The organism is Microbacterium sp. CFBP 8801, from assembly GCF_014839455.1.
In the GTDB taxonomy this organism is placed as follows: domain Bacteria; phylum Actinomycetota; class Actinomycetes; order Actinomycetales; family Microbacteriaceae; genus Microbacterium.
This window is the reverse complement of the sequence record NZ_JACYNU010000015.1, coordinates 1-49,569: the sequence shown is the minus strand read 5'-3', so window position 1 is coordinate 49,569 and position 49,569 is coordinate 1. Positions and strand designations below refer to the sequence as shown.

The 49,569-nt window shown below is 71.2% G+C and carries 47 protein-coding genes and 3 pseudogenes; 33 read left to right on the top strand and 17 right to left on the bottom strand.

The features are described from left to right. Positions 1-205 (top strand): annotated as a pseudogene (locus IFR11_RS14185) (DUF427 domain-containing protein); the annotation flags it as partial. Positions 206-279: 74 nt separating this feature from the next. Here the strand turns inward: IFR11_RS14185 and IFR11_RS14180 are convergent. Next, entirely contained in the window at positions 280-2,337 is a 2,058-nt protein-coding gene (locus IFR11_RS14180) for an NAD(+) synthase (protein ID WP_191916570.1), read from the bottom strand. Positions 2,338-2,447: 110 nt separating this feature from the next. On the opposite strand from IFR11_RS14180, the gene IFR11_RS14175 reads away from it, so the two are divergent. Then, entirely contained in the window at positions 2,448-6,002 is a 3,555-nt protein-coding gene (locus IFR11_RS14175; RefSeq protein WP_191916569.1) for a TM0106 family RecB-like putative nuclease, read from the top strand. Positions 6,003-6,153: 151 nt separating this feature from the next. On the opposite strand, the gene upp is transcribed toward IFR11_RS14175, so the two are convergent. After that, positions 6,154-6,786 carry a uracil phosphoribosyltransferase gene (gene upp / locus IFR11_RS14170; protein WP_055839143.1) on the bottom strand — a complete coding sequence of 211 codons (633 nt, stop codon included), beginning with the start codon at positions 6,784-6,786 and terminating at the stop codon, positions 6,154-6,156. An 86-nt stretch (positions 6,787-6,872) separates the two neighbouring features. On the opposite strand from upp, the gene tadA reads away from it, so the two are divergent. Then, positions 6,873-7,328, top strand: a complete 456-nt coding sequence (gene tadA, locus IFR11_RS14165) for a tRNA adenosine(34) deaminase TadA (RefSeq protein ID WP_055839587.1) — start codon at positions 6,873-6,875, stop codon at positions 7,326-7,328. A gap of 36 nt (positions 7,329-7,364) precedes the next feature. Here the strand turns inward: tadA and IFR11_RS14160 are convergent, their stop codons facing one another. Together IFR11_RS14160 and IFR11_RS14155 are read right to left on the bottom strand one after the other, a co-directional pair. Beyond that, the gene (locus IFR11_RS14160; protein WP_191916568.1) at positions 7,365-8,294 is read right to left on the bottom strand and encodes a TIGR03560 family F420-dependent LLM class oxidoreductase; all 930 of its coding nucleotides are present in this window, start codon (positions 8,292-8,294) and stop codon (positions 7,365-7,367) included. A 67-nt stretch (positions 8,295-8,361) separates the two neighbouring features. Then, a complete protein-coding gene (locus tag IFR11_RS14155; protein ID WP_191916567.1) occupies positions 8,362-9,474 on the bottom strand; it encodes an alpha/beta hydrolase in 1,113 nt (370 codons plus the stop codon). A 123-nt stretch (positions 9,475-9,597) separates the two neighbouring features. Between IFR11_RS14155 and proC the strand changes: the two genes are divergently transcribed. Next, entirely contained in the window at positions 9,598-10,443 is an 846-nt protein-coding gene (gene proC / locus IFR11_RS14150; RefSeq protein WP_055839133.1) for a pyrroline-5-carboxylate reductase, read from the top strand. 66 nt (positions 10,444-10,509) lie between these two features. Here proC and IFR11_RS14145 read toward each other — a convergent pair whose 3' ends face one another. Both IFR11_RS14145 and IFR11_RS14140 read right to left on the bottom strand, forming a co-directional pair. Beyond that, positions 10,510-11,181 carry a potassium channel family protein gene (locus IFR11_RS14145; RefSeq protein WP_055839130.1) on the bottom strand — a complete coding sequence of 224 codons (672 nt, stop codon included), beginning with the start codon at positions 11,179-11,181 and terminating at the stop codon, positions 10,510-10,512. Next, entirely contained in the window at positions 11,174-12,616 is a 1,443-nt protein-coding gene (locus tag IFR11_RS14140; RefSeq protein ID WP_191916566.1) for a TrkH family potassium uptake protein, read from the bottom strand. Before IFR11_RS14140 ends, IFR11_RS14145 begins: the two co-directional genes overlap by 8 nt. Positions 12,617-12,684: 68 nt before the next feature. On the opposite strand from IFR11_RS14140, the gene IFR11_RS14135 reads away from it, so the two are divergent. The 6 genes from IFR11_RS14135 (at position 12,685) to IFR11_RS14110 (ending at position 14,617) form a co-directional block, all read left to right on the top strand. Beyond that, positions 12,685-13,080, top strand: coding sequence for an ArsR/SmtB family transcription factor (locus tag IFR11_RS14135; RefSeq protein ID WP_055839127.1), 396 nt, complete (start codon positions 12,685-12,687; stop codon positions 13,078-13,080). A 139-nt stretch (positions 13,081-13,219) separates the two neighbouring features. Beyond that, positions 13,220-13,411 carry a helix-turn-helix domain-containing protein gene (locus IFR11_RS14130; protein ID WP_055839125.1) on the top strand — a complete coding sequence of 64 codons (192 nt, stop codon included), beginning with the start codon at positions 13,220-13,222 and terminating at the stop codon, positions 13,409-13,411. A gap of 82 nt (positions 13,412-13,493) precedes the next feature. After that, on the top strand, positions 13,494-13,592 hold the full coding sequence (locus IFR11_RS14125; RefSeq protein WP_003792170.1) for a 30S ribosomal protein bS22: 99 nt from the start codon (positions 13,494-13,496) through the stop codon (positions 13,590-13,592). Between the two features lie 82 nt (positions 13,593-13,674). Next, on the top strand, positions 13,675-13,968 hold the full coding sequence (locus tag IFR11_RS14120) for a rhodanese-like domain-containing protein (protein WP_055839123.1): 294 nt from the start codon (positions 13,675-13,677) through the stop codon (positions 13,966-13,968). A 71-nt stretch (positions 13,969-14,039) separates the two neighbouring features. After that, on the top strand, positions 14,040-14,318 hold the full coding sequence (locus IFR11_RS14115; RefSeq protein ID WP_055938946.1) for a glutaredoxin family protein: 279 nt from the start codon (positions 14,040-14,042) through the stop codon (positions 14,316-14,318). Continuing rightward, a complete protein-coding gene (locus IFR11_RS14110) occupies positions 14,315-14,617 on the top strand; it encodes a Dabb family protein (RefSeq protein ID WP_055839115.1) in 303 nt (100 codons plus the stop codon). The genes IFR11_RS14115 and IFR11_RS14110 overlap by 4 nt, the downstream gene beginning before the upstream one ends. A gap of 7 nt (positions 14,618-14,624) precedes the next feature. On the opposite strand, the gene IFR11_RS14105 is transcribed toward IFR11_RS14110, so the two are convergent. Both IFR11_RS14105 and aspS read right to left on the bottom strand, forming a co-directional pair. Then, positions 14,625-15,686 (bottom strand): ABC transporter ATP-binding protein, encoded by a 1,062-nt coding sequence (locus tag IFR11_RS14105; RefSeq protein WP_055938943.1) that lies wholly within the window; start codon positions 15,684-15,686, stop codon positions 14,625-14,627. A 73-nt stretch (positions 15,687-15,759) separates the two neighbouring features. Next, positions 15,760-17,100 (bottom strand): aspartate--tRNA(Asn) ligase, encoded by a 1,341-nt coding sequence (gene aspS, locus IFR11_RS14100; RefSeq protein ID WP_191916565.1) that lies wholly within the window; start codon positions 17,098-17,100, stop codon positions 15,760-15,762. Positions 17,101-17,213: 113 nt separating this feature from the next. Between aspS and IFR11_RS14095 the strand changes: the two genes are divergently transcribed. The 7 genes from IFR11_RS14095 to ccsB all read left to right on the top strand — a co-directional run bounded on the left by IFR11_RS14095 (position 17,214) and on the right by ccsB (position 23,226). Further along, positions 17,214-17,549, top strand: coding sequence for a hypothetical protein (locus IFR11_RS14095; protein ID WP_055839107.1), 336 nt, complete (start codon positions 17,214-17,216; stop codon positions 17,547-17,549). A 98-nt stretch (positions 17,550-17,647) separates the two neighbouring features. Next, positions 17,648-18,358: a DedA family protein gene (locus IFR11_RS14090; protein ID WP_055839102.1), complete on the top strand. Its 711-nt coding sequence runs from the start codon at positions 17,648-17,650 to the stop codon at positions 18,356-18,358. A gap of 143 nt (positions 18,359-18,501) precedes the next feature. Continuing rightward, complete coding sequence (locus IFR11_RS14085) at positions 18,502-19,146, top strand: histidine phosphatase family protein (RefSeq protein WP_191916564.1); 645 nt, start codon at positions 18,502-18,504, stop codon at positions 19,144-19,146. Next, positions 19,146-19,751, top strand: a complete 606-nt coding sequence (locus tag IFR11_RS14080) for a TlpA family protein disulfide reductase (RefSeq protein ID WP_055839098.1) — start codon at positions 19,146-19,148, stop codon at positions 19,749-19,751. Before IFR11_RS14085 ends, IFR11_RS14080 begins: the two co-directional genes overlap by 1 nt. Beyond that, complete coding sequence (locus tag IFR11_RS14075) at positions 19,748-20,497, top strand: cytochrome c biogenesis CcdA family protein (RefSeq protein ID WP_055839095.1); 750 nt, start codon at positions 19,748-19,750, stop codon at positions 20,495-20,497. The genes IFR11_RS14080 and IFR11_RS14075 overlap by 4 nt, the downstream gene beginning before the upstream one ends. Beyond that, positions 20,478-22,211 (top strand): cytochrome c biogenesis protein ResB, encoded by a 1,734-nt coding sequence (gene resB / locus IFR11_RS14070; RefSeq protein WP_191916563.1) that lies wholly within the window; start codon positions 20,478-20,480, stop codon positions 22,209-22,211. The genes IFR11_RS14075 and resB overlap by 20 nt, the downstream gene beginning before the upstream one ends. Before the next feature lie 4 nt (positions 22,212-22,215). Continuing rightward, a complete protein-coding gene (gene ccsB / locus IFR11_RS14065; RefSeq protein ID WP_191916562.1) occupies positions 22,216-23,226 on the top strand; it encodes a c-type cytochrome biogenesis protein CcsB in 1,011 nt (336 codons plus the stop codon). Between the two features lie 481 nt (positions 23,227-23,707). On the opposite strand, the gene IFR11_RS14060 is transcribed toward ccsB, so the two are convergent. The 3 genes from IFR11_RS14060 to IFR11_RS14050 all read right to left on the bottom strand — a co-directional run bounded on the left by IFR11_RS14060 (position 23,708) and on the right by IFR11_RS14050 (position 29,776). Further along, the gene (locus IFR11_RS14060) at positions 23,708-24,598 is read right to left on the bottom strand and encodes an endonuclease domain-containing protein (protein WP_191916561.1); all 891 of its coding nucleotides are present in this window, start codon (positions 24,596-24,598) and stop codon (positions 23,708-23,710) included. A gap of 187 nt (positions 24,599-24,785) precedes the next feature. Next, positions 24,786-26,873 carry a YhgE/Pip domain-containing protein gene (locus tag IFR11_RS14055; RefSeq protein ID WP_070409344.1) on the bottom strand — a complete coding sequence of 696 codons (2,088 nt, stop codon included), beginning with the start codon at positions 26,871-26,873 and terminating at the stop codon, positions 24,786-24,788. Next, positions 26,870-29,776 (bottom strand): MMPL family transporter, encoded by a 2,907-nt coding sequence (locus IFR11_RS14050; protein WP_191916560.1) that lies wholly within the window; start codon positions 29,774-29,776, stop codon positions 26,870-26,872. Before IFR11_RS14050 ends, IFR11_RS14055 begins: the two co-directional genes overlap by 4 nt. A 117-nt stretch (positions 29,777-29,893) precedes the next feature. Between IFR11_RS14050 and IFR11_RS16200 the strand changes: the two genes are divergently transcribed. After that, positions 29,894-30,520, top strand: a complete 627-nt coding sequence (locus tag IFR11_RS16200) for a TetR/AcrR family transcriptional regulator (RefSeq protein ID WP_197979013.1) — start codon at positions 29,894-29,896, stop codon at positions 30,518-30,520. Here the strand turns inward: IFR11_RS16200 and IFR11_RS14040 are convergent. Beyond that, entirely contained in the window at positions 30,507-31,508 is a 1,002-nt protein-coding gene (locus IFR11_RS14040) for an o-succinylbenzoate synthase (protein ID WP_191916559.1), read from the bottom strand. The genes IFR11_RS16200 and IFR11_RS14040 overlap by 14 nt on opposite strands. A gap of 47 nt (positions 31,509-31,555) precedes the next feature. On the opposite strand from IFR11_RS14040, the gene IFR11_RS14035 reads away from it, so the two are divergent. The 5 genes and pseudogenes from IFR11_RS14035 to IFR11_RS16405 form a co-directional block, all read left to right on the top strand. Continuing rightward, a complete protein-coding gene (locus tag IFR11_RS14035; RefSeq protein ID WP_055839076.1) occupies positions 31,556-32,353 on the top strand; it encodes an LLM class F420-dependent oxidoreductase in 798 nt (265 codons plus the stop codon). A gap of 87 nt (positions 32,354-32,440) precedes the next feature. Further along, positions 32,441-33,343, top strand: a complete 903-nt coding sequence (locus IFR11_RS14030) for a 1,4-dihydroxy-2-naphthoyl-CoA synthase (RefSeq protein WP_055938917.1) — start codon at positions 32,441-32,443, stop codon at positions 33,341-33,343. Positions 33,344-33,371: 28 nt separating this feature from the next. Beyond that, positions 33,372-34,526 carry an AMP-binding protein gene (locus tag IFR11_RS14025; protein ID WP_191916558.1) on the top strand — a complete coding sequence of 385 codons (1,155 nt, stop codon included), beginning with the start codon at positions 33,372-33,374 and terminating at the stop codon, positions 34,524-34,526. An 85-nt stretch (positions 34,527-34,611) separates the two neighbouring features. Further along, positions 34,612-35,253: pseudogene (gene menA, locus IFR11_RS16410) on the top strand (1,4-dihydroxy-2-naphthoate octaprenyltransferase); the annotation flags it as partial. A 1-nt stretch (position 35,254) separates the two neighbouring features. Further along, positions 35,255-35,558, top strand: a pseudogene (locus tag IFR11_RS16405) (1,4-dihydroxy-2-naphthoate polyprenyltransferase); the annotation flags it as partial. A gap of 31 nt (positions 35,559-35,589) precedes the next feature. Here IFR11_RS16405 and IFR11_RS14015 read toward each other — a convergent pair. After that, entirely contained in the window at positions 35,590-35,928 is a 339-nt protein-coding gene (locus IFR11_RS14015) for a DUF4229 domain-containing protein (RefSeq protein WP_055839063.1), read from the bottom strand. Positions 35,929-36,002: 74 nt separating this feature from the next. Here IFR11_RS14015 and IFR11_RS14010 point away from each other — a divergent pair, with 74 nt between their 5' ends. The 3 genes from IFR11_RS14010 to IFR11_RS14000 all read left to right on the top strand — a co-directional run bounded on the left by IFR11_RS14010 (position 36,003) and on the right by IFR11_RS14000 (position 39,139). After that, on the top strand, positions 36,003-36,419 hold the full coding sequence (locus IFR11_RS14010; RefSeq protein WP_055938905.1) for a PLDc N-terminal domain-containing protein: 417 nt from the start codon (positions 36,003-36,005) through the stop codon (positions 36,417-36,419). Positions 36,420-36,422: 3 nt separating this feature from the next. Continuing rightward, complete coding sequence (gene menD, locus IFR11_RS14005; RefSeq protein ID WP_191916557.1) at positions 36,423-38,219, top strand: 2-succinyl-5-enolpyruvyl-6-hydroxy-3-cyclohexene-1-carboxylic-acid synthase; 1,797 nt, start codon at positions 36,423-36,425, stop codon at positions 38,217-38,219. 62 nt (positions 38,220-38,281) lie between these two features. After that, entirely contained in the window at positions 38,282-39,139 is an 858-nt protein-coding gene (locus IFR11_RS14000) for a polyphosphate kinase 2 family protein (RefSeq protein ID WP_191916556.1), read from the top strand. A gap of 12 nt (positions 39,140-39,151) precedes the next feature. On the opposite strand, the gene IFR11_RS13995 is transcribed toward IFR11_RS14000, so the two are convergent. Then, a complete protein-coding gene (locus IFR11_RS13995; RefSeq protein ID WP_055839576.1) occupies positions 39,152-40,366 on the bottom strand; it encodes an isochorismate synthase in 1,215 nt (404 codons plus the stop codon). 150 nt (positions 40,367-40,516) lie between these two features. Between IFR11_RS13995 and IFR11_RS13990 the strand changes: the two genes are divergently transcribed. The 7 genes from IFR11_RS13990 to IFR11_RS13960 all read left to right on the top strand — a co-directional run bounded on the left by IFR11_RS13990 (position 40,517) and on the right by IFR11_RS13960 (position 48,223). Further along, positions 40,517-41,080, top strand: coding sequence for a DUF402 domain-containing protein (locus tag IFR11_RS13990; protein WP_191916555.1), 564 nt, complete (start codon positions 40,517-40,519; stop codon positions 41,078-41,080). Positions 41,081-41,089: 9 nt separating this feature from the next. Continuing rightward, positions 41,090-41,812, top strand: a complete 723-nt coding sequence (locus tag IFR11_RS13985) for a demethylmenaquinone methyltransferase (RefSeq protein ID WP_055839048.1) — start codon at positions 41,090-41,092, stop codon at positions 41,810-41,812. An 82-nt stretch (positions 41,813-41,894) separates the two neighbouring features. Continuing rightward, entirely contained in the window at positions 41,895-42,956 is a 1,062-nt protein-coding gene (locus tag IFR11_RS13980; protein WP_055839045.1) for a polyprenyl synthetase family protein, read from the top strand. A 39-nt stretch (positions 42,957-42,995) separates the two neighbouring features. Further along, the gene (locus IFR11_RS13975) at positions 42,996-44,369 is read left to right on the top strand and encodes an FAD-dependent oxidoreductase (protein WP_191916554.1); all 1,374 of its coding nucleotides are present in this window, start codon (positions 42,996-42,998) and stop codon (positions 44,367-44,369) included. 210 nt (positions 44,370-44,579) lie between these two features. Beyond that, positions 44,580-45,542 carry an alpha/beta hydrolase gene (locus tag IFR11_RS13970; protein WP_191916553.1) on the top strand — a complete coding sequence of 321 codons (963 nt, stop codon included), beginning with the start codon at positions 44,580-44,582 and terminating at the stop codon, positions 45,540-45,542. Between the two features lie 20 nt (positions 45,543-45,562). Further along, positions 45,563-47,260, top strand: a complete 1,698-nt coding sequence (locus IFR11_RS13965; RefSeq protein WP_191916552.1) for an AMP-binding protein — start codon at positions 45,563-45,565, stop codon at positions 47,258-47,260. A 168-nt stretch (positions 47,261-47,428) separates the two neighbouring features. After that, positions 47,429-48,223, top strand: coding sequence for an SGNH/GDSL hydrolase family protein (locus IFR11_RS13960; protein ID WP_342030307.1), 795 nt, complete (start codon positions 47,429-47,431; stop codon positions 48,221-48,223). 30 nt (positions 48,224-48,253) lie between these two features. Here the strand turns inward: IFR11_RS13960 and IFR11_RS13955 are convergent, their stop codons facing one another. The 3 genes from IFR11_RS13955 to IFR11_RS13945 are packed head-to-tail and all read right to left on the bottom strand — an operon-like array spanning position 48,254 to position 49,537. Next, positions 48,254-48,391 carry a hypothetical protein gene (locus IFR11_RS13955; protein ID WP_191916551.1) on the bottom strand — a complete coding sequence of 46 codons (138 nt, stop codon included), beginning with the start codon at positions 48,389-48,391 and terminating at the stop codon, positions 48,254-48,256. Further along, positions 48,388-49,029: a dihydrofolate reductase family protein gene (locus IFR11_RS13950; protein ID WP_191916550.1), complete on the bottom strand. Its 642-nt coding sequence runs from the start codon at positions 49,027-49,029 to the stop codon at positions 48,388-48,390. The genes IFR11_RS13955 and IFR11_RS13950 overlap by 4 nt, the downstream gene beginning before the upstream one ends. A 19-nt stretch (positions 49,030-49,048) precedes the next feature. After that, positions 49,049-49,537, bottom strand: a complete 489-nt coding sequence (locus tag IFR11_RS13945) for a YajQ family cyclic di-GMP-binding protein (RefSeq protein ID WP_055839030.1) — start codon at positions 49,535-49,537, stop codon at positions 49,049-49,051. Positions 49,538-49,569 lie beyond the last annotated feature (32 nt).

Below are 49,569 nucleotides of genomic sequence, written 5' to 3'. Positions count from 1 at the left end.
CGCGCGCGCGGCGTGGAACTATCCGAACCCCATGCCGGGCTACGAGATGCTGGCTGACCGCGTGGCCGTCTACGCCGGGCCGCTGGACCGCGTGGTGCTGGGCGGAGAGACGGTGCAGCCGCAACCCGGAGGCTTCTACGGCGGGTGGGTGACGAAGGACCTCGCGGGCCCGTTCAAGGGTGTTCCGGGGTCGATGGGCTGGTGACCCGGGGTCGCCCTCGCCCGCGTTCCGCTATACCGATGACGGAGTGACCGGCTTCGTTGAGCGGAGAGACCGCGTCAACTGTCGAACGCCTGCGGAACGGCGGTGTACAGGTCGGCGAGCCAGGCCCGCGCGTTGCCGTCGGACGGCGCCCGCCAGTCGCCGCGCGGTGACAGTGAACCGGCGGGAGAGACCTTGGGGCCGTTCGGGATGGCCGTGCGCTTGAACTGCGCGAATCCGAAGAACCGTTGCAGGAACACCTCGAGCCACCGCGCGACCGTCACCAGGTCGTACGCCGGCCGCTCACCCTCGGGATAACCCGCGGGCCAGGTTCCGGCATCCGGATCCTTCCAGGCGTGCGCGGCGAGGAACGCGACCTTCGACGGGCGGAACCCGAATCGCAGCACGTGGTGCAGCGTGAAGTCGTGGAGGTTGTACGGACCGATGCGGTCTTCGGTGGACTGCATGCGCCCGTCCTGACCGGCCGGGACGAGCTCGGGGCTGATCTCGGTGTCGAGGACGGCCTGCAGCACCTCGACGGTGTCCGCGCTCAGCTCGCCGGCCGAGATCACCCAGCGGATGACGTGCTGGATGAGGGTCTTCGGTATGCCGGGATTGACCGAGTAGTGGCTCATCTGGTCGCCGACGCCGTAGGTCGACCAGCCGAGGGCGATCTCGGACAGGTCGCCCGTGCCCACGACGATGCCGCCGTTCTGATTGGCCAGACGGAAGAGGTAGTCGGTGCGGAGCCCCGCCTGCACGTTCTCGAAGGTGACGTCGTGCACCGGCTGACCCGAGGCGAAGGGATGCCCCATGCGGGCGAGCATCTCGGATGCCGCGGGTCGGATGTCGATCTCTTCGATCGAGGCGCCGACGGCTTCGGCGAGGGCGATGGCGTTGCGCTTGGTCTTCTCGCTCGTCGCGAAGCCCGGGAGCGTGTACGTGAGGATGTCGCTGCGGGGACGCCCCATGCGATCCATCGCCTGAGCGATGACGAGCAGGGCGTGGGTGGAGTCGAGGCCACCGCTCACACCGAGCACGGGCTTGGGATCCCCGATCGCCCGCAGACGCTGCACCAGCCCCGACACCTGGATGTTGAAGGCCTCATAGCAGTCCTGAGCGAGACGAGCGGGGTCGTCGGGCACGAACGGGAAGCGGTCGAGAGTACGGCGCAGGCCGATGTCGGTCGCGGGCGGCGCGAGCTCGAACGACACGGTGCGGAACTGCGGGCCGACCGTGCGACGGTTGTCGTCGAAGGTGCCCTGACGCAGGCGGTCCTGACGCAGCCGATCGAGATCGACGTCGGCGACGCTCCGGCGTGGACCATCGGGGAAGCGCTCGGTCGTCGCGAGCAGCTGTCCGCGCTCGTAGATCATCGTCTGGCCGTCCCACGAGACGTCGTTGGTCGACTCGCCCTGGCCCGCGGCGGCGTAGACGTACGCCGCGAGGCACCGCAGCGACTGCGACTGCGACAGCAGGGTGCGGTCGTCGGCGCGGCCGATCGTGATGGGGCTGCCCGAGAGGTTCGCGAGCACCGTGGCTCCGGCCAGAGCCGCGCCCGACGACGGCGGGATCGGAACCCACACGTCTTCGCACACCTCGGCGTGCAGCGTCAGCCCCGGCACGTCGACGGCGTCGAACAGCAGGTCGGGGCCGAACGGCACCGTGGCGCCGGCGACGGTGATGTGCTGGCCCGCCTGGTCGTCGCCGCGGGCGTACCAGCGCTGCTCGTAGAACTCGCGATAGGTGGGCAGGTAGGCCTTGGGGACGACGCCGAGCACCCGACCGCGGTGGATGACCACGGCGCAGTTGAACAGCCGATTGCCGTGCCGCAGGGGAGCGCCCACCATCAGCACCGGGAGGAGGTCTGCGGATGCCACGACGAGACGCCCGAGCGCCGCCTCGACCGCGTCGAGCAGGGGGTCCTGCATGACGAGGTCGTCGATCGAGTAACCCGTGAGGCACAGCTCGGGGAACACCGCGACGGCCACGCCCTCGGCGTCGCACGCGCGGGCGGAGTCGAGCACGGCGTCGCCGTTCGTCGCCGGGTCGGCCAGGGCGACGGGGATCGTGCACGCGGCGACCCGAGCGAAGCCGTGCCGGTAGACGCTCTCGAACGGCAGGTCGGTGATCACCCGTCCAGTCTGTCAGGTGCCTCCGACACGGTGGCAGTCCCTTCGCGGCCCGGTCCGGCCTGTGGAGGCACGGATCGTGATGTCGGTGGTCCCCGTTAGCGTGGGTTCCCATGCGGTACATCGAACAAGACGGGCGGATCGTCTGGAGCGCCAGCGATCTCAAGGCGGCGGCCGAGTGCGAATTCGCGTGGCTGCGCGCCATCGACGCCAAGATCGGCCGCATCGCCCCCGTCGACGACCCCGCAGACGCCACGCTCGAACGCGCCGCACAGCTGGGCACCGCGCACGAACTGCGGGTGCTCGACGACTACCGGGCCCGTCTCGGCGGCGCGGTCCGCGAGATCCCCGCCGCGCGTTCCTCCGACGCGGTCGCGCTCGCCGAGGCCGTGCGCCTCACCGACGCGGCCCTCGCCGACCCCACCGCCGAGGTCGTCTACCAGGCCGCCTTCGCCACCGACGAGTTCGTCGGCTTCGCCGACTTCCTCGTGCGCGAGACCCACCCCCGCCCCGACGGCACGCGGCCCTGGATCGTGCAAGACACGAAGCTCGCCCGCCGCGCCCGCGTCACCGCCCTCATGCAGCTCGCCGCCTACGTCGACCAGCTCGACCGCCTGGGCGTCACGCGCTCCGACCGCGTGGAGCTGCTGTTGGGCGACGGCTCGACGAGCACGCACCGTGTCGACGACCTGCTGCCGGTCTTCGAGCTGCGGCGCACGCGTCTGCGCGCTCTCATCGCCGACCGCCGCGTCGGGCTCGGTGTCGCCGGCCCGGTCATCGAATGGGGCGACGCGCGGGGTGACCTGGGCGTCGTGGCCTGCGGCCGCTGCGCCACCTGCGAGCTCGAGGTCGTCGCGCACCGTGATCTGCTGCTGGTCGCCGGCATGCGTCCGGTGCAGCGCGATCGGCTGCGCGCGGGCGGCATCCCCACCATCGACGCGCTCGCCAGCGCGACCGAGCCCCCGGCCGCGATGGGATCCGACACCTTCGTCTCGCTTCGCACCCAGGCGCGACTGCAGCTCGACAGCCCGGCGGGCGTCCCCACCGAGGCGACGCCGGCGCACGCCGTGCCCACCTACGAGGTCGTCGCACCCAAGTCGCTGGGAGTGCTGCCGCGCCCCGACCACGGTGACCTGTTCTTCGACTTCGAGGGCGACCCGCTCTACACCGAGGGCGTCGGCGCGCACTGGGGCATCGACTACCTGTTCGGTTGGGTCGACACGCGCGAGACCTACGGGGCGCTGTGGGCCCACACGTTCGACGAAGAGCGCGTCGCGCTCGAGCGATTCCTCGACATGGTGGCGCTGCGTCGTCAGCAGTACCCCGGAATGCACATCTACCACTACGCCCCCTACGAGCCCACCCATCTGCTCACGATGGCGGCCACCTACGGGGTGCGCGAAGCCGACGTCGATCGACTGCTGCGCGACGGGATCTTCGTCGACCTCTATCCCGTGGTCCGTCGCGCCCTGCGCGTGGGATCCCGCTCGTACTCGATCAAGAAGCTCGAACCTCTCTACATGGGCGACGAGGTGCGCACGAGCGATGTGCAGCGCGGCGACGACTCGATCGTGAAATACGTCGAGGCCCGGGCGCTCGCGGCCGACGGCGACGCGGTGGGTGCGCAGCGCGTGCTCGACGACCTCGCCGACTACAACCGCTACGACTGCGTGTCGACCCGCCGCCTGCGCGACTGGCTCGTCGACCGGGCGCGCGAGGCCGGTGCGGTGCCGGCCCACGGCGCCGATCCCGACGAGCAGGCCTACGAGCCTTCGCCCCGGGCGACCGCCCTGCAGCGGTGGGCCGCCGCCGTCGAGGCGGGCGCCGATTCTCCCGATGCGACGGCGCTGCGCCTCGCCGCCGCCGCGATCGACTACTACCCCCGCGAAGAGAAGAGCTACTGGGCGACGCACTTCCTGCGGTTGCGCGAGCCCATCTCGGTGTGGGAAGAGACGCGCGACGTCGTGGTCGTCGACGCCGCCCGCTCGCGGGTCGTCACGGATTGGCACATCGCCGAGTCGGGGCGGGGCTCCGAGCGCCGCCTGGTGGAGCTGCGCGGAGAACTCGCCCCCGGAACGCGCCTGAGCCCGGATGCCGAGCCCTTCGCCGTCTACGACCTGCCGGCGCCGTTCCCGCTCGACACCCGCCCGCGTTGGATCCACGGTGCCCGCCGGGTGACGGTGCGCGAGGTGCTCGATGACGGCGCGATCGTCGAAGAGATCGCCGCCGACGGCGTCACCTGGGACGACCTGCCGCTCGCCCTGACCCCGCCGGCCCCGCCGCGCGCGGGCAACCAGCAGAAGGCGATCGACGCGTGGGCCGACGCGGTGCTGACGGTCGCCCCGGCGATGCCCGACGGCGCCGCCGCCGACGTCCTGCGTCGAGTGCCGCCGCGCACCCGTTCCGGCGCCTTGGCACCTGTCACCGCCGTCGACGGCGCCCCGGGCGACGACGAGGTCACCGCCATCGCCCGCAGCGTGGCCGATCTCGACCACAGCTATCTCGCCGTGCAGGGCCCGCCCGGCACCGGCAAGACCTACGTCGGGTCGCACGTCATCGCCCGCCTGGTCGCCGAGCGGGGGTATCGCATCGGCGTCGTCGCGCAATCGCACGCGACGATCGAGCACATGCTCGATCAGGTCATCGCGGCCGGGGTCCCGGCATCCCGGGTCGGCAAGGCGCCGAAAGACCCGAGCGTCCCGCATGCCTTCACGGTGCTCCCGAAGAACGGCGTCGCCGCCTTCACCGCCGAGAACGCGGCGCAGGGTTTCGTCGTGGGCGGCACCGCGTGGGACTTCAGCCACGAGACGCGCATCCCCCGCGGCAGCCTCGACCTGCTCGTCATCGACGAAGCCGGACAGTTCTCGCTCGCCTCGACGATCGCCGTCTCGCTGGCCGCGCAGCGACTGCTGCTGCTCGGAGACCCGCAGCAGTTGCCGCAGGTGAGCCAGGGCACGCACCCCGAACCCGTCGACACGTCGGCGCTGGGGTGGATCATCGACGGCGCCGAGGTGGTGCCCGCCGAGCTCGGTTACTTCCTCGCGCGCACCCGGCGTCTGCACCCCGAGGTCGCGGGTCCCGTGTCGCGGCTGTCGTACGAGGGCCGTCTGGCCGCCCATCCGTCGACGGCCCTGCGCCGACTCGATGGCGTCGAACCCGGGGTGCACGTCGTCCCGGTGCGCCACCAGGGCAACTCGACCTGGTCGGCCGAAGAAGCGGCCGAGGTCACACGCCTCGTATCCGACCTCGTCGGCCGCGAGTGGACGGGGGCCGAAGGAGGGGCCGGTGATTCGGCCGTCGTGCACGAGCCGCGGCCCCTGCGCGCCGATGACATCATCGTGATCACGCCCTACAACGCTCAGCAGGTGGCCGTCGAAGAGGCTCTGGCCGCGGCGGGCTTCTCGGACGTCCCCGTGGGCACCGTCGACCGCTTCCAGGGCAAAGAGGCGGCGGTCGCCATCCTCACCCTCGCGGCGTCCTCGGGGCGCGAGGCGCCGCGTGGGTTGGAGTTCCTCCTGCTGCGCAACCGCATCAACGTCGCGATCTCGCGGGCGATGCAGGCGGCGTACGTCGTGTATTCACCCGCGCTGCTCGACGACCTTCCGCGGACTCCCGAGGGCGTGGCGCGCCTCAGCGCCTTCGCACGGTTGGTCGACGGAGTCGAGTGAGGGGCCGGGCTGCCCGATCGCCGTCGACCATGGCGCCGAGCCCGGCCCGCTCGCCGCACGCCGGAAACCGGGTGCGGGGCGGGATCGTGCGGCCGGGGTTCGGTCCTCACGCCCCGCCGCTCGCAACCCCGAATCGGGCTGCGCAACCGCGTCAGGCCGTGCCGTACAACCGGTCGCCGGCGTCGCCGAGACCGGGCACGATGTAGCCCTTCTCGTTCAGTCGCTCGTCGACGGCGCCGAGCACGAGGGTGACGTCGTGTCCCTCGACCTGCTTCTCGATGGCGGCGACGCCCTCGGGGGCGCCGAGCAGGCAGATCGCGGTGACGTCCTGCGCGCCGCGGGCGAAGAGGAAGTTGATGGCCGCACCCAGCGAGCCGCCGGTGGCGAGCATGGGGTCGAGCACGAAGCACTGGCGGTCGCTCAGGTCGTCGGGCAGGCGTTCGGCGTACGTCGTGGGCTCGAAGGTCTCTTCGTCGCGCACCATGCCGAGGAAGCCGACCTCGGCGGTGGGCAGAAGCTTCACCATGCCCTCGAGCATGCCCAGACCGGCGCGCAGGATCGGCACGACGATGGGGCGGGGCTCGCTGATCTTGACGCCCTGGGTGAGGGTCACCGGGGTCTGGATCTCGATCGGTTCGACACGCACGTTGCGGGTCGCCTCGTAGGCAAGCAGGGTCACCAGCTCTTCGGTGAGCTGGCGGAACACCGGCGAAGATGTCTGCACGTCACGCAGCACCGTGAGCTTGTGGGTGATGAGCGGGTGGTCGGCGACGTGGACACGCATAGGCTCAAGGCTAGCCGCTTCCCCTGATCTCCCTCGTCCGTTTTTTCGGAGCCCCCGTGACCCCCACCGCCGCCGACCGCTCCGCGATGCGTCGCGCGTTCGCGCTGGCCGCCGAGGCCGCCGTCGACGGTGATGTGCCCGTCGGCGCCGTCGTCGTCGACGCCGAGGGGCGGATCCTCGGCGAGGGCCGCAATCTGCGCGAGGTCACGGCGGACCCCACGGCGCACGCCGAGGTGCTGGCGTTGCGTGCCGCGGCCGAGACCCTCGGCTCGTGGCATCTCGCCGACTGCACGCTCGTGGTGACCCTCGAGCCGTGCGTCATGTGCGCCGGTGCGATCCTGCAGGCGCGCGTGCCCCGGGTGGTCTTCGGGGCGTGGGATGCCAAAGCCGGCGCCGCGGGTTCGATGTACGACCTTCTGCGCGACCGGCGCCTGCCGCACCGCGTCGAGGTCGTGGGCGGGGTGGACGAGGACGAAGCCGCCGCGCAGTTGACGGCGTTCTTCGAGGTTCGGCGCGAACACCCGCACGATTACGACGCGTGATCGGGCACCCGCCCTCCGCCCCGCGGCCAGCGTGCGTCAGCGGGGCAGCAGGGGGAGCAGCTCGCTGCCGACGAGATCGGCGTGTCCGACGTCGCGCAGATCCAGCAGCTGGAAGTACACCCGCTCGGCGCCCAGCGCCCGCAGGCGCTCGACCTTGTCGGCGATCTGCGCCGGAGTGCCGATGAGGTTGGCGCCGTTGTCGAACTGCGCACGAGTCTGCCCGATCGCGGCGACCCGTCGCTCGATCTCGGCGTCGTCCGTGCCCACGATGGTCGGCAGAGCGACCGAGAGCTTCAGCGTCGCCGGGTCGCGCTCGGCGGTCTCGCACGCGGCGCGCACGCGCGCGAAGGCAGCCGAGATCTGCTCCTCGGCGACGAAGCCGATGTTGAACTCGGTCGCGTACCGCGCGGCCAGCGCCGGCGTGCGCTTCGGCCCGCCGCCGCCCACGATCACGGGCACCGGTGACTGCACGGGACGGGGGAGGGCGGGGGCGGCGTCGAGACGGTAGTGCTCACCGTCGAACGAGAAGGTCTCGGCATCCGGGGTCTGCCACAGGCCCGTCACCACCTGCAACTGCTCTTCGAGCAGGTCGAAGCGCTTGGCGGGGAAGGGGATTCCGTAAGCGGCATGTTCGCGCTCGAACCAGCCGGTCCCGAGGCCGAGCTCGACACGGCCGCCCGACATCGCGTCGATCTGCGCGACCTGGATGGCGAGGATCGCGGGCACGCGGTAGGTCACCGACGACACCAGGGTCCCGAGGCGGATGCGCGACGTCTCGCGGGCGAGACCGGCGAGCGTGGTCCACGCGTCGGTCGGCCCGGGCAGCGGGTCGCCCTCGCCCATCCGAAGATAGTGGTCGGAGCGGAAGAACCCGTCGAGGCCGTTCCGCTCGGCCGACTGCGCGAAGGCGAGCTGGTCGTCGTACGAGAAGCCCTGCTGGGGCTCGGTGAACAGGCAGTACTCCACGGGAGCCTCCGGGAAGATCGGGCGGTGCGAGACGGGGAGGGCGGGACGGGCCGAGTCGAGGCCGCGCTCAGTCGGCTGAGCGCAGGATGATCGCCTCGGTGGGCGGGGCGGGATCGGCCGGACGGCCGACGTAGCCGATGTGCGTGAGCAGGGCCCGGCGGAACGCGGAGGGACGCTCGAGATGAACCGAGTGGCCTGCTCCTTCGACGGGCACCTCGGTGACCTCTCCGCCACGGGCGGCGTAGGCGGAGAGCACGTCGCGCGTCTGCGACACCATGGGCTGCGCGGGGGCGATCTCGTCGCCGGGCCACCCGGGAACGACGCCCAGGGCGCCCAGGTGGTTCACGTCCGAGAACGAGGCGTCGGAGACGATGGCATCCGCCGTTCCGTAGATCCACAGCACCGGGGGCTTGTCGGCCAGGTCGACGATGCCCGAGACGTCGAAGAAGACGGGCGACAGCGTGTTGAGCGCCCCCGTGCGTCCGGGGGCGAAGCCGGGCCAGGTGGCGGTCGTGACCGACTCGCCCGGGTAGTTGCCCACGGCCGTCGACGTCGAGAGCATCGCCTCGACCCAGACGTCCTCGTGCTCGCTCGTGTACCCGGGCGCGACGTAGGTCGAGCGGAAGACCGAGCGCGGCGACGTGGGGGCGTCGGCGCTGGTGTCGCCGTCGGTGAGTCGCTGGACGAAGTCGGGGTTGGCGGCGCCGGCGCCGGTGCCCGCACCCTCGTCGTCGAGCCGCGAGCCGTCGCGTCGGGTGCCGCCGAACCCGTAGGGCGAGACCGGCGACTGGAGGGTCAGCGAGAGCACCGGGTGATCGAGGGCGTACTGCAGCACGACACCTCCGCCGAGCGACCATCCCACGAGGTGGGCGGAGGCGATGCCGAGGGCTTCGAGCGTCGCGTGCAGGTCGTCGCTGAAGTCGCGCACGCCACGGGTGGCGTCGATGGGGGTGTGCTCGGTGCGACCGAAGCCGCGGAGGTCGACCGCGACGACGCGCAGATCGCTGGGGAGGTCCTGCATGATCTCTTGCCAGAAAAGCGACGACGCGACGTTCCCGTGCACCAGCACGACCGTGTGCTCCGGGGGCGTCGAAGGGTCGTCGCCGGAGCGCTCGAGCACATTGACACCCAGCCGGTCGGTCTCGAGCAGGCGCGCGGTGATGCCGTCGAAGAGAGTCATGGAAGGTCCTCCGTGTCGATCGCGGGTGCCCCGGTACACCGTCGTCCGACTCTAACGCCCGCCCCTATCGGTCGCACTCAGGGTTGCCTGTCGCGGCGTCGGGGCGCTTCGTAGACTGGAGGCATGACGGATGCCATCACCTCGCTGCCCCCGATCGCGATCCTCGGAGCCGGCTCGATGGGAGGGGCCATCCTGCACGGCCTCGTCGCCGCGGGCCTGAGCGCGGGCGGCGTCACCGCGACCAACCGCTCGATCGCGAAGGCCGCCGAGCTCGCCGATCTCGAGGGAGTGACGAGTGTCGCGCTCGAGGTCAACCCGAACGGCAACATCGAGGCCGCGGCATCCGCCGAGGTGGTGTTGATCGGCGTCAAACCCGCGATGGTGCCCGACCTGCTCGACGAGATCGCTCCGCACCTGCGCGACGGCGCGGTCGTGGTCAGCCTGGCCGCGGGGGTCACCCTCGACACCTTCGCCCGTCACCTCGGCGAGGGTGTCGCAACGCTGCGCTCCATGCCGAACACGCCGTCGCTCGTCGGCAAGGGCGTGACCGGTCTGGCCGCGGGGCCGGCTGCTTCGGCCGACGATGTGGCCGTCGTCCGCGCTCTGTTCGAGACCGTGGGTGCGGTGCTCGAGGTGCCCGAGGAACAGATCGACGCGCTCTCGACGATCTCGGGATCGGGCCCGGCCTACGTCTTCCTGCTGGTCGAGGAGTTCACCAAATCGGCCGTCCGCATGGGCTTCGACGACGCGCAGGCGCGTCTGCTCGCCGAGCAGACCTTCATCGGGGCCACGACGCTCCTGGCCGCCTCCGACGTCGACCCGGCGGAGCTGCGTCGCCGCGTGACCAGCCCCAAGGGCACGACCGAGCGGGCCGTCGCGGTGCTGCAGGAGGCCCGATTCGACGACACCTTCACTGAGGCCGCCGAGGCCGCACTCGCGCGCGCGAAAGAGCTCGCCGAGGGGCGGTGACGTGCCGGCCGAGCACGGGGCCCGTTACGGGCGAAGGCTCCAGGGCGAGAGACTCCGAGCCACTGCTCAGCGGTCGAGCGACGCGAAGCGTTCGATGTCGGAGTTCGTCCCCGACACGATGATGAGGTCGTGGTTCGTGACCACGGTGTTGGCTTCGGCGTAGCGGAACGCCCGCCCGGGGCTCTTCACCCCGACCACGGTCACGTTGTACTTCGAGCGGACACCCGACTCGTTCAGGCCCACGCCGCGTACGAGCTTCGGCGGGTACATCTTGGCGAGCACGAAATCGTCGTCGAAGCGGATGAAGTCGAGCATGCGTCCGCTCACGAGGTGCGCGACGCGCTCGCCGGCTTCGGCCTCGGGGTAGATCACGTGGTTGGCGCCGACACGGGCAAGGATCTTGCCGTGCGACTGCGAGACGGCCTTGGCCCAGATCTGCGGGACCTTCAGGTCGACGAGGTTGGCGGTGATGAGCACCGACGCCTCGATGAGCGAGCCGACGGCGACGACGGCCACCTGGAAGTCCTGCGCGCCGATCTGGCGCAGAGCGTCGATGTTTCGTGCGTCGGCCTGTACGGCGTGCGTGACGCGCTCCGACCACTTCTGCACGAGTTCGAGGTTGCCGTCGACGGCCAGGACCTCGCGGTCGAGGCGGTCGAGTTCGCCGGCGCACGCCGCGCCGAAGCGCCCGAGGCCGATGACCAGCACGGGCGCGTCGCTGCGGATGCGTTCAACCAACGATGGGCCTTTCGACGGGCAGCGCGTACAACTGCGATCGAGACGACGCAGCCACGGCCGCGGCGAGTGTCACTGTACCAATGCGGCCCATGAACATCGTGGCGGCCATGACGTAGACGGCGGGGTCGGGAAGCTCCGCCGTGAGACCGGTCGACAGGCCGACCGTCGCGAATCCCGAGATCACGTCGAACAGGACGTGCTCGATGGGGGCGTCGGTGATGCGGCTGATCGTCACGGTCGAGATCGCGACGATCGTGGCGCCCCACGCGACGACCGAGAGGGCCACGCGCTGCACGTCGCTGGGGATCCGGCGCCCGAACGCCTGTACCGACGGCCGCCCCTTGGCCTCGGAGAAGACCGCGAGGGCGAGCACGGCGAGGGTCGTCACCTTGATGCCGCCGGCGGTGGATGCCGAGCCGCCACCCACGAACATCAGCATCGAGCCCACGATGAGGGTCGCGCCGTTGAGCTCGCCGATGTCGATGACCGAGAAACCGCCCGACCTGGTCATGGCGGAGAGGAAGAACGCCTGGAAGGTCGTGTCCCACGCATCCATGCTTCCGAATGTGAGGGGGTTGTCGTATTCCAGCAGCAGAATGACGCCCGCGCCGAAGAAGAACAGGATGACCGTGGTGATCAGGGTGAGCTTCGTGTGGAGCGACCACAGACGGAATCGCCAGTGGTGCCGCCACAGGGTGAAGATCACCGGGAAGCCGATCGAGCCGAGGAAGACGCCGATCATCAGCACCGACAGCAGGAAGTAGTCCTGGGCGAAGGGCGTCAGCCCGTCGGCGTTGGGGACGAACCCGGTGTTGGTGAAGGCCATGGCGGCGTAGTACGGGGCCTCCCACAGGGCGACGATCGGGTCGATGCCCCCGATGATGAGCGAGGGGTAGATGAGCACGGTGAGCCCGGCCTCGATCACCAGCGTCGACAGCGCGACCGTGCGCAGCAACTGGCCGACCTCGCCCAGACGGACGGTCTGCCCCTCGTTCACCGGTCCGCCGTGCGCCCGCAGGGGGTTGCTGTCTCCGGCGGCGATGAGCTTCGCGCGGAGCCCCAGGCGCTTCGAGATGACCAGGCCGAGGATCGAGGCGAGGGTGAGCACGCCGAGCGCACCGACGTTCACCCCGACGTAGGTGATGACGTGCCCGAGCGGAGACCAATGCGTGTACATGTTGACCGTCGACAGACCGGTCACGCAGATGGTCGACACCGCCGTGAACAGCGCGTCGGCCAGGGGCGTCGCTCGCCCGTCGGCCGACGCCGCGGGCAGCGAGAACAGCGCGGTGAAGAGAAGGATGAGCGTCACGAACACCAGCACCGCGAAACGCGCGGGTGATGCGGTGGTCAGATTGCGCAGTCGATCCCATGCCGTGAACGCGATGCGTCTCACGCGCACGGCCAATCGCACCTCGTTCGGCGTCGCCGCCATGCGCCGCTCCCTTCGGTGCCCGAACCCGAATCATGGTACTCGGGCCGGGGCGCCGCTAATCTGATGCCATGGCGGACATCTTCGACGTGATCGCTGACGGAACGCGTCGCGACATCCTTCAGCTCCTTCTGGACCGGGCCACCGGTGGCGAACGCGGAACGAGCGTGTCGCAGATCGTGGCGTCCCTGGGGGTGAGTCAACCGACCGTCTCCAAGCACCTGAAGGTGCTGCGCGAGGCCGAGCTGGTGTCGGTGCGCGAAGAGGGTCAGCACCGCTATTACAGCCTCGCGGTCGCGCCTCTCGACGAGGTCGACGACTGGCTCGTGCCGTTCTTCTCGGTCGACGAAGAGAACGAGCCCGCACTGCCCGAGTCCGCCGTCCACGCCGCCGAAGTGGTGGGTCGTGCCGCGGCGTCGGTCAAGCATTCCTTCTCGACGGCCTTCCGCAAGCTTCCGGGACGGTGAGGTGCACGGATGCCGCGGAAGAGCGGCATCCGGGAAGCACATTCGTCACAGCACGCCCAGAGGTTTACAGCCTTCACAGCCAGACCCTAGAGTGTGCACAGCATCAGAGGGTGAGTTCACCCGTAACGAGGGGTGAACCATGGCCGAGCTGCCCGACGTGCGATTCCTGACCGTCGCCGAGGTCGCCGAGCTCATGCGCGTGTCGAAGATGACCGTCTATCGTCTCGTGCACGCCGGCGAACTCCCCGCGGTGCGTTTCGGGCGCAGCTATCGTGTGCCCGAATCGGCCGTCGCCGAGGTCGTGCAGCGGCCGGTGTCCGACGTCGGCTAGACTGATCCGAGGCATTTTTTCATCGCCTGCTGTTCCCGGGGGCCGACCACGGCACCCAGACCCCGACTTAGTGAGGTTTTCCGTGGGTTCTGTCATCAAGAAGCGCCGTAAGCGCATGGCGAAGAAGAAGCACCGCAAGCTGCTTCGCAAGACTCGTCACCAGCGCCGCAACAAGAAGTAACGCGGCACGACACCGAGCGCCTGTCCTCTGCGACGGGCGCTTCGTGTATCCGCCCGCGCCGTTCGCCCTCTCGGAGGTAAGCATGCAGTCCATCTCGATCCACGACCTGCACGCGGGACGCGAGCGTCCGCTCATCGACGTGCGCGAGGAACACGAGTTCGCCGCCGGGCACGTTCCCGGGGCCGTGAACCTTCCCATGTCGACCCTGGGCGAACATCTCGACGAGCTCCCCGCCGAGCCGTTCGACGTGATCTGCCAGGCCGGCGGCCGCTCGGCGCGTGTGGTCGAGGCGCTCTCCGCGCGCGGTCACGACGCCACGAACGTCGAGGGCGGCACGGGCGACTGGATCGCCGCGGGGTACGACGTCGCATCCTGATCCGGTGCCCGGACCCGCGTCATCCCGCGCGTCCCGAGCGCCACGATCCACGGCCCTCCTAGGATGAAGGCGTGACGACCCTCACGCTGATCGGAAAGCCCGGCTGCCATCTCTGCGATGTGGCCGAGCAGATCGTCGAGGCCGTCGTGGCCGATCTTCCCGCCGACGTCGCCGACCGTGTCGAGATCGCGCACGCCTCGATCGCCGATGACACGGCGTTGTATGAGAAGTGGTGGGAGAAGATCCCCGTCATCCTGATCGACGGCGAGCTGCACGCGCACTGGCGCGTGTCGGCCGACCGCCTCCGCGCCGCGTTGCTGGCGTCCGAGCCCGAAGGAGCCTCCGCGTGAGCATCCGACACATCGTCCTGTGGAAGCTCGCGGCCGACGACGCCGACACCCGGGCTCTGCACGCCGAGCAGATCGCGGAGCGCCTGCTGGCTCTTCGCGGCGTGATCGACGAGATCGTGCATCTCGAGATCGGTCGCAACGTCGCGTACCCGCAGAACAACTGGGACGTCGCCCTGGTGAGCGAGTTCGCCGACGTCGAGGCGTTGGAGCGCTACCAGGTGCACCCCGCCCACCAAGAGGCTGCGGCCTTCGTGCGCTCGGTCGTCGCCGAGCGGTCGTCGGTCGACTACCCGTTCTGACGCCCGTTCAGCCGATGGGGCGAACGCTCATCGGCCCGGATGCGAGAGCGATCCGGACGTGCGCCCGATCGTCGAGGCGCCGGTCGGGCGCGTGCTCGACGACGACGCGATCGCCGTCGGCGGTGAGAACGGTCGAGCGGCGCACGCTGCCGAGGAAGATGGTCTCCTCGACGACCGCATCGACTCCCGGGGTGCCGTCGCCCACGAGCACGACCTGTTCCGGGCGTACGACGACCTCGCAGTGACCGTCGCTCGCCGCGGCGGCGAGAGGGAGTTCCTGCCCCCACACCTCGACGACGGCTCCCTCGACGATTCCCGGCACGGCGCTGACCGGACCCAGAAGGTCGGCCACCGCGAGGTCGCCGACGCGCGCGAAGACCTCGTCGGGGCGCCCCTGCGCGGCGATACGGCCCTGGTCCATCACGACGAGATGGTCGGCGACCGCGGCGGCCTCGGCGGTGTCGCGCGTGACCCACAGGGTGGTGACCCCGGTCGCACGCAGTTCCCGCACGACGCGATCGCGGGTCTCGGCGCGCGCCGAGGTGTGCAGCGCTGCCAGCGCGTCGTCGAGCACGAGGGCCCGCGGCCGCGACGCGAGAGCCCGGGCGACGGCCCACCGCTGCCGGTCGCCGTGCGAGAGGCGGTGCACCAGCCGGTCACCGGCGCCGAGCCCGACGAGCGCGCCCAGGCGTTCGGCTTCGGCGTCGGGGTCGGCGGTGCCCGCGCGACGGGCGGCGGCCACGATCGCGGCGCGCACCCGCCCGAAACGGGCGACCGGGGTGCGGTCGCGCACCTCGACGACGCGGGGCGCGGCGGCCCCGGTACGCCCGTCGATGGTCACGGTGCCGGCATCCGGCCGATCGGCTCCCGTGATCACGCGCAGCAGGGTCGACGCGCCGCAGCCCGACGGCCCGACGACGGCGACGATGCCGCCCGGCTCGATCTCGAGGTCGATGTTCTCGAGCACCGGGACTCCCGCGCGCGCGCGGCCGACATCGCGGAGCGAGATCGCCCACCCCGTGCGCGATCGTCCCGCCGGAGACGGGGCGGCCGAGGTGAGGGCGTTCATGGCCCCACGGTAGGGCGGCCGATGAACGCGACGACGCCCGGGGAGTGAACCCCGGGCGTCGGTCGCTCGAACCTTACGGAGCGAGGCGGGTCGGGCCGCGGAAGAGATACGTCACCTCGCGGATCGACGACTCGCCCAGCATGAGCATCAGGACGCGCGCCAGGCCCATGCCGAAACCACCGTGCGGCGGGGCGCCGAAGCGGAAGAAGTCGAGGTAGAAGTCGAGGTACTCGGGGTCGAGACCCTTCTCTTTCGCCTGCTCGATCAGCACGTCGACGCGGTGCTCGCGCTGCGCGCCGGTCGTGATCTCGACGCCGTTGAAGAGCAGGTCGTACGACTTCGTCAGCCCGGTCTCTTCGTCGCGCATGTGGTAGAAAGCGCGGATCTCGGGGTGGTAGTCGGTGATGAAGACGAACTGGTGACCGAACGTCTCGGCCACGTGCGCCGCGATCTGACGCTCACCCTCGGGGTCGAGGTCGCCGTCGGTGCGCGGGATGTCGTACCCGCGCGCGGCGACGATCTCACGCGCCTCGGCGAGGGGGATGCGCGGGAAGGGGAGCGTCGGAACCTGCACCTCGATGCCGAAGAGCTCCTGGATCTCGGCACCGTGCTTGTCGGCGACGGCCTGGAAAGCGCTCTGCAGCAGTTCCTCCTGCATACGGGCGACGTCTTCGTGCGAGTCGATCCAGCTGATCTCGGCGTCGATCGAGGTGAACTCGGTCGCGTGACGGCTCGTGAACGAGGGGTCGGCGCGGAACGCGGGGGCGATCTCGAAGATCTTGCCGAAGCCGGCGACCTGGGCCATCTGCTTGAAGAACTGGGGGCTCTGCGCGAGGTAGGCCGTCTTGTCTTCGAAGTAGGGCACCTCGAACAGTTCGGCGTTGGACTCCGAGGGCGACGCCATGAGCTTGGGGGAGTGCACCTCGATGTAGTCGCGCTCGACCCAGTAGGTACGCATCGCGTGCTCGAGAGTGGTCTGCACGCGGAAGATGAGGTTGTTGCGGCGCTGGCGCAGGTCGATGAAGCGCCAGTCCATGCGCTTGTCGGGGCTGCTGTCGGCCGCGATCGGGGTCTCGGGGTTGGCTGCCGCCGCGATGACGAGCTCGCCGACCTTGATCTCGACGCCGCCGAGCTTGACGCGCTCGTCGTGCTTGAGCTCGCCGCGCACGGTCAGGAAGGTGCCGGTCGACAGGGCGCCGATCGTCTCGGTGAGGGCGAGGGCGGCGGCATCCTGATCCGTCGCCTCTTCGGAGGGACGCGTCGCCGGGTTCACCAGCTGCACCGCGCCGGTCTCGTCGCGGAGGACGACGAACTGCACCTTCTTCTGGTCGCGGACGGTTTCGACCCATCCCGACACCTCGACGGGGCCGGCGGGAAGGGATTTCAGCTGGTTGACCAGGACGCGTTCGCTCACGATCGACCAGTCTACGTGCGCCGTGCGCGCGCACCCGGGCGCGAATCTACGATGGGGGCGTGACCTACTCGTTGCCGCCGGAATCTTTCCGGACGATGCGTCCCGAACCGACAGTGCGCAAGGCGCGTGGCTGGGACGTCGCGCTCACGATCATCCTGCTCGTGCTCCTTCCCCTGCTGGCGCTGGGGGCCTCGTACGCGGGAGTGCTGCTGGCGTTCGCCGCCGACCAGTGCGGGCCGTCGAACTGCGACACGGGGCTGATGAACATCGGCTTCTGGACGGCCGTCATCTCGCCCTGGGTCATCCTGCTGATCGGCGTGGTCGCCGCGATCGTGCGCCTCGTGCGCCATCGCCTGGCGTTCTGGGTGCCGCTGGCCACCATCGTCGGGATGGCGGCGGTGTGGTTCATCGCGGCCGCGTTCGTCGGCGCCGGGGTCTCGGCATCCTGAACCGCTCGGGGGCAACCCCCAGGAACCGCGCATGACCGGACCGTAGCCTGGAACGGGCGTCCGGTCGGGCGGCCGATCACCGAGCGCGAAGGCACCCGATGACCGACACCACCCTCACTCTCTCCCCCCTGCGCGCGAGCTCCGGCTCCGAGGACGGGCAGTCGTGGCTCACGTCGCTGGCCGACTGGACCGTGTCGCTCATGGAGATCATCGGACCGGTGGGCGCGGGCGTCGCCATCGCCCTCGAGAACCTCTTCCCGCCGCTGCCGAGCGAGGTCGTCCTGCCCATGGCGGGCCTCACCGCCAGCCGCGGCTCGTTCACGCTGTTCGAGGCGCTGCTGTGGACGACCGTCGGCTCGATCGTCGGCGCCTTCATGCTCTACGGCCTCGGGCGGTGGCTCGGAGCCGCGCGTCTGCGTTCGTTCGCCGCGAAGATGCCGCTGCTGCACCCCGAAGACGTCGACCGCACGGTCGCGTGGTTCGAGCGCCACGGCGGCAAGGCCGTGTTCTTCGGGCGAATGATCCCGATCTTCCGCAGTCTCATCTCGATCCCCGCCGGCGTCGCCAAGATGCCGATGTGGCGGTTCGGTCTGCTCACGGGCGCCGGCAGCCTGATCTGGAACACGATCTTCGTGCTGTCGGGCTTCCTGCTGGGCGAGAACTGGCACATCGTCGAGGAGTACGCCTCGATCCTGCAGTACGTCGTGATCGCCGCGGTCGTGATCGGAGTCGCGTGGTTCCTGTACGCGCGCATCCGTTCGCTTCTGGCTTCCCGCAACGACGCCCCGGCGTCGCGCACCGACGCCTGAGCGTCGGAGGACATCGCCGGGTTGAGTCCCCGTCGACGCGCGCGCACACCTCCTGCGGGCCCGGTATCCGCGGGTATCTCCACGTCGAAGCAACCCGCCCCCTCGCTCAGTCAGACCACAGAACCCGCCCGTAGACTGGCGTCGTGCCCGCCGATCGCCTTCATCTCGTGCGCCACGGAGAGGTCCACAACCCCCGTCGCGTGCTCTACGGTCGGCTCCCCGGATTCGGCCTCAGCATCGACGGGCGGCAGATGGCGCGCCAGGCCGCCGAGTACGTCCACGGCCTCGAGCGGCCCGTCTCGGCCCTCATCGCCTCACCGCTGCAGCGCACACGTGAGTCGGCGGAGCCGTTCGTGACGCTGTTCGGCATCGAGCCCGTGATCGATGAGCGGGTGATCGAGCCGACCAACGTCTTCGAGGGACGGCGGATGAAGCGGGCGCTCGCCAACCCGCTGAACTGGCGGCATCTGCGTCAACCCGCCGTTCCCAGCTGGGGTGAGCCCTACGAGCGCGTCGTGGCGCGGGTGACCGAGGCCATGGGCGACGCGTGGGAACGCGTCCCCTCGGGCGACGTCGTCATCGTCTCGCACCAGCTGCCGATCTGGGTGACCCACCTCGCCCTCTCCCACCAACCCACCCGCCACGACCCCCGCAAGCGCCGCTGCGCGCTGTCGAGCGTGACGAGCTTCGAACGGCGAGACGGCGCCGACGGCTCGACGCGCTGGGTCGAGGTGGCGTACGCCGAGCCGGCCACCACCGCCGGAGCCGTCGACGTAGGAGCCGTCTGATGCGCCGAATCCTCACCGCCGCCGGAGCGATGGCCGCCGCCGCGGCCCTCGTGATGGGCCTCGCGGCCTGCACGCCCGACCCCCTCGCCGAGCAGTACCGGGCGGGTGACAACAAGGGCTACATCGCCGCCAACGGGCTGCAGTGGCAGGAGATCCCCGAGTCGGACCGCGGCGAGGCCGTGGAGTTCTCGGGCAGCCTCGACAACGGCTCACCGGTGTCGAGCGCCGACTACGCCGGCAAGGTGCTCGTCGTGAACTTCTGGTATGCCACGTGCGGCCCGTGCATCATCGAGGCCCCGCGCCTCGAGCAGGCCTATCAGAGCTTCCAGGGCCAGGACGTGGCCTTCCTCGGCATCAACACCTACGACCAGCCCGCCACGGCGCTGTCGTTCGCCCGCGATCACGGGGTGTCGTACTCGAGTGCCATGGCCGTCAACGACGGGGAGCTGAAGCTCGCCTTCGCCGACAAGACCCCCATCAACGCGACGCCCACCACCCTCGTGCTCGACAAGCAGGGCCGCGTCGCCGCCCGCGTCATCGGCGAGCTCCCCGAGGCCTCGATCCTCGAGTCCATGGTGCGCACGCTGGTCGCGGAGCCCGCGTGAACCCGGGCGCTCTCGTCTTCGACGGCGCACTCTGGGTGGCTCTTCCCCTCGCGCTCGCCGCCGGTCTCATCTCGTTCCTGTCACCATGCGTGCTGCCGCTCGTGCCGGGGTACCTGGGGTACATCGGCGGTGCCGTCGCCCCGCGCGGGGGCTCGGCATCCGGAGCCGGCCGGGGGCGCCTGCTCGGTGGGACCCTGCTGTTCATCGCGGGATTCACCGTGGTGTTCATGGCGATCAACGTGCTCGGCGGAGCCGCCGGCATGTTCTTCACCCGCTACGGCGACGTCATCACGCGCGTCATGGGTGTCGTCATCATCCTCATGGGACTCGTGTTCATCGGCCTCTTCGGGGTGGCGCAGCGCTCGGTGCGGCTGCAGTCGCGCGGCAACCTGGGCCTGATCGGTGCCCCCCTGCTCGGCATCGCGCTGGGCATCGGCTGGACCCCCTGCATCGGCCCGACGCTGGCGGCGATCCTCTCGGTGTCGTACAACCTCGGCGACCCGGGCCGGGCGGCACTGCTGGGACTGGCGTACTCGCTGGGGCTCGGCATCCCGTTCGTTCTGCTCGCCCTCGGCTTCGGGTGGGCGACGCGCTCGGTGTCGTTCGTGCGCAAGCACATCCGCGTCGTCAACCTCATCGGCGGCGGGCTTCTCATCGCGCTCGGCCTGCTCATGGTCACGGGCGTCTGGGGCCAGTGGATGTCGACCCTGCAGGGAGTGATCGGCAATGTCCAACTCCCGCTCTGATCGAGGAAAGACCGTGACCGAACCCGCCGACGGCGTGCTGCGCCCGTCCGACCACGCCGACTCCGTCGTCGCGGACGGCTCCGGCGACGACGTCGTGCAGCCGCGCCTCGGCGTCGTGGGATGGGCGCGCTGGGGCTGGCGTCAGCTCACCAGCATGCGCACCGCGCTCGTGCTGCTGCTCCTGCTCGCGATCGCCGCCGTCCCCGGCTCGCTCGTGCCGCAGCGCACCGCCGACCCCAACGGCGTCACCCAGTACTTCACCGACAACCCCGACCTGGCGCCGGTGCTCGACAAGCTCAGCCTGTTCGACGTGTACAGCTCGCCGTGGTTCTCGGCGATCTACCTGCTGCTGTTCATCTCGCTGATCGGCTGCGTGCTGCCGCGCACCAAACACCACTGGAAGGCCCTGCGCTCGCAGCCCCCGCGCACGCCCGCGCGGCTGTCGCGCTTGGACGACCACCGCACCCGCCGCCTCACGGTCGCCGGAGACGCGGATGCCGTCGCCGCGGCCGCCGTCGACAGCGCCGCCGCTCAGCTGCGCAAGAGCGGATACCGCGTCGCCCGGTACGACGGGCGCGGCACGTACTCGGTGTCGGCCGAGCGCGGCTACCTGCGCGAGACGGGCAACCTTGTCTTCCACGCGGCCCTGGTGGGTGTGCTCATCGCCGTCGGCGTCGGAGGCGGCTTCACCTACACGGGGCAACGGGTGCTCGTGGAGGGCCAGGCGTTCGCGAACAGCCTGCTCGACTACTCCTCGTTCAACCCCGGCCGCTTCGTCGGCGGCGACACGCTCACGCCGTACTCCATGACGCTCGACGCCTTCGACGTCGCCTACGTGCCGCCCGGCCAGCCCGGCTCGGGTCAGGCGGGCGACTTCGTGGCGCACATGACCACGCGAGCCCCGGGCGGCGAGCCCGAGGACGGCGAGGTGCGCGTCAACCACCCGCTCGACGTGCAGGGCGACCGTGTCTACCTGCTGGGCAACGGCTACGCGCCCACCGTCACTATCCGCGACGCCGAGGGGAGGGAGGTCTTCCACGACTCCGTGGCCTTCCTTCCCCAGGATGCCAACATGACCTCGCTCGGCGTCATCAAGGTCGCCGACGGACTGCCGCAGCAACTCGGCCTGCTCGGCTTCTTCTACCCGACGATGGACGTGCTGCCTTCGGGCGCACTTACCTCGACCTACGGCGCGCTGGAGTACCCCGTGCTGACGCTGCGCGTCTACGAGGGCGACCTCGGCATCGACGACGGCACGCCCCGGTCGGTCTACACGCTCGACCCCTCGGGGATGACGCAGATCGCCGGCGGTGACAGCGGCACCCCCGCCCTGCAGCTCATGCCGGGCGAAACCCAGGACCTGCCGAACGGTCTCGGCACCATCACGTTCGAGAACGAGGCCCCCGCCGGCGCCTCCGGGTACGACGGTTCGGTGAAGCGCTTCGCCTCGCTGTCGATCCACCGTGACCTCGCCGGTCCCTGGGTGCTCGCCTTCGCGCTGCTCGCGCTGTTCGGTCTCATGACCGCCCTGTTCGTCCCACGTCGGCGCATGTGGGTCAAGGCGACGCCGCAGGGCGACGCCGTGGTCATCGAGTACGCGGGTCTGGCCCGCGGCGAAGATCCCACCCTCGGCGCCGCCGTCGGCCAGCTCGCCGAGAAGCACGCCTCGTCCCTTCCGACCCCGCGCCACCCCGACACCGGAAAAGTAGACTGACACCATGCCCGGAACCGACCCGCTTCTCCTCGACGAGATCTCCCTCCTCCTGGTGTGGACGGCGGTCACCATCTACGTGCTGGCGTTCATCGCCTACGCGATCGACCTCGCACGACGCTCCGACCTCGCGCTGAAGGCGAAGGACGACGTCGTCGCCCGCGAGCTCGTCACCGCGGGGGGCGGGGGAGTGATCGGCGGATCGACCGGGTCGTCGGCATCCACTACCGCACCGAAGCCCCGTTACCTCTGGGCGCGGCTGGGAACGGTGCTGACGGCGCTCGGGTTCGTGTTCCACCTCACCGCGACGGTGCTGCGCGGCATCGCCGCCGAGCGCGTGCCGTGGTCGAACATGTACGAGTTCGCGATGACCGGTCTGCTGCTCATCATCGCGGTGTACCTCGCCGTGCTCACCCGCTACGACCTGCGCTTCCTGGGCGCGCTGATGACGGGCCTCACCGTGCTGCTGCTCGGCGGGGCGACGCTCGCGTTCCACGTCGACGTCGTGCCGCTGGCCGACCCGCTGAAGTCGGTGTGGCTCGTGGTCCACGTGTTCGTCGCCAGCCTGGCCACGGCCCTGTTCGCCCTGGCGTTCGGGCTGTCGGTGGTGCAACTGATCCAGACGCGCCGCGAACGCAAACTCGCCGAGGCGGCGCCGTCGGACGACGCGCCCAAGCGCAGCTTCCTGCGGACGGTCCCCAAGGCCGACGCGCTCGAGTCGCTCGCCTACCGCTTCGCGATCGTCGGCTTCATCTTCTGGACGTTCACCCTCATCGCCGGGTCCATCTGGGCGAACGACGCGTGGGGCCGGTTCTGGGGCTTCGACACCAAGGAAGTCTGGACCTTCGTGATCTGGGTGCTCTACGCCGGATACATCCATGCCCGCGCGACCCGCGGCTGGCGCGGCACCCGCTCGGCGTGGCTGTCGATCATCGGCTTCACCGCCGTGCTGTTCAACTTCACGATCGTGAACGTGTTCTTCAAGGGCCTGCACGCGTACAGCGGTCTGACGACCTGACGCGGGGCGTCGGTCTGCCCGTTGAGTGTCCAGGACACGCCGCGTGCCCGTCGTGCGTGGCGGCGTGTCTTGGACACTCGACGGTGTTGTGGCCGCTGAGGGGCGCCGGCTGAGCGCAGGCGGCGCCCCTCTCGAACACGCAGAGAGCGGGCGGACGGTCGGTCGCGCACGCGCCGAACGCGGGCGGGCGCTCTTGCCGGGCCTCTGCCGTGGCTCGCGCCGCGGCCTGGGCTTGCCCGTTGGGTGTCCAGGACGCGCCGCGTGCCCGTCGTGCCTGGCGGCGTGTCTTGGACACTCAACCGTGTTGTGGCCGCTGAGGGGCGCGCGCCGAGCGCGGGCGGGGCTCCGTCGAATACACGCCGAAAGCGGGCGGGCGCTCTTGCGGGGCCTCTGCCGTGGCTCGCGCCGCGGCCGGGGCTTGCCCGTTGAGTGTCCGAGACACGCCGCGTCCTCGCTGTGCGTCGCGGCGTGTCCTGGACACTCAACGGGGACGTGCGGCCAGCAGGGCGCTGCGGACCGGTGCGACGATGAGCTGGTTCGGCGCGTCGAGATGATGCGCGAGGACCCGGATTAGGGTCCATCCCGCGTCGCTGATCGCCCGCCACCGGTCGGCGTCGCGGCGGAACTGCGCGGCTTCAGCGTGATGGCGCCCGTCGTATTCCACGGCGACGCGCTGCTCGGGGTAGGCCATGTCGAGCCTGGCGACGAAGAGCCCCGAGGCTGTCCGGAGCGTCCAGTTGAGCTGGGGCTCGGGCAGACCGGCATCCACGAGGACGAGACGCACGGCGCTTTCGCGCGGTGATTCCGCACCCGGGCGAACGAGACCGGCCGCCTCACGGAGCGCCACCGCCCCGCGCCGTCGGGTGCGCATCGCCACCTCCTCGAGGCCCGGCACCGGATCGCCCTGGGCCACGAGCCAGTCGCCGACCGCGACGAGGTCGTCCACGCGCAGCACGGCGCCGAGTTGCGCCCACGTCTCCGTTCGAGCGGCGACGGGCAGATCGTCGAGGAGGGTGATTCCGTCGGGCGGCATCACCAGGCGGTGTCCGGTGACGCTGGACGTGCGGGGCTCTCGAGCGGGCGGTACCGCCGAGACGTGCAGCTCTTCGCCGTGCGGAAAAGGCAGCGGCATCCCCCACAGTGAGGCGGCCGTGACGTGGCTGAAGAACTGGCCACCCGACATCCGCGGGAGGTACGCGTGGCATCGCTCCGCGACGGAACCGAGTCCGGGGTCGTCGCCGGCGTACCGGACGCCGTGGAACGGCGACCGCAGGTCGCGAGCGCGGAGCCTTCTGGGCGGGATGCCGAGACGGTCCGCGTCGCGAACGTGGAACGCGGTGCCGAGCTCGGCGGGGAGAGGTCGAGGGCGCATGCCCGACAGCAGACACCGGGCACGGTGCCCCGCGCTGCGCGCCCCCGCCCCGCGTGTGGACAACCCTCCCTGTGGAGGACCCTCACGCGCAGCCCACCCTCCGTCGAGTGTCCAGAACACGCCGCGGCCGGGGGCGGCTCAGCGGCGTGTCTTGGACACTCAACAGGGGGGGGGGAGGGGGAGCGGGCTAGGCGACGGAGACCGCTGCGGCGCGCGCCGACGTCGTACGGCGACGCGTCACGATCAGCGTCGTCACCACCAGCGACAGCACGGCCCACACCACCAGCCCGGCGATGCCGGCGGCGACCCCGCTCGACGACGACAGGGCGCCGAGCATCGCGTCGTACACCGGGGCGGTGGGCATGAGAGATGCGGCGGCGGCGAGGGCCGGTGGCACCGTCGAGACGATCGTCGCCCCCAGGGCGAGGGCGCCGATCACGGCGGCGACCCAGCGTCCCGCTCCGCCGAACACGGCGACGAGGGCCTGGTGCACGGCGGCGAAGGCCACGCCCGCGGCGATGCAGATGACGGCGAACAGGGCCCAGTCGTCCCAGTCGTACTGGGATGCCACCTGCACGACGCCCGCGACCAGCAGGCCCTGCACGGCGCCGACGGCAGCTGCGGGGGCGAAGCCGCGCAGGGCGACGAGCGCCGAGGGGCGTCGGCTCGTCAGCGCGCGCGCCGACACCGCCTGGAAGGCCACGAACGAGGCGAGCCCGCCGAACCACAGCACGGCCATGGCGAGCAGTGGAACGGCGGCCAGGCCGAAGAGCGAGTCGCTCGCGCCGGTGGCCGACACCGGGTCGGCGACGACGTCGGCGAGGGTGGTCGCCTGGGCGTCGGAGTACTTCGGCAGCTGCGACACGGCGGTGTCGAGGCCGTCGGCGAGAGACGTGGTGCCGGACGCCACCTGGCTCACGCCGTCGGCGAGCTGACCGGCGCCGTCCTGGGCGCCCAGGGTGCCGGATGCCAGTTGTGCCGCGCCGGAGCTGAGGGCCGACGCGCCGGTGCCGAACTGCCGCGCGCCGTCGGCGAGCTGGTTCGCGCCGCCGGAGAGGGCGTCGATGCCGCCGGCGATCGTGTTGATCCCCGTCTCGGCCTCGCGCGCCCCGCCGGCGAGGCCGGCTGCGCCGTCGGCGAGCTGCTGGTTGGCGTCGGCGATGGTGCGGATCCCGGCGGGGAGCTGCGAGGCCTGCCCGGCCAGCTCGCCGATCTTGGCCACCGTCTCGGTGGCTTGCGGGAGCGCCTTGTTGGCTTCGTCGGAGGCGTTGCGCAACGCCGTGCACTGCTCGGGGGTGCCGGTGCACTCGTCGGCCGCCTTCTGCAGGGCGGCGGCCGCATCGACCAGGGCGGTGTTCACCTGCGGGGCGGCCTGCGCCAGGCGGGTGGCGGCGTCTTCGAAGCCGGGCGGGATCTGGTCTGCGAGACCGTTGATCTGCGTGGCGAGCTGCTGATTGCCGGCGGCGATGCCGTCGGCTCCACCGGCCAGCTTGCCGACGCCGGTGGCGGCATCGCGCGTTCCCTGCGCGAGGGCGCCCGCGCCGCTCGAGAGCTGAGTGGCGCCGTCGGCCAGGGGTCCCGCGCCGCTCGCGAGCTGTCCCGCTCCGCTCGACAGCTGCGAGGCACCGTCGGCGAGCTGACCCAGCCCGTCGCGCAGTCCGGTCGCGCCGGAGGCGGCCTGCCCGGCACCGTCGGCGAGCTGGTGCGCCCCGCTGGCGGCGGTGCCCAGCTGGTCGCCGAGGGTCGTGAAGCCGAGGAACACGTTCTTGAGGTACTGCGACGACAGCTCGCTGCCGTAGACGCTCGAGGCGGTGGAGGCCAGGGTCGCGGTGATCGCACCGTCGACGACGCGGGCGTTGGGGGCCGTCGCGACGCCGATCGTGGCCTTCTCGGGGCTCTCTCCGGGGCGGGTCGAGAGCGAGGCGGCCGTGAAGTTCTCGGGGATGGTCACGACGGCGGTGTAGGTGCCGTCGGCGAGGCCCGCCGCGGCATCCGCGTCGTTCGAGATGACCCAGTCGATGTTGCTCGACTGGTCGTCGGCGCCCTTGACCAGACCGCCGGTGAGCTGACGACCGAGCGGCACGAGCTGACCGTTCAGCTCGACGGCCTTGTCGTCGTTGACGATCGCGGCGGTGATGTTCTCGAGCCGGTCGGTGGGGTTGTACAGCGCGCCCACGAGGATGCCGCCGATGACGGCCGGCAGCAGCAGCACGCCGACGAGGGTGAGCCAGGTCACGGGGCGGCGCGAGCGGGAGCGCTCGACGGGGAGAGTCATGCGAACACCTCGGAGAGATCGGCGTAGGTTTCGGGCTGCGGGGAATCCGGCGCGCGGTGGCGCCGCGGTGTCGGAAGGGCGAGCGAGGCCACGTCCGGGCGGTGCGCCTCGGCCAGCAGGGCGAGGGCCCGGCGTTCGTCGCGGGCCGACACGATGAGCGTGAACGGGGAGGAGTCCTCTCCCGAACGTTCGCGCGCCTCGGTGGCGGCGCGGCGGAGCACGTGGGCGACGTCGTCGCGGGTGTCGTCGTCGAGGCGGTCGACGTCGGACACGACGATGATGCGCGCGCGACCCGCGACCGCGTCGGCGACGGTGCGCGCGGCCTCGGCGGGGTCGTCGAGCAGGGCGACGCCGACGCGGGAGCGCACGGCTCCCGCGCGCTCGGGAACGAGCAGTCCATCGACGCGCAGACGCCCGTCGATGCCGGCGAGGCGCCCCGACAGGGCGAGGAGCAGCGTGCGGGTGGTGCGGCTCTCACCGGTGACCAGCAGGGTGCCGCCGAATCCGAGACGCAGCGAGACGTCGCGGAACACGGGCTCCTCGGCATCCGAGGCTCCGACCGTGCGAAGGTCGTCGGCGGCGACGGCCATGGCGGGCTCCGCCGGCCAGTCGGCGAGGCGCACCTCGCGCTCGACGGCTTCGCCCTCGACGTCGAGCTTCGGCAGCAGGCGGTCGAGCCAGCGCGGCATCCACCAGGCCTTGTCGCCCAGCAGGGCGAGGACCGCGGGCACGAGGGTCATGCGCACGAGGAAGGCGTCGACGGCCACGCCGACGGCCAGGCCCAGGGCGATGGGCTTGAGGCTCGAGTCGCCCTCGGGCACGAATGCCACGAAGACAGCGAACATGATGACGGCGGCCGCGACCACGACGCGGGCCGAGGCCGCGAAGCCGCTGCGCACGGCGCCGAGCGCCACCTCGCGGGGCGTGCGCCCCTCGCGATCCGCGTGCACGTAGTCCTCGCGCATCCGCGAGACCAGGAACACCTGGTAGTCCATCGCGAGGCCGAACAGCACGCCCATCACCACGATGGGCATGAAGCTGATGATGGGGCCGACCTTGGCCACGTGCAGGGCGTCGGCGAACCAGCCCCACTCGAACACCGCGGCCACGACCCCGAACGAGGCCGCCACCGACAGCAGGTAGCCGCCGGCGGCGGTCAGCGGCACCCAGATCGAGCGGAACACGATCATCAGCAGCACGAGCGACAGGCCGACGACGAAGAGGCCGAAGGGCAGCAGGGCCGCTCCCAGCTGGTCGGAGATGTCGATGGTCACGGCGGTGTAGCCGGTGACGAGCAGACGGACGCCGAACTGGTCGTACAGGCGGTCCTCTTGCGCGCGGAGCTCCCGCACGAGGTCGGCGGTGCGGGGGTCGTCGGGGGCGGTCTCGGGCACGATCTGCACGATGCCGGTGTCGGCGGTCTCGTTCGGGGTCGCCAGAGCGACCTCGGCGACCCCGGGGATCTTCGCGATCTCGTCGCCGATGTCGGTCATGAGCGTCAGGGGGTCGTCCGAGGTGACGATCGTGCCGGTCATGATGAGCGGGCCGTTGGCGCCCGGGCCGAAGTACTCGTCGGTGAGCTCGTATGCGACGCGGGCTTCGTCTCCCTCGGGGAGCTGGCCGGCGTTGGGCAGGGTGAGCGCGAGGCTGGCGGCGGGGATCGCGGTGACCCCCAGCAGGCCGACGATCGCGACGGTGGTGACGACCGGATGCCGGGTGACCAGGCCCACCCAGCGCTTGGCCGGGCCGTTGCGTTCGGCGCGCGAGGCTGCGGCCGCGACCTTCTCGTCGCGCTCGGCGGCGGCCTGGGCGACCGCCGCGGCGTCGTCATCGGAGGTGCCGCGGGCCCGGCGGGAACGCTTCTTGGGTCGCTTGTACCCCCACCCGACCACGCGGTGCCCGGCGAAGCCGAGGAAAGCCGGGGTCAGGGTGAGTCCGACGCACACCGCGATCGCGACGGCGACCGACGCGGCGATCCCCATGGTGGTGAGGAACGGGATGCCGGCGAAGCTCAGGCCGATGAGGGCGATGAGCACGGTGATGCCGGCGAAGACGACGGCGGAACCGGCGGTGCCGACGGCGCGCGCGGTGGACTCCTCGGGGTCCATTCCCGCTCTCGTCTGGTCTTGATGTCGCGAGACGATGAAGAGGGCGTAGTCGATGCCGACCGCGAGACCCAGCATCACCGCCAGCAGCGGCGTCGTCGACGAGACGGTCGCGAAGCCGGTGGCGATGAAGATCAGGGCCACCGACAGGGCGACGCCCAGGATGGCGGTGGCCAGCGGCATGCCGGCCACGAGGAACGAGCGGAACGTCACCATCAGCACGAGGGCGGCGATGAGCACGCCGAGGGCCTCGGTGAGGGTGGCGCCGGGGACCTCGCTGGCGAACAGCTGGCCGCCGAGCACGGCCTGCGATCCGCTCGGCAGGGCGGAGCCCAGGGCCGTGGCCGCCTCGCGCAGCCCGTCTTCGGTGGAGGCGGGGACGGCGGTGGCTTCTCCGGCGAATTGGATGCGCACGATCGCCGCGCGGTCGTCGTCGGCGATGCCGCCCGAGATGCGGGCGTCGTAGGGGTCGGTGACGGCCTCGACGAAGTCGAGCTTGCCGATGTCGCCGGTGGTGGTGGTGATGGCATCCTGGTACGCCTTGTCACGCACGCTCGCGCCGTCGGCGGCCACCACGATGATCTCGGCGCTCGCCCCGCTCACCTGGGGGAAGGTGCGCTCGAGCATCTCGAGACCGGCCTGCGACTCGGTGCCCGGGATGGTGAAGGTGTTGTCGGTGCCCTTGGCGAGCAGTGCCACCCCGCCGCCGGCCAGCACGAGCACCAGGAGCCAGGCGGTCAGAACGCGCCACGGGTGGCGGAACGACCAACGGCCCAGGGTGTACAGGAATGTCGACACGGTGGCTCCCACGATCGGTGAACGAGTCGATACATCACCGTATCGGATACATCAATGTATCGTAGTCGCCGAGGGGGTGGTCGTACCTGGATCTCCCCCGTGAACAGGAGGATGCGGATGACCGACACCGCCCCCGCACCGTCGCGCCGGCGCGAGAACACCCGCACCCGCCTGATGGACGCCGCCGCCGAGATGTTCGCCGAGGTCGGCATCGACTCCGCCTCGGTCGAAGCCGTCTGCGAGCGCGCGGGCTTCACCCGCGGCGCCTTCTACTCGAACTTCGCCTCGAAAGAGGAGCTGTTCCTCGCTCTGTGCGCCCGCTCGGCGGAGCAGACGATCTCGGCCGTCCGCGAGCGCGTCACCTCGATCGAGGACCGGGGACTGGATGCCACGGGCGAGGTGCTGCAGCTGGTGCAGGGAGTGCTCGAAGTCACCGGCGACGATCGCCTCGACGTGCTGCTCGGCGCCGAGATCCGTCTGCAGGCGCTGCGCAACGCCGAGTTCGCCGCGGCCTACCTCTCGTCGAACCAGGCCCTGGGCGAGAGCGTCACCCAGCTCGTGCGCGACATCGCCGAGGCGCGAGGACTGGTGCTGCGGGTGCCGGCGGAAGCGGCGACCGAGCTGCTGCTGTCGGCGTGGGTGTCGACGGCCGAGACCGCCCTCATGATGCGGGTCTCGCCCGCGGCGTCGCACGCTCAGCTCGGCGATCGCCTCGCGCAGATCGTGCGCCTCATCCTCGAGTGAGTTCGAGGGTGCGATAGCAGCGCCGCAGTCGCGCGAGCCACCAGTCGCGTCGCTCGTCGGGAGCGGCCACGCGATCGAGATCGACGGCCGAGGGGCGGGGGCGCTCGACGCGCAGCACGCCCGCCCGGGGCACCAGCGGGGATGCCACGACGTCGGCGGTGAAGAGGGCGGCGGTGCCGAGCCCGCAGTCGTAGTCCAGTTGCGGAAGAGCCGCGGCGAGGGCGGCGCCCATCGCCAGGCCGATCGAGGTGTCGAGCGCGCTGGACACCACTGCCGGCAGGCCCGCCTGCGCCACGATGTCGAGCGCCGCGTGCACCCCGCCCAGCGGCTGCGCCTTGACGACGAGCAGGTCGGCGGCCCCGGCACGTGCGACGAGAAGGGGATCGGCGGCCTTCCGCACGCTCTCGTCGGCCGCGATCGGAATGTCGAGGTAGGCGATGCGCTCGCGCAGTTCGGCGAGCTCCTCGACGGCGGCGCACGGCTGTTCGACGTACTCGAGGTCGAACTCGGCCAGGGCGTGCACGGCCCGCTCGGCTTCGTCGACGTTCCACGCGCCGTTCGCATCGATCCGCACGCGTCCCTCCGGGCCCATCGCCTCGCGCACGGCCCCGACGCGCGCGACGTCGTCGGCGAGCACCTGCCCCGCCTCGGCGACCTTCACCTTGACCGTCCGGCATCCGTCGTACCGGGCGAGGATCCGCGCCACCTCGGAGGCTGCGACGGCGGGCATCGTGGCGTTGACGGGGATGGCGTCCCGCACCGCGACCGGGGCGGCGCGCCAGCCGAAGTCGAGGGCACCGGCCAACCAGGTCGCCGCCTCGGCGTCGTCGTATTCGGGGAACGGCGAGAACTCCGTCCATCCCTCGGGACCCTCGAAAACGACGGCCTCGCGCGTCTCGATGCCGCGGAACCGGGCTGCCAGGGGGAGGGCGACCACCCGCGCGGTGGAGAGGACGTCGGCGAGGGGGGGAAGGGACGTGGAGCTCATCCCCCCATCCTGGCCTCGGGGCCGGTGCCCGGGAATAGGCTGACCGCATGCTCTTCGATACCCCGGTCCGCCTCGGCGTCCAGATCCAGCCGCAGCACGTGCAGTACTCCGACATCCGCGACGCCGTCCTGCGTCTCGAGGAGATGGGCGTCGACGTCCTCTTCAACTGGGACCACTTCTTCCCGCTGTACGGCGACCCCGACGGCGAGCACTTCGAGGCGTGGACGATGCTCGCGGCGTGGGCCGAGCAGACCGAACGGGTCGAGTTCGGTGCGCTGGTCAACTGCAACAGCTACCGCAACGCCGACCTGCAGGCCGACATGGCCCGCACCATCGACCACATCAGCAAGAAGGGCGGCGACACCGGCCGCTTCATCTTCGGAACCGGCTCGGGCTGGTTCGAGCGCGACTACGACGAGTACGGCTACGAGTTCGGAACCGCGGGTTCGCGGCTGAACGCGCTCGCCACCGACCTCGATCGCATCGTCGACCGCTGGGGCAAGCTCAACCCCGCCCCCACCCGCAAGGTCCCCGTCATGATCGGCGGCAAGGGCGAGCAGAAGACCCTGCGCATCGTCGCGCGTCACGCCGACATCTGGCACAGCTTCGTCACCCCCGACGAACTGCCCCACAAGCTCGGGGTCATCGAGAAGTGGGCAGAGACCGAGGGACGCGACCTGTCGACCCTCGTCGTCTCGAACGAGCTGAAGGACCGCGACGAGTCCGACGCCGACGCCCTGTTCGAGGCGGGCACGCGACTGTTCACCCTCGGCTTCTCGGGGCCCGAGTGGGACTACTCGCTCATCGAGCGGTGGCTCACCTGGCGCGACGGCAAGAACGCCTGATTCCGGTCGGGCACCTGCGCGGCGAGGCGGGGGTTCCGGGCGGCGACCGCCGGATCCGCCCGCCGCGTCGGGTCGTAGGGTGGAACGGTGACCGTCTCCGAGCTGTTCGACCCCGCCGAGTGGACGCTGGCGCCGGGCGCCGAGCGATACACCGACATCACCGCGCACGTCACCCACGACGGGCGGGTGGCGCGCATCGCGTTCGACCGGCCCGAGGTGCGCAACGCCTTCCGGCCGCACACGGTCGACGAGCTGTACTCGGCGCTCGACATCGCGCGACAGGATCACCGCATCGGCGTGGTGCTGCTCACCGGCAACGGTCCGAGCGCGAAGGACGGCGGCTGGGCGTTCTGCTCCGGCGGCGATCAGCGCATCCGAGGTCGTGACGGGTACAAGTACTCGCACGAGGAGCACACCGTGCACGACCCGGGTCGCGCGGGGCGTCTGCACATCCTCGAGGTGCAGCGGCTGATCCGCTTCATGCCGAAGGTCGTCATCGCGGTCGTGCCCGGATGGGCGGCGGGCGGCGGCCACTCGCTCAACGTGGTGTGCGACCTGTCGATCGCCAGCGCCGAGCACGGTCGCTTCAAGCAGACCGATGCCGACGTCGGGTCGTTCGACGCCGGGTACGGGTCCGCGTACTTCGCCCGCCAGATCGGGCAGAAGCTGGCCCGCGAGGTCTTCTTCCTGGCCGAGGAGTACTCCGCCCAGCGCGCGTACGAGATGGGCGCGGTCAACCGTGTCGTCCCGCACGCCGAACTCGAGCGCGAAGCTCTCGCCATGGCCCGCACGATCCTCACCAAGTCGCCGACGGCCATCCGCATGCTCAAGTTCGCCTTCAACGCGGTCGACGACGGGCTCGTCGGCCAGCAGGTCTTCGCCGGTGAGGCCACGCGTCTCGCGTACGGCACCGACGAGGCTGCCGAAGGCCGTGACTCCTTCCTCGAGAAGCGCGACCCCGACTGGTCCGACGTCCCGTGGCACTACTGAGCCCCGGATGCCGTCGAGCCGAGCGCTCATGAGGCTCGAGGCTCCGGCATCCGGCGATCCCCGCGACGTGCTGCGCGCCCTGCGTACCGCGGTGCTCGGCGCCGGTCCCGCGGTGTCGCTGGGGGCGGGGGCGGACCTGCCCGCGGACGTCCCCCCGGGAACGGCCGCCGTGGTCACCACGTCGGGATCGACCGGCGTGCCGAAGTCGGTGCTGCTCAGCCGCAACGCCCTGATCAGCAGTGCCTACGCGACGGCGGCGCGCATCGGTGAGGGGGCCTGGCTGCTCGCCGTTCCCGCCACCTACGTCGCGGGGGCGCAGGTGCTCGTGCGGGCTCTGCTCGCCGATCGCGAGCCGGCGGTCGTCGCGGGTCCCTTCCGCGCCGAACCGTTCGCCGCCGCGGCGCTCGGCATGGCGTCGCACGAGAACGGCGCCCGGGTGCCGACGTACACCTCGCTGGTTCCGGCCCAGTTGCAACGACTGCTGGATGCCGCCGACACCGATCCGACGGTGGCGAAGGCGCTGCGCTCGTTCGAGGCCGTGCTCATCGGCGGTCAGGCCCTGGCGCCCACGGTGCGCGAGCGCGCCGAGACCGCGGGGGTCCGAATCGTGCGCACCTACGGCTCGACCGAGACCAGCGGCGGCTGCGTGTACGACGGGGTTCCGCTCGACGGCGTCGAGGTGGCCGTCGTCGACGGCGAGGTGCGCCTGACGGGGCCGATGCTCGCCGACGGATATCTCGGCGACCCCGCGCGGACGGCATCCGTCTTCCCCTCCGACGACGCCGGCACCCGCTGGTACCGCACGGGCGACGGGGGAGAGGTCGTGGACGGCGTGCTGAGCGTGACCGGACGCCTCGACAACGTCATCGTCTCGGGCGGGGTGAACGTCTCGCTCGATCGCGTGGAAGCCGCGGTGCGCGGCATCGCGGGACTCGAGAGCGCCGTCGTGGTGCCCGTCGCGGATGCCACCTGGGGCCAGGGGTCGGCGGTGGTCGTGCCGCGGCCGACGCCCGCCGCCGACGCCGAGCTGCTCGAACGGGTGCGCGCGGTGGTCGCCGACGCGGTCGGGGCGCCCGCGCGTCCGTCGCGTCTCGTCGTCGTCCACGAGCTGCCGACGCTGTCGTCGGGCAAGCCCGACCGGGCCGCCGTGCGCGCACTCCTCGCGCGGGATCCGCGGGGCTGACACCCGGGAGCGGCGGCGTCGCCCGGCTCGCGGGTCGACCGGTCAGCGAAGGGGGACGGTGACCACGGGCATAGGATGAGCCACCGTGGCAGCACAGTCTCGTAAGCGTTCGACGTCGTCCTCGAAGCGTCGCCCCGGCGGCAACCCCCAGAAGCCCAAGGGCGGTGCACCGCAGGCCGTCGCGCCGGCCACGGCACGCGACTGGATCGCGGCGGCCCGCATCCGCACGCTGCCGCTGGCCATCACCCCGGTGCTCATCGGCACCGGTGCGGCCACCCTCGTCGACGATCAGTTGCACGGGGTCATCGCCCTGGCCTGTCTCGCCGTGGCGTTCGCTCTGCAGATCGGCGTGAACTACGCCAACGACTACAGCGACGGCATCCGCGGCACCGACGACGTGCGCGTCGGACCCGGCCGTCTCACCGGCGGCAAGAAGGCGAAGCCGCGGACGGTGCTGATCGTCGCCCTGGCGTTCTTCGCGCTCGCCGCGGTGATCGGGCTGGCCCTGGTCATCCGCACGGGGCAGTGGTGGTTGCTGCTGGTCGGCGCCGTCTGCATCGTCGCCGCGTGGTTCTACACCGGCGGCAAGCGCCCGTACGGCTACAACGCGATGGGCGAGCTGTTCGTCTTCGTCTTCTTCGGTCTCGTCGCGACCCTGGGCACGACGTGGCTGCAGGTGCAGTCGTTGCCGCAGGAGGCCTGGCTGGGCGCGGTCGCCGCGGGCCTGNCAACCTGCGCGACATCGAGCAGGACCGCCTCGCGGGAAAGCGCACCCTGTCGGTGCTCATCGGGCGCCGCGCGACGCAGGTGTTGTTCACCCTGTTCGTCCTCGCGCCGTTCGGGATCGCGGTGTTCCTCGCGTTCGTGTACCCGGTGGCGTGGCTGACCCTGGTCGCCCTGCTCGGCGGACTCGCGGCGATCCTCATCGTCTGGACCTACCGCACCCCGCGCGAGCTCATCACGGCGCTGCAGGTGACGAGCTTCACGTCGGTCGCCTACGGCGCCCTGCTCTTCTGGGCCTTCGCGTTCTGAGCCCCCGGCGGGTTCGTAGAACGCGCAGGGATCAGCGCAGCGGAGCGTCGCCTTCGGGAGTGCCGGTCGCGGGCGCGTCATCGTGCCGCGTGGCATCGACCACCGCGTCTTCGGTGTCGGCGTCGGTCTCGGCGCCCGTACGGCGCCCGGTGGCGGTGCGCTGCGCGCGACGCTCGGCCAGACCGCCGGTGACGCTGTCGAGCGGGCGACGCAGGAACAACAGCGACAGGCTCAGGCCGATGAGGGCCGCGAAGATCGCCGCGAGCCAGGGCAACTCCTGGAACACGGGGAAGAACAGCAGCACGACCAGCGGTACGAGGAACGCGAGCAGTCGCAGCACGGTGTAGACGAGGGCCGAGCGAGCACGCATGCCCCCATCCTACGGCGGCCTCGGAAACCGCCGGCGCCCGGCCCGCGTCCAGCGGGCACACGTAGACTCAGGTCATGGCACGGTTGCTCCTCATCCTCGCGCTCGTGGCGACCGTCTTCTGGGTGTACACGATCGTGGACTGCGCCGTGCAGCCGGCGGGGCGTCACCGCGGCGTCAACAAGGGCGCATGGATGGCCATCGTCATCCTGCTGCCGGTGCTCGGCGGCATCCTGTGGTTCGTCATCGGTCGCGGTCGTGCGAGTCAGCCCGTGGTGAGACGCGCTCCCGACGACGACCCCGAGTTCCTGGGCCGTATGTCCGACACCGCGCGCGCCGATCAAGACGAGCGCATCCGGCGGCTCGAAGAAGAGCTGGCGCAGCTCGACTCCGAAGCCGACGACCCTCGCGCCCCGAAGCCCACCGACGACCCGGGCGACATCCCCGGCAAGGGTGACGACGACACGCTCGGCCAGCGCGGCTCCGTCGGCTGAACCATGACCTCGTCGAACGACCGCTCCGCCGCGCCCGCGACCGACGCCGCCGCCGCTCTGCTCGCAGGCCTCGTGTCGCGCGGGGTGCGGCACATCGTCGTCAGCCCGGGGTCGCGCTCGCAGGCGCTCGCGCTCGTGGCCGCCGACCTGGAACGCGCGGGTCTGGTGCACCTGCACGTGCGCATCGACGAGCGCGTCGCCGGCTTCACCGCCCTCGGGATCGGACGTGAGACCGGGATGCCGGCGGTCCTCGTCTGCACCTCGGGCACCGCCGTCGCCAACCTGCTGCCCGCCGCCCTCGAAGCGCATCACGCCGGGGTGCCGCTGGTGCTGCTCACCGCCGACCGGCCGCCCGAACTGCGCGGCGTCGGCGCCAACCAGACCACGCGCCAGCCGGGGCTGTTCCGCTCGGCGGTGCGGTTCGAAGCCGACCTCCCCGTTCCCGAGACCGTCGACGACGACGGCTCATCCGTCCAGACCGCTGACGCGGATGCCCTCGCCGCCGCGACGCTCTCGGCCGCGCTCGGTGAAGGCGCCCGGGTGCCCGGACCCGTGCACCTGAATGTGCCGTTCCGGGAGCCCCTCGCCGGCGCCGTTCCCGCGTGGCTCGCCGCGCGAGCGGCATCCGGGATCGCCCCCTCGTCCGACGCGCAGAGCGACGCGCTCGGCGACGCGGAGGCGTCGGGAGCGCTGTACCAGGGCGGCGGCGGCATCGGTGTCGCCGACGTGGCCCCCGAGGTCGAGGACGCCCACACGCTCGCGCCGGGCCCGCGCACCGTAGTCGTCGCCGGAGCGGATGCCGGAGCGGCGGCCGAGCAGTTCGCGCACGACGGGGGCTTCCCGCTGGTGGCCGAGATCGTCAGCGGGGCTCGCTTCGGTCGGCAGATCGTGCACGGCTACCGGGCACTGCTGAACGACCCGGCCCTCGGGGGACGCATCGAGCGCGTGGTCGTCTTCGGTCGCCCCACCCTGAGCCGCGAGGTGACGCGCCTGCTGTCGCGCGACGACGTCGAGGTGATCGCCGCCCGCGGCCCCGGAGAACCCGTCAACCTCAACGGCGCCACGATCGCCGTCGACCTGGTCCGCCCTCACCCCTCGTCGGGGGACCGCGTCTGGCTGGGGGAGTGGATGCGCGCCTCGCGCGACGCTGCCGTCGATCTATCGCCCCCGGCTCCCGATGCCGACGGCCTGGCCTCGGCCGTTCCGCACGAGCGGCTGGGCGCCCTGAACGCCGAGGTGCAGGTCATCCGTGCCCCCCTCGACCGGGCGACCCTCGTCGACGCGGTCTGGCGGGCCACCTGGCCCCACGATCGCCTCATGTTCGGCTCCTCGCGTCTGGTGCGCGTGGCCGACGAGGTGCTCGGCGGCAAGAAGGTGGCCGTGCACTCCAACCGCGGCCTCGCCGGCATCGACGGCACCATCGCGACGGCGACCGGCGTCGCCCTCGCCAGCCAGATCGAGGAGCGCCCGGGCGTGACCCGCGTGCTGCTGGGCGACCTGGCCTTCCTGCACGACGTGGGCGCGTTGCTGCTGCCCCCGGGGGAAGACGAGCCGCGCCTGCAGGTGGTGGTCGGCAACGACGGCGGCGGCACGATCTTCGACGGCCTCGAGGTGGCCGGCATCGCCGGCTCCGACGCGATGGCGCGCGTGCAGTACACCCCGCACACCGCGCGCCTCGAGCAACTGGCCCTCGCCTTCGGCTGGGAGTACCACCGCTGCACCACCCGCGTCGCTCTCGACCAGGTGCTCACCTCGCCGACCGGCGGTCGCCAGCTGATCGAGGTTCCGCTGCCGCGTTGACGGGCGGGACGTCGACGCGTCAACCACTGGCGCGCGCCGCCGACGCCCCACACGATGGGGACATGAGCACACGCCGCAGATGGTCCACGCCCGCCGCCGACGCGCTGCGCGTCGAGCACAGATTCCGCCTCACCGACATCGACCCGCGATCGACGCCCGGCTACGACGGCGACAAGACCGACGGCAAAGCCGACCTCGACGCGGGCCGCGAACCCCTCGAAGCCCTGCAGGAACGCCTCTTCGCTCAGAGCGTGGCGGGCACCGCGACCGGCTCGGTGCTGCTGGTGCTGCAGGCCATGGACACCGCGGGCAAGGGCGGGATCGTGCGCCACGTCGTCGGCACGGTCGACCCCCAGGGCGTGGAACTCGCGTCGTTCAAGAAGCCCACCGCCGAGGAACTCGCGCACGATTTCCTGTGGCGCATCGAGAAGCGCCTGCCCGACGCGGGCCACCTCGGCGTCTTCGACCGTTCGCACTACGAAGACGTGCTGATAGGCCGGGTGCGCGAACTCGCCCCCGCCGACGAGATCGAACGACGCTACGGCGCGATCGTGAATTTCGAGGCGGAGGCGGCCGACCTCGGCATCCGAGTGGTCAAGGTCATGCTGCACATCTCGAAGGACGAGCAGCGCGCGCGTCTCGCCGAGCGCCTCGACCGTCCCGACAAGCACTGGAAGTACAACCCGTCCGACGTCGACGAGCGGGCGCTCTGGGACGACTACATGCAGGCGTACCAGGTGGCGATCGAACGCACCTCGACACCCGTCGCCCCGTGGCACGTGATTCCGGCCGACCGCAAGTGGTACGCCCGCCTGGCCGTTCAACAGCTGCTCATCGACGCGCTCGCCGACATCGACCCGCGGTGGCCCGCGGTCGACTACGACGTCGAGGCCGAGAAGGCACGCCTCGCCGCATCGTGACGCCCGGCCGGATCAGGCGAGGGCCTCCACGATGGGGCGGAACTTGACGCGGGTCTCGAGCAGCTCCGACTCGGGAACGCTGTCGGCGACGATCCCCGCACCGGCGTAAGCGGTGATCGGGGCGGTCGGAGAGGACGGCGCCGCGCGGTCGACCTGCGCGCACCGCAGGGCGATGGCCCACTCGCCGTCGCCCGACGCTCCCGTCCACCCGACCGCGCCGGCGTAGCGGCCGCGATCGAAGGGCTCGAGGCGGCGGATGACGTCCATCGCCGCGGCGGTGGGGGTGCCGGCGACGGCGGCGGTGGGGTGCAGCACCGAGATCAGGTCCAACGACGACGCGTCTTCGCTGAGGGTGCCCTCGACATCGGTCGCGAGATGCCAGACGTTGGGCAACTTGAGGGTGAAGGGCTGCTCCGCCGCCGCGAGCGCCGAGGTGTGCGGGCGCAGCGAGGTGAGCACGCTCTGCACCGCGAAACGGTGCTCCTCTTGATCTTTCGAGCTGCGCGTGAGGGCGAGGGATGCCGCGACGTCGGCGTCGGCGTCGCCGCCGCGCGCGGTGGTGCCCGCCAGAACGCGGGCGGTCACCGTGCCCTTCGACACGGTGACGAGTGTCTCGGGGCTCGCGCCGATCAGACCGTCGACCGCGAACACCCAGCAGTCCGGATACCCCTCGAGCAGCGACCGGACGAGCCGGCGCAGGTCGGACCCGGCCGGAACCGTGCCCACGATGTCGCGTGCGAGCACGACCTTGCCCACCTCGCGGGCGCCGATGGCCTCGATGGCCGTGCGGACGGCATCCTGATACCCCTCGGCACTCTGGCGACCGGGACCCAGGGTCGCCGACCAGTGGGGGCCGAAGGGCGAGCGCGGGGGCAGTTCGGGTTCGGGTTCGTCGGGGGTGTCGTCGAAGGCGAGGCGGGTGACCCAGGCGCGTCCGCCGTGGCGCCCGACGATCATGCCGGGAACGCGCAGGACGTTCTCGCGCTCCGAGCGGGGGTCGAACACGAACGAACCGAAGGCGACGAGTCCGGTGCCCGGCAGCTGCACGGGGTCGTCGACCTCGGCGGCGGCGGCGATCGCCCGCCAGCGCGCCGAGATCGTGGCATCGCCCGGCTGGTGCCCCGTGTAGCGCAGCGTCAGCAGGTCGCCGAAGGCCGCCAGCGACTCTCCCCGCCGCGTCCAGAACAGGGGATCGTAGGGGGTCGTGTAGGCGAGCACGTCGTCCATGGGGGGCAGCTCGCGCGTGACCACGCGCAGGCGCGGCACGACGTCATCCGCGGGTTCCAGCACGTCTTTCAGCGTAGACCCGCGGCGCCGGCCGAGGCCGCGGACGCCGGGCGCGGAGACCGACGCCGGACGGCGTTTTAGACTCCGAGCATGGATAATCGCCCCGCTCCCGGCACCCGCCTGCTGTTCGAGTGGCGCAAGTGGGACGGTTCACCGCACTGGGTGCAGGACAGCGTCTACCTCGGCTCCGACAAGTGGGGCGAGTGGTTCGGCCAGCAGGTGGGGTGGCGCAGCGAACGGCCGGGCGCGGCCTTCGTCTGCCGCGAGCCCAACGTGACCCTGGTGCCGGCGAGCGCCGATTGGGCCTTCACCCACAACGCCGCACCGCATCCGGTCGCGGTGTACATCGACCTGGCGTGGGATGTGCGCTGGGGCGACGACGGCGTGCCCCGCGGCATCGACATGGACCTCGACGTCGTGCGCCGCACCGACGGCCGTGGCACCTGGGTCGACGATCGCGACGAGTGGGACGAGCACCGCGTGCGCTACGGCTACCCGGCCGAGATCGTGACGCGCCTCGAGGCCACGGCGCTCGATCTCGAGCACCGCGTGCGCGAGCAAGTGGCCCCGTTCTCGGATGCCGTCACCCGGCCCTGGCTCGATCGGCTCGCGGCGCTGGCAACCCCCGGCGACCACCCGGGTGACCCGGCCTAGACTCGACGGGTGAGCAGCGACCCCAACCGCGCCGACCTCGGTAAAGACCCGCAGCGCGTCAGCGGCATGTTCGACCAGGTGGCAGCGGCCTACGACCGCACCAACACCGTGCTGAGTCTCGGCAACGACCGTCTGTGGCGCGCCGCGACGCTGCGCGCCGTGGCCCCGCAGCGGGGGGAGCGCATCCTCGATCTGGCCGCCGGCACCGGCACCTCGTCGATGGCGTTCGTTCCGAGCGGTGCGCACGTCGTCGCCGCCGACTTCTCGCGCGGCATGATCGCCGAGGGGCGCCGCCGTCACGGCGACGTGCCCAACCTCGAGTTCGTGCAGGCCGACGCCACCGACCTCCCCTTCGCCGACGCGGAGTTCGACGCGGTGACGATGTCGTTCGGTCTGCGCAACGTCAACGACCCGCGCCGGGCGCTGCGAGAACTGCGCCGGGTCACGCGTCCCGGAGGACGCATCGTGGTGTGCGAGTTCTCGCATCCGCCGTCCCCCGTCTTCAACGGGCTCTACCGCTTCTACAACGACCGGGTGCTGCCGATCGTCGCGCGCTCGGTCAGCTCGAACGCCGAGGCCTACGACTACCTCAACGAATCGATCCGCGACTGGCCCGACCAGCCGACGCTCGCGCGGTGGATGCGCGACTCCGGCTGGGACGACGTGGCCTACCGCAACCTGACGTTCGGCATCGTGGCGCTGCACCGCGGCGTCGTCGCGCAGAGCGCGTGACGCGCCGGAGGCCCCGGCCCGGGGTGTCACCCCGTCGAGATACTCGCGGCGGGGCGCAACGGCGCCAGGATAGGGTGAAAGCGTGACCCCGAGACCGCCCGCGGCCGGCACCCGCCTGTCGGGCAAGCTGGGCCTGAGTGACCGCATCTTCGCAGGCCTGCGTTCGCGCACCCTGCTCTCCACCGTCGAGGCCGGTCTCGCCCAGGTCGAGGGCACCCTCGAGGGCGAAGTCCGAAGCGCCGACCGTCTGGCCGACGTCACCGCCCGATACCTGTACGAGGCCGGCGGCAAGCGCGTTCGCCCGATGCTCGCCATCCTCACCGCTCAGCTCGGTCGCGGAACGACGCCCGAGGTCATCGAGGTCGCCACGGCGCTCGAACTGACGCACCTGGGCTCGCTCTACCACGACGACGTCATGGACGGCGCCGACAAGCGCCGCGGGGTGCCCAGCGCCCAGACGGTGTTCGGCAACAACATCGCGATCCTCACCGGTGACCTGCTGTTCGCCCGCGCCAGCCAGCTCATGGCGCGTCGCGGTGAGCGCGCGATCCAGCTGCAGGCCGACACCTTCGAGCGTCTCGTGCTGGGCCAGATGCACGAGACCGTCGGCCCGCAAGAGGGCGACGAGCCCGTCGACTTCTACCTCAGAGTGCTCGCCGACAAGACCGGTTCGCTGATCGCCGCGGCCGCCCAGTCGGGCGTCATCTACTCGGGCGCCCCTGAGGAGTTCGAGAAGCCGATGGTCGTGTTCGGCGAGAAGGCCGGTGTGGCCTTCCAGCTGCTCGACGACGTGATCGATCTGTCTCCGGATCCCTCCGAGACCGGCAAGGTGCCCGGCACCGACCTGCGCGCGGGCGTGCCGACCATGCCGTACCTGCTGCTCGGTCACCGCTCCGACGCGGCCTCGGCCGACCTGCGTTCGCGCATCGACGAGGGCCAGGAGCGCATCGCCGCCGGGGCAGACCCCTCGATCCTCGACGCCGCACTCGCGGAGCTGCGCGATCACGAGACCACGCACGAGACGCTGAAGCTCGCGCACCAGTGGTCGCAAGAGGCCATCGACGCCCTCGCACCGCTGCCCGACGGCGCCGTGCGTGAGGCGCTGACGCGCTTCGCCCGCGCGGTCGCCGACCGCTCGGCCTGAACTTTTCCCACCCCCCCCGATCCCGATCGAGAGGACCCCATGACGAAGCTGCGCCTCGCCATCGTCGGAGCCGGCCCCGCCGGTATCTACGCGGCCGACATCCTGCTGAAATCCGAGCGGCAGTTCGACGTGTCGATCGACCTGTTCGAGCAACTGCCCGCACCCTACGGTCTCGTGCGCTACGGCGTCGCCCCCGACCACCCGCGCATCAAGGGTGTCGTCACGGCGCTGCGCGAGGTGCTCGACCGCGGCGACATCCGCCTGTTCGGCAACGTGCGCTTCGGCGAGGACATCACCCTCGACGACCTCAAGCAGCACTACAACGCGGTGATCTTCTCGACCGGCGCGATCCGCGACGCCGACCTCGACATCCCCGGCATCGACGCCGAGGGCTCGTACGGCGCCGCCGACTTCGTGAGCTGGTTCGACGGCCACCCCGACGTGCCGCGCGAGTGGCCGCTCGAGGCGGAGTCGCTCGCGGTCATCGGCAACGGCAACGTGGCGCTCGACGTCACGCGCATGCTCGCCAAGCACGCCGACGACCTGCTGCCCACCGAAGTTCCCGACAACGTGTACCAGGGGCTCAAGGCCTCGCCCGTCACCGACGTGCACGTCTTCGGCCGCCGCGGTCCCGCGCAGGTGAAGTTCACGCCTCTCGAGCTGCGTGAGCTGGGCGAGCTGCGCGACGTCGACATGGTCGTCTACGACGAGGACTTCGACTACGACGAGGCGTCGCTGGCCGCCATCCAGACCAACAAGCAGGTCAAGGTCATCGACCGCGTCCTGCAGCAGTGGCGCACCCGCCCGGGCGTGAACAACTCCGGCGGAGAAGCATCGCGACGCCTGCACCTGCACTTCTGGGCCAAGCCCGTCGAGGTCGTGAAAGACGCCGAGGGTCGGGTGGCCGCGTTCCGGTACGAGCGCACGAAGCCCGACGCCGAGGGGGGCGTCGTGGGAACGGGCGAGATCCGCGAGGTGCCGATCCAGGCCATCTACCGCGCGGTCGGCTATTTCGGCTCGCCGCTGACCGGCGTGCCCTTCGATGAGCGTCACGGCGTCATCCCCAACCACGAGGGTCAGGTGCTCGCCGCCGACTCGAACGACCGCCTGCCGGGCGTGTACGCCACCGGGTGGATCAAGCGCGGCCCCGTCGGCCTCATCGGACACACCAAGTCGGATGCCATGGAGACGGTGCGCCACGTCATCAACGATCAGGGCGAGTGGTGGCAGCCGGCCCACCCCGAAGAAGAGGCCATCCCTGCCCTTCTCGAGGAGCGCGGCGTGCGCTGGACCGATCTCAACGGCTGGCACCGACTCGACGAGCACGAAGTCGCCCTCGGCGCCCCGCACGAGCGCGCCCGCGTCAAGGTCGTGCCCCGCGACGAGATGATCTCGATCTCGCGCGGCGAGTAGCCCTCACATACGCACAGCGAGCCGCCCCCGTCCCTCCGGACGAGGGCGGCTCGCTGTCTTTGAGGCGCCGACGGGCCGGGCCGAACTCCTGAGTCATCGCGCGCCACAGCCCCCTCGGCGCGCCGGCGAGCCCGCACGGCCCGACTTCTCAGGAGTTCGGCCCGCCGTGGGGGTATGCCGGCCCCCGCCCCGCATGCCTAGGCTGGGGCGATGGGGGAGTGGCATCCGGACGTCCTCGGCGACGGCTTCGAACAGCAGACCCTGCCGCTCGGCGACGACGCCGAGGGGGAGGTCGTGGCAACGCTCGTGCGCGCGCGGCCGCACGCCGGCGCCCGCCTGTTCGGTGAGTTCCGCGACATCGACGTGCTGTACGTGCACGGGTGGTCGGATTACTTCTTCCAGGTCGAGCTCGCCCGGTTCTTCACCGACCGCGGTGCCCGATTCTCGGCGCTCGACCTGCGCAACTACGGCCGGAGCCTGCGGCCCGGGCAGGCGCCGGGCTACGTCGCGGCCCTCGACGTGTACGACGCCGACATCGCGGCGGCTCTGGATGCCCTGGGCGCCGCACGCGAGGGACGACGTCTCGTGCTGCTCGGACACAGCACGGGAGGACTCACCCTGACGCTCTGGGCGGCGCGGCATCCGGGGGTCGCCGACGCCCTCGTTCTCAACAGTCCGTGGCTGGAGCTGCAGCTCGGCCCGCTCGGACGCCAAGCGCTCGCCCCGCTGGTGAACGCCCGCGCGCGATTCGACCCGCTCGGCACGCACCCGGTGGTCGACCTCGGCTTCTACACGCGCGCGCAGCGGGAGCTGGGGACCCTGCCCGACAGTCCCGAGGGCTGGCGCCCGGCGCAGGGGTTCCCCACCCACCCGGGCTGGTTGGCCGCCGTCATCGCGGGGCACGCGCGGGTGGCATCCGGCGTCGACGTGGGATGCCCGACCCTCGTGCTGCTGTCGCAACGCTCGATTTCGGCGCTCAGCTGGAACGACACGATGCTCTCGAGCGACTCGGTGCTCGTCGTCGACGACATCGCGCGCGCGGCCACCCGCATCGCCCGCACGGTGACGATCGCGCGCATCGACGGAGCGCTGCACGACGTGTTCCTGTCGGCGCCCGAGGCAAAGGACGCCGCGTTCACCGCCCTCGAGACCTGGATGACGCAGCTAGCGTAGAACGCGATCGAAGGAGCCCCATGATCCCCACCGCCGCGTCCGCGACCGAGCGCTACCGTGCCGCACGAGACGAGCTTCTGGCCGCGCGCACCGATCCGGCCCGGGCGGCGGGGTTCACCTGGCCGATGTTCGACGGTGCCTTCAACTGGGCGATCGACTGGTTCGACCCGATGGCGCGGGGCAATGAGGCGCCCGCGCTGATCGTCGTCGACGACGACGGCACGCGGCACCAGCGCACGTTCGACGAACTCGCGCGGCGGTCCGACCAGGTCGCCGCCTGGCTGGCGTCCCGCGGGGTGTCCCGCGGCGACGCCGTGCTGCTCATGCTGGGCAACCAGGTGGAACTGTGGGAGGCGCTGCTCGCCCTCATGAAGCTCGGCGGGGTGATCGCTCCCACCACGACCGCGCTCGGCACCGCCGATCTCGCCGACCGCATCGAGCGCGCCGAGATCCGTCACGTGGTCGTCGGGGCGGCGGACGCCGCGAAGTTCGACGATCTGCCCGAGGGACTCGGCCGCATCGTCGTGGGCGGCACCCACCCGGGCTGGGCCGCGTACGACGACGCGTTCCTCACCGAGGCGCCGCCGGCCCGGCATCCGGGAACCACCGCCGACGACCGCCTGCTGCTCTACTTCACCTCGGGTACCACCTCGAAGCCGAAGCTCGTCGAGCACACGCACGCCTCGTACCCCGTGGGACACCTGACGACGATGTACTGGCTCGGGCTCGAACCCGGCGACGTGCACCTCGCCATCAGCTCGCCGGGGTGGGCGAAGCACGCGTGGAGCTGCTTCTTCGCGCCGTGGATCGCCGGGGCGACGGTGCTGGCGCTGAACTTCGCGCGGTTCTCGGCCGAGCGGCTGCTGGAGGAGCTGGAGAGCGAGGCGGTCACCACTTTCTGTGCGCCGCCGACGGTCTGGCGCATGCTCATCCAGACCGACCTGTCGGGGCGTCGCGGGAGACTGCGCGAGGTCGTCTCGGCGGGCGAGCCGCTGAACCCCGAGGTCATCGCCGCGGTGCAACGCACCTGGGGGCTCGACATCCGCGACGGGTACGGGCAGACCGAGATGACGGCGGTCGTCGCCAACACTCCCGGGGCGCCGCTCGTACCGGGATCGATGGGGCGCCCGCTGCCCGGGTGCCCGGTGGTGCTCGTCGATCCCCTCACCGGCGCGCGTGCCGACGAGGGCGAGATCTGCCTCGATCTGACCGAGCGTCCGCTCAACCTGATGAGGGGGTACGTGGGCGACGCCGAGCGCAACGCCGAAGCCTTCGCCGGTGGCCTCTTCCACACCGGCGACGTGGCCCGGCGCGACGAGACCGGGAGCATCACGTACATCGGGCGCACCGACGACGTGTTCAAGGCCTCGGACTACAAGATCAGTCCGTTCGAGCTCGAGAGCGTGCTCATCGAGCATCCGGCGGTCGTCGAGGCGGCCGTGGTCCCCGCTCCCGACGCGGTGCGCCTCGCGGTGCCGAAGGCGTACGTGGTGCTGGCCGCGGGATACGAGCCCGGCGACGAGGTGGCCCTCGACATCCTTCGCTACGCCCGCGAGAAGCTCGCTCCGTACCAGCGCGTGCGCCGCATCGAGTTCCACGACCTGCCGAAGACGATCTCGGGCAAGATCCGCCGGGTCGAGCTTCGCCAGCGCGAAGAGGCCGCCGCGCGCGGTGAGGTCGTGTGCGTGGAATGGACGGATGCCACCCTGCGGGGCTGATCCGCGCGCCGCAACGGTTCGCGCCGGCCTCGTCGGCGTGTGAACATCGACTCATGCACCTGCTCGACGACCGGCCGACCGCGCACTCTGTCGCGGCGACCCCTGCCGCGGTGACCAGACACGCCGTCCTGCGGTGCGGCGCGCGCGGCGGGCGGGGCTGAGTCCGCCGTGCGACAGCGAGTGGCGTGGCTGATCGGCGCGGGCATCGTGCTCGTCGCGATCGGTGTCGCCGTGCTGCTGGTCATGACCGCCGGTTCGCGCGCGGAGCCGAGCTCCGCGGCGACGGCGACGCCCTCGGCATCCGGCACCCCGACGCGATCGGCCACCCCCACGCGGTCGGCGACTCCCACGCGAACCCCCACCCCGACAGCTACGCCGACCCCCACGGCGCGGCCGGGAACGGCTCTCGTGACGCGCGGCGAGGGCGGCACGGTGCGCATGCTCGTCGCCGGCGACTCACTGGCCGCGGGCTTCTTCGCGTCTGAGAAGGATCGGGGCTTCACCTCTCTCGTGGCGGATGCCGTCGGCCCGGTCGAGATGACCACCGCGGCCCAGGCGCACCAGACGCTCACCACCGTCGCCGCCATCACCGACGTGCCCGACGACCTCGATCTCGCGGTGATCGAGCTCGGGACGAACGACGTCGGCCTGCCCACTCCGGTGGCCGACTTCGAGCAGCAGTACGTCGGACTGCTCGATCGCATCCGCGCCTCGTCGCCGAAGGCCGCGCTCGTCTGCCTCGGTACCTGGACGAGCGACGGCGCCGCGTACGACGAAGCGATCGCCCGCACCTGCGCCGCGCGGGGCGGGGTGTACGTCGGGCTCGCCGACGCCTTCTCGACTTCCGCGTACCACGGTCCCGAGGGGCGCGACTCGTTCGCCGGTGCCAGCGACTATTTCCACCCGAACGACACCGGGCACCGCGCGATCGCCGACGGCGTGCTGAAGGCCCTCACCTACTGAGCCGCCCGCGCGAGCCGTGAGCGCCGCGCGTCACACCGGTTCGGTCGTGCGGATGAGGCCGCAGCTCACACACGACCACGCCACGAGAAACCGCTCGTCGTCGAGGATCTCGAACGAGAGCGGGTCGCCGCAGGTGGGGCAGGGGAGCGGGCTCGGCCGGCTGGTCATCGTGAGAAGGTCACGTGCACGACGCCGCTCTCGGCGACCTCGGTCGTCACCGTGTAGCGGCGGTCAAGATCGCGGAGGTCGTCCCACAGGCGCGTTCCCCGCCCCAGGATCACGGGGCGGATGGCCACGTGCAGGTGGTCGACGAGGTCGGCCTCGAGGGCCGCGCGTACCACCCCGACACCCCCGCCGATGCGCACGTCGGCGTCGCCGGCGGCCGCGGAAGCCCGTGTCACGGCATCCGTGATGCTCTCGCAGACGAAGGTGAATCGCGTGCCGTTCGCGAAGTCGATCTCGGGCCGCTCGCGGTGCGTGAGGACGAACACCGGTACGCGGAACGGCGGCTCCTCGCCCCACCACCCCCGCCAGTCGGGATCGTCGGGGAAGGCGTGCAGGCCGAACATGCCCGCGCCCATCACCTCGGCGCCGATGCCCTCGAAGTACGCGGCGGCGTACCGGTCGTCGACGCCAGTCGTCCCCGCGCCCGACGTGTCGCCGAAGACACGCTCACGGAACGTTCTCGTCGCCATGTAGTCCGCGACGAGACGCCCCCAGTCCTCGCCCATCGGATTCTCGGGCGACGGGTCGGCGGGCATCGCCACCCCGTCGATCGAGATGTTCAGATCGACGCGGACGGGCAAGGTGTGCTCCGGGGAGGGGTTACCGGTAGTTGGTGAACTGCAGGTCGACGTCGAGGTCGGCGGCCTTGAGCAGGCGCTGCACTTCCTGCAGGTCGTCGCGCGACTTCGACTGCACGCGCAGTTCGTCGCCCTGGATCTGCGACTTGACGCCCTTGGGACCCTCGTCGCGGATGATCTTGTTGACCTTCTTCGCGTCGTCCTGCGAGATGCCCTCCTTCAGCGTGGAGGTGATGCGGTACTCCTTGCCGCTGGCGACGGGCTCACCGGCATCCAGGCTCTTGAGCGAGATGCCGCGCTTGATGAGCTTCGTCTGGAAGACGTCGAGGACGGCATTGGCGCGCTCCTCGGAGTTCGCCTTGATGACGATGGAGTCGCCGCTCCACGCGATCGACGCGTCGGTGCCCTTGAAGTCGTAACGCTGCTCGACCTCTTTGTGAGCCTGGTTCAGCGCGTTGTCGGCTTCCTGTCGGTCGATCTTGGAAACGATGTCGAAGGAAGAATCAGCCATGATCCGATTCTATTCGCGGGCCCCCGATCCAC

What these genes read in the sequence shown, in the direction of transcription:
- IFR11_RS14140 (WP_191916566.1), bottom strand. Translation starts at nt 12,616, where the DNA reads ATGGCGGCGACGCCGAACGAGGTGCGATTGGCCGTGCGCGTGAGACGC.
- IFR11_RS14000 (WP_191916556.1), top strand. Translation starts at nt 38,282, where the DNA reads ATGAGCACACGCCGCAGATGGTCCACGCCCGCCGCCGACGCGCTGCGC.
- IFR11_RS14090 (WP_055839102.1), top strand. Translation starts at nt 17,648, where the DNA reads ATGACCGACACCACCCTCACTCTCTCCCCCCTGCGCGCGAGCTCCGGC.
- IFR11_RS13945 (WP_055839030.1), bottom strand. Translation starts at nt 49,537, where the DNA reads ATGGCTGATTCTTCCTTCGACATCGTTTCCAAGATCGACCGACAGGAA.
- IFR11_RS14080 (WP_055839098.1), top strand. Translation starts at nt 19,146, where the DNA reads ATGCGCCGAATCCTCACCGCCGCCGGAGCGATGGCCGCCGCCGCGGCC.
- upp (WP_055839143.1), bottom strand. Translation starts at nt 6,786, where the DNA reads ATGCGTGTCCACGTCGCCGACCACCCGCTCATCACCCACAAGCTCACG.
- menD (WP_191916557.1), top strand. Translation starts at nt 36,423, where the DNA reads ATGACCTCGTCGAACGACCGCTCCGCCGCGCCCGCGACCGACGCCGCC.
- ccsB (WP_191916562.1), top strand. Translation starts at nt 22,216, where the DNA reads ATGCCCGGAACCGACCCGCTTCTCCTCGACGAGATCTCCCTCCTCCTG.
- IFR11_RS14055 (WP_070409344.1), bottom strand. Translation starts at nt 26,873, where the DNA reads ATGACTCTCCCCGTCGAGCGCTCCCGCTCGCGCCGCCCCGTGACCTGG.
- IFR11_RS14035 (WP_055839076.1), top strand. Translation starts at nt 31,556, where the DNA reads ATGCTCTTCGATACCCCGGTCCGCCTCGGCGTCCAGATCCAGCCGCAG.
- proC (WP_055839133.1), top strand. Translation starts at nt 9,598, where the DNA reads ATGACGGATGCCATCACCTCGCTGCCCCCGATCGCGATCCTCGGAGCC.
- IFR11_RS13995 (WP_055839576.1), bottom strand. Translation starts at nt 40,366, where the DNA reads ATGGACGACGTGCTCGCCTACACGACCCCCTACGATCCCCTGTTCTGG.
- IFR11_RS13970 (WP_191916553.1), top strand. Translation starts at nt 44,580, where the DNA reads ATGGGGGAGTGGCATCCGGACGTCCTCGGCGACGGCTTCGAACAGCAG.
- IFR11_RS14040 (WP_191916559.1), bottom strand. Translation starts at nt 31,508, where the DNA reads ATGAGCTCCACGTCCCTTCCCCCCCTCGCCGACGTCCTCTCCACCGCG.
- IFR11_RS13990 (WP_191916555.1), top strand. Translation starts at nt 40,517, where the DNA reads ATGGATAATCGCCCCGCTCCCGGCACCCGCCTGCTGTTCGAGTGGCGC.
- IFR11_RS16200 (WP_197979013.1), top strand. Translation starts at nt 29,894, where the DNA reads ATGACCGACACCGCCCCCGCACCGTCGCGCCGGCGCGAGAACACCCGC.
- IFR11_RS14015 (WP_055839063.1), bottom strand. Translation starts at nt 35,928, where the DNA reads ATGCGTGCTCGCTCGGCCCTCGTCTACACCGTGCTGCGACTGCTCGCG.
- IFR11_RS14130 (WP_055839125.1), top strand. Translation starts at nt 13,220, where the DNA reads ATGGCCGAGCTGCCCGACGTGCGATTCCTGACCGTCGCCGAGGTCGCC.
- tadA (WP_055839587.1), top strand. Translation starts at nt 6,873, where the DNA reads ATGCGTCGCGCGTTCGCGCTGGCCGCCGAGGCCGCCGTCGACGGTGAT.
- IFR11_RS14060 (WP_191916561.1), bottom strand. Translation starts at nt 24,598, where the DNA reads ATGCGCCCTCGACCTCTCCCCGCCGAGCTCGGCACCGCGTTCCACGTT.
- IFR11_RS13975 (WP_191916554.1), top strand. Translation starts at nt 42,996, where the DNA reads ATGACGAAGCTGCGCCTCGCCATCGTCGGAGCCGGCCCCGCCGGTATC.
- IFR11_RS13965 (WP_191916552.1), top strand. Translation starts at nt 45,563, where the DNA reads ATGATCCCCACCGCCGCGTCCGCGACCGAGCGCTACCGTGCCGCACGA.
- IFR11_RS14105 (WP_055938943.1), bottom strand. Translation starts at nt 15,686, where the DNA reads ATGAACGCCCTCACCTCGGCCGCCCCGTCTCCGGCGGGACGATCGCGC.
- IFR11_RS13955 (WP_191916551.1), bottom strand. Translation starts at nt 48,391, where the DNA reads ATGACCAGCCGGCCGAGCCCGCTCCCCTGCCCCACCTGCGGCGACCCG.
- IFR11_RS14120 (WP_055839123.1), top strand. Translation starts at nt 13,675, where the DNA reads ATGCAGTCCATCTCGATCCACGACCTGCACGCGGGACGCGAGCGTCCG.
- IFR11_RS14175 (WP_191916569.1), top strand. Translation starts at nt 2,448, where the DNA reads ATGCGGTACATCGAACAAGACGGGCGGATCGTCTGGAGCGCCAGCGAT.
- IFR11_RS14155 (WP_191916567.1), bottom strand. Translation starts at nt 9,474, where the DNA reads ATGACTCTCTTCGACGGCATCACCGCGCGCCTGCTCGAGACCGACCGG.
- IFR11_RS14135 (WP_055839127.1), top strand. Translation starts at nt 12,685, where the DNA reads ATGGCGGACATCTTCGACGTGATCGCTGACGGAACGCGTCGCGACATC.
- resB (WP_191916563.1), top strand. Translation starts at nt 20,478, where the DNA reads ATGTCCAACTCCCGCTCTGATCGAGGAAAGACCGTGACCGAACCCGCC.
- IFR11_RS14025 (WP_191916558.1), top strand. Translation starts at nt 33,372, where the DNA reads ATGAGGCTCGAGGCTCCGGCATCCGGCGATCCCCGCGACGTGCTGCGC.
- IFR11_RS14010 (WP_055938905.1), top strand. Translation starts at nt 36,003, where the DNA reads ATGGCACGGTTGCTCCTCATCCTCGCGCTCGTGGCGACCGTCTTCTGG.